The sequence below is a fragment of the Streptomyces sp. NPDC047061 genome, from assembly GCF_040643955.1.
Lineage (GTDB): Bacteria > Actinomycetota > Actinomycetes > Streptomycetales > Streptomycetaceae > Streptomyces.
Genome location: NZ_JBEYVI010000003.1, coordinates 57,672 through 114,526 on the forward strand (window position 1 = coordinate 57,672; position 56,855 = coordinate 114,526).

Genomic DNA, 56,855 nt, shown 5'->3' on the forward strand with positions numbered 1-56,855 from the left:
GCCGCTGCACCGTCGCCGGGGCCGGACTGCGCGACGGCGAGCTGCGGCTGCGCTTCGCACCGGACCCGGAGCTGTGGCCGCGCTGACGGTGAAACCGGTACGCCCGTTCGGGTAACGTCGTAGAGACGAACCGTAGTCAGGAGTCCGTCATGAGCGAAGAAGGCCCCACAGCCGACGCCTCCGAGGCCGCGGACGAGGTACGGGCGACGGACGACGACGCCTGGGCCACCGCCTGCGCCGAGGACCTGCAGGCGGAGAAGGCCCGCCGTCGCGCCCAGTACGGCGCGCCGCCCGGGTCGGCCGCCGAGGAACTGCGCAAACTCGTCGACGCCGTCGCCGAAAAGCTGTCCGGCCTCCAGACCCCGCTGCTCGGGGCGGTCGCCGGACCGGCCGCCCAGCAGGTGGTCCGGCAGGTCGTCCAGCAGGCGAAGAACGCCGTCGAGCCCGTCATAGAGCGCAACCCGGACGTCTTCGACCACCTGGCCGCGGCCGGCGGTGAACTCCTCGCCGCCTACCGCTCCGCGGTCCAGGCCCAGGAGACCCGCTGGACCTCCCGCAAGCACGACCCGGGCGACGACGCCGGCCCCGGTGAACGCATCGACCTGGACTGACACCCCCGTCGAATCCCTCCGTCCCGCGCCCCGTCCCGCCGACCGGTCCGCTCACCGGACGGACGACGAGAACCCGACGGCAGGGCCTCGGGTACGGTTGGCCGTAGCGGGGCTCGACCGAAACTGAGGGATTCATGGGACTCACCATCGGCGTCGACATCGGCGGCACGAAGATCGCGGCCGGCGTGGTCGATGAGGAAGGCAACATCCTCTCGACCCACAAGGTGCCGACCCCGGGCACGCCCGAGGGCATCGTGGACGCCATTGCCTCCGCCGTCGAGGGCGCCCGTGCCGGGCACGAGATCGTCGGCGTGGGCATCGGCGCCGCCGGTTACGTGAACCGGCAGCGCTCCACGGTCTACTTCGCGCCCAACATCGACTGGCGCCAGGAGCCGTTGAAGGAAGAAGTCGAGGCCCGCGTCGGCCTCCCCGTGGTCGTGGAGAACGACGCCAACGCCGCCGCCTGGGGCGAGTACAAGTTCGGCGCCGGCAAGGGCCACCGCAACGTCATCTGCATCACCCTCGGCACCGGCCTCGGCGGCGGCATCATCATCGGCAACAAGCTGCGCCGCGGGCACTTCGGCGTCGCCGCCGAGTTCGGGCACATCCGGATGGTCCCGGACGGGCTGCTGTGCGGCTGCGGCTCGCAGGGCTGCTGGGAGCAGTACGCGTCCGGCCGCGCCCTCGTCCGCTACGCCAAGCAGCGCGCCAACGCCACCCCCGAGCACGCCGAGATCCTGCTCGGCCTCGGTGACGGCACCCCCGAGGGCATCGAGGGCAAGCACATCTCCATGGCCGCCCGGCAGGGCGACCCGGTCGCCGTCGACTCCTACCGCGAGCTCGCCCGTTGGGCCGGCGCCGGCCTCGCCGACCTGGCCTCCCTCTTCGACCCCTCCGCGTTCATCGTCGGCGGCGGCCTCTCGGACGAGGGCGAACTGGTCCTCGACCCGATCCGCAAGTCCTACAAGCGCTGGCTGGTGGGCGGCAACTGGCGCCCGGTGGCCGAGGTCATCGCGGCCCAACTCGGCAACGAGGCCGGCCTGGTGGGCGCAGCCGACCTGGCCCGGGAGCCCGACCCGATCATGTAGCGCCCTGGACTTTTCGGGATGCGGCAACCGCAACGCCCTAGGGGCGCGGGGAACTGCGCGACAAGCCACAACGCACCGGCAGTCGCCCACCCACCTCGCGCCCCACCCCAGTAGGCGCACGGCCCCCCGACCCGGCGTACATTGATCCACATGGCGCCGCTCCCCAACTCCCACACAGAGCCCGACGGTTCCGCCGTCATCCGCGTCCTCAGCTACAACATCCGCTCCATGCGGGACGACACCGACGCCCTCGCCCGCGTCATCAGGGCCTGCGCCCCCGACCTGGTCCTGATCCAGGAGGCCCCCCGCTTCTTCCGCTGGCGCAAGAAGCTCGCCCGCCTGGCCTCGGCCTCCGACCTGGTGATCCTCACCGGGGGCGGCACCGCGGCCGGCCCGGCGATCCTCTGCGACCTCCGCGCCACCGTCGAGCGCACCGAGGACGTCCTCCTCCCGCTCACCCCCGGCCTGCACCGCCGCGGCCTCGCGACCGCCGTCGTCCGGTTCGGCGGCGCCCGCCTCGGCGTCACCAGCTTCCACCTCAGCCTCCAGCAGGACGAGCGCTACGAGCAGGGCGGCATGCTCCTCGACCGGGTCGCCGGCATGGGCGTGGCGCACGCCGTCGTCGGCGGCGACCTCAACGACCGCCCCGACGGCCGCACCTTCCGCCGCCTGGCCGACGCCTTCCAGGACTGCCGTACCACCGCCCCCTGGGGCGGCGAGTTCACCTCCTGGTCCACCGACCCCCACCAGCGCATCGACGCCGTCTTCGCGACGAAGGGCATCGAGGTGCTCGGCTGCGGCGTCCCCCTGGACCAGCCCGGCGTGACCGAAGCCGATCTCACGCGGGCGACCGACCACCTGCCCGTGCTGGCCGCGCTCCGCGTGCCCTCGGCCTGACCCCAAGCCGTCGGACGGGAATCGGGCGGGAATCGGGCGGGAAACACGAGGGCCCGTCCGGAATCGCTCCGGACGGGCCCTCGGGCAGGCGTGGACCGGTCAGACGACGGCTCCCCGCCCGGGGTCGCCGTCCTCGTCGTCGTCGGTCTTCATGCGGGTCACCAGCGTGACGAAGCCGCCGAGGAAGCCGCCGATGCCCAGCGTCGCCAGCCACCAGGTCATGTCCCAGCCCAGCAGCACGGCGAGCAGCAGCAGGACCGGCCCGCCCACCACGCCCAGCCAGGCGAACTTGGCCGTCGCGTCGGCCTCCGGCAGCGGCGGCGGCTCGGGCGGCACGAAGTGCCCGTCGTCGTCATCGTCGAAGTCGTCCTCCGACGCCTCCGGCGCCGTGTAGTCACGCGGGCCCACCCCGGGCGCGAAGGAGACGGAACCCCCCAGCGGCTGCACGGGCCGTGGCTCCTCGGCCGTCGCCCCGGCCGCGGTCCCCGCGGCCTCGGCGCCCTTCTCGGTCTCGTCCTCGTCCTCGTCGGTCGCAGGCAGCGCGAGATCCTGCACCGGCTTGTAGGGCTTCGTGCCCGGCGGGTCCGGCGGCTCGTCGCCGTACCCCGCGACGATCGCCGCCCAGGCGGCCGCCTCGTCGAAGGGCACCCCCGTCTCGTCCGGCTCGCGGTCCTCGCGGTCGGAGTCGTGCTCAGCCAACTGCGGCCGTCCCTTCCTTGCCGACACTGGGTGCGAGCCGGCCGATGAAGGCGAGGCTCTCCTCGAAGATCCGGTCCGCGTCATGGTCCAACGTCGCCACGTGGTAACTCTGTTCCAGCACGACCTCCGTTACGTCCGTGGACGACACCCGGCTCAGGATCCGGGCGGAATCCACCGCCGGAACCACATGGTCCCGGGTGCTGCGCAGGAGCAGCAGCGGCTGGGTCACCTGCGGCAGCTCCTTGTCCACCTGGCGGAAGAAGTTCCGCAGCGAGTGCGCGCAGTGCAGCGGCACCCGGTCGTACCCCGTCTCCGCGGCGCCCGGCTTGGCGATGTCGCTGGCGATGCCCTTCGTCGTGCGCACGAGATGCCGGGCCACCGGAAGGGCGTACGCGGACAGGCCGTGCACCTTGTTCGCCGGGTTGACGATCACCACGCCGTCCACACCCGTACCGTTCCTGGCGGCCAGCCGGAGCGCCAGCGTGCCGCCCATGGACAGGCCCGCCACGAACACCTGGGAGCAGCGCTCGCGCAGCAGCCGCAGCTCGCGGTCCACCTCCGCGTACCAGTCCTGCCAGCCGGTGACCTGCATGTCCTCCCAGCGCGTGCCGTGCCCCGGCAGCAGGGGAACGGACACGCTCAGGCCGTGTGCCGCATGGTGTTCCGCCCAGGGGCGCAGCGACTGGGGCGAGCCGGTGAAACCGTGGCAGAGGAGGACGCCGACCTCCCCGCCGTCATGGCGGTACGGCTCGGCTCCGGGGAGAACCGGCACCTTCGGTCTCCAATTCTGAGAGAGGGCGGAACTGCGAGGGGCATGGACGACGACTCCAGTTGTGCTTCACCGTACGCGACGGCACTGACACCGACCAGGGTCGTCGGGGCCATTCCCGGCGCTCCGGGTTAAGGTCTGATCGACGGAAACAGGAGGCACTGGGTTGTTGTACGGCGCGATGAAGGTCACCATCGGGGGACCGCTGAAGGTCACCTTCAGGCCCTGGGTGGAGGGCCTGGAGAACGTCCCGGCCGAGGGCCCGGCGATCCTGGCGAGTAACCACCTGTCCTTCTCGGACTCGTTCTTCCTGCCCGCGGTGCTGGACCGCAAGGTCACCTTCATCGCGAAGGCCGAGTACTTCACCACGCCCGGCGTCAAGGGCCGCCTCACGGCCGCCTTCTTCAAGGGCGTCGGCCAGCTGCCGGTGGACCGCTCCGGGGCGCGCGGCGCCGGCGAGGCCGCGGTGCAGAGCGGCATAGACGTGCTGGAGCGCGGCGAGCTGTTCGGCATCTACCCGGAGGGCACCCGCTCGCCCGACGGCCGCCTGTACCGGGGCAAGCCCGGCGGCCTCGCGCGCGTGGCGCTCGCGACCGGCGCCCCGGTCCTCCCCGTCGCCATGATCGACACGGAGAAGATCCAGCCGCCGGGGCAGGTGATGCCCAAGCTGATGCGGCCGGGCATCCGGATCGGCAAGCCGCTGGACTTCAGCCGCTACCAGGGCATGGAGCACGACCGGTTCGTGCTGCGCGCGGTGACCGACGAGGTCATGTACGAGATCATGAAACTTTCCGGCCAGGAGTACGTGGACATCTACGCGACGGCAGCAAAGCGGCAGATCGCGGAGGCCGCGAAGGCCGGGAAGGACGCGGCACGGAGAGCCGAGAAGAAGGCTGCCGAGTCCTGAGCGGGTCCGGCGAAGTCCGCTGCGGTTCGGCAGCGCCCTGAAGGGGCGCTGGGGGTACCCCCAGCCGAAGGCTGGGGGAGGAACTGCGCGACCAGCCACGACGGTGCCGCAGCCGGCCGACGGCATAGCGTGGCACTTGCAGCGGTGCTCGGCAGCCGCGGCGGCACGGGGACGGGCAGGGGGGACTGGGGGACATGAGCAAGCGGGAACGCGTCATACGGATGTCGGTCGAGCAGCCCCTGTGGCGTGCCCTCACCGGCTACCGCGTACTGACCCTGCTCTACGCGATCGGCCTGTTCGCCTCCGCCTACGACGACTACGACCGCGCGGGCGTCGCCATCGCCTACTTCGCCGTCCTGACCGTCTGGACCCTCGCGACCCTGCCCCGCGTGCAGAACGCGGCGGCCTGCACCAAGCGCTTCCTCGCCGTCGATCTCGCCGTCGCGCTCACCGGCATCCTGCTGACCCCCTGGGTGGTCACCCAGGGCCACATCGACCGGGGCGGCCCGACCCTGCCGTCGATCTGGACCGCCGGCTCGGTTCTCGCCTACGCCCTCAAGGGCGGCTGGCGGTGGGCCGCGTTCGCCTCCACCCCGGTCGCCGTCGCCAACCTCGTCGAGCGCGGCCACCCGGCCCGCGACACCGTCCACAGCGTGGTCCTGGTCTGGGTCGCCTCCATCGCCATCGGGTACGTCGTCGAGGTCGCCCGCGCCTCCGAGCGCACCCTCGCCCGCGCCCTGGAGATCGAGGCGGCGACCCGGGAACGGGAGCGGCTCGCCCGGGACATCCACGACGGCGTGCTCCAGGTGCTCGCCATGGTGCAGCGGCGCGGCACCGTCCTCGGCGGCGACGCGGCCGAACTGGGCCGGCTGGCGGGCGAGCAGGAGGTGGCGCTGCGGACGCTGGTCTCCGGCGGCCTGGTGCCGCTCTCCCGGGTCTCGGAGGACGAGGCCCAGGGCGCGGTCGTACGCCTCGTCGAGGAGCCGGACGACAGCGGCCCGGCCGACCTGCGCACGCTGCTCGCGCGGTACGCCGGATCCCGGGTCAGCCTCGCCGAGCCCGGTGCGCCGGTGGAGCTGCCGCCGGGCGCCGCACGCGAGCTGGCCGCGGCCGTCGGCGCCGCCCTGGACAATGTGCGCAGGCACGCGGGGGACGGGGCGCGGGCCTGGATCCTGGTCGAGGACGAGCCCGGCGAGGTCGTGGTCACCGTACGGGACGACGGCCCCGGCATCCCGGAGGGCAGGCTCGCCCAGGCCGAGGGAGAGGGGCGGCTCGGGGTGGCCCAGTCCATCCGGGGGCGGCTGCGTGACCTCGGGGGCAGCGCCGAGCTGGTCTCGGTCCCCGGGCAGGGCACGGAAGTCGAGCTGAAGGTACCGAAGGTCTCCCCGGGGAAGGCGGAGCGGCGATGAGCATCAAGGTCATGGTGGTCGACGACCACCCCATGTGGCGCGACGCGGTCGCCCGGGACCTGGCCGAGTCCGGGTTCGAGGTGGTCGCCACCGCCGGGGACGGCGACCAGGCGGTGCGCCGAGCCAAGGCCGCCGCGCCCGACGTCCTCGTCCTGGACCTCAACCTGCCGGCCAAGCCGGGGGTCCAGGTCTGCAAGGAACTCGTCGGCCACAACCCGGCGTTGCGGGTCCTCGTCCTCTCGGCGAGCGGGGAGCACGCCGACGTCCTGGAGGCGGTGAAGTCCGGCGCGACCGGCTACCTGCTGAAGTCGGCGTCCACCGAGGAACTCCTCGACGCGGTCAGCCGTACCGCCGTCGGCGACCCGGTCTTCACCCCCGGCCTCGCGGGTCTGGTCCTCGGCGAGTACCGCCGGCTGGCCTCCGAGCCCGCCCCGGCCGCGGACGCCGACCGGCCCGACGCGCCCCGGCTCACCGACCGCGAGACCGAGGTGCTGCGGCTGGTCGCCAAGGGCCTGAGCTACAAGCAGATCGCCGAGCGCCTGGTCATCTCCCACCGCACGGTCCAGAACCATGTGCAGAACACCCTCGGCAAGCTCCAGCTGCACAACCGGGTGGAGCTGGTGCGCTACGCGATAGAGGCCGGCCTCGACGACGACTGAGCCGCCGACCGAACCGACGACTGATCTGATCTTCGGGCGGCCGTAAACCAACCGCCCGACAATTCACCGGAATTGCCCTTCCGTGCCCATCCCTGTGTGAGCTGGATCACCATTAGCGTGAGTCCCACCAGGCAACCGCGGCGAAGGGACATTTCCATGCGGGTCGGAGTACTGACCGGAGGCGGCGACTGCCCCGGGCTCAACGCCGTCATCCGGGGCATCGTCCGCAAGGGCGTGCAGGAGTACGGCTACGACTTCGTCGGCTTCCGGGACGGCTGGCGCGGACCCCTCGAAGGCGACACCGTCCGCCTCGACATCCCCGCCGTACGCGGCATCCTGCCCCGCGGCGGCACCATCCTCGGCTCCTCGCGGACCAATCCGCTCAAGCAGGAGAACGGCATCCGCCGGATCAAGGACAACCTCGCCAAACTCGAGGTCGACGCGCTGATCGCGATCGGCGGCGAGGACACCCTCGGCGTCGCCGCCCGCCTCACCGACGAGTACGGCGTGCCCGTCGTCGGCGTGCCGAAGACCATCGACAACGACCTGTCCGCCACCGACTACACCTTCGGCTTCGACACCGCCGTCGGCATCGCCACCGAGGCCATCGACCGGCTGCACACCACCGCCGAGTCCCACATGCGGGTCCTGGTGTGCGAGGTGATGGGCCGGCACGCCGGCTGGATCGCCATCCACTCCGGGCTCGCCGGCGGCGCCAACGTCATCCTCATCCCCGAGCAGCGCTTCGACGTCGACCAGGTGTGCGCCTGGGTCACCTCCCGCTTCAAGGCGTCGTACGCCCCGATCGTGGTCGTCGCCGAGGGCGCCATGCCGAAGGACGGCGACGCCGTCCTCAAGGACGGATCCCTGGACTCCTTCGGGCACGTCCGGCTCTCCGGGGTCGGCGAGTGGCTGGCCAAGGAGATCGAGACGCGCACCGGCAAGGAGGCCCGGACCACCGTCCTCGGGCACATCCAGCGCGGCGGCACGCCCAGCGCCTTCGACCGCTGGCTGGCCACCCGCTTCGGCCTGCACGCCGTCGACGCCGTCCGCGACGGGGACTTCGGCAAGATGGTCGCGCTGCGCGGCACCGACATCGTCCGGGTCCCGATCGCGGAGGCCACCGCCAAGCTGAAGACCGTCGACCTGAAGCTGTACGAGGAGGTCGGGGTGTTCTTCGGCTGACGGCCGGCTTCCCCCGCTCGGTCGGCGCGCCGTCACGGTCACCGTGACGGCGCGCGGGCCGAGCGGGGGAAGGCCGAGCTTTTACGCACCGGCTACGGCGAGACACCTGAGGGGCGCGGGGAACTGCGCGACCAGCCCCCACGCACCCGCACCCGAAACTCAAGCCTGAACTGCTCCAGTGCCGCGCAACTGTCCTACCAACTCCCGCACAATCGCCGCCCCGTTCAGCGTGAGCACCGACTCGGGGTGGAACTGCACCCCGGCCAGCCCCGGTCCCCGGACGGCGTGCACCTCGCCGTTCTCCGCCCGGCTCACCTCGATGCCGTGCGCGGCCAGCTCCCGCGCCGCCTCGTCGTCGCAGCGGGCCACGAAGCTGTTGTAGAAGCCGACCGTCTCCGGGCGCCCGAACAGGTCCACGGTCGCCTGCGCCCCCTGGTAGGGGACCTCCTTGCGGACGATGTCCAGCCCCAGCTCCGCCGCGATCAGCTCGTGCCCGAGGCAGACGCCCAGCACCCCGTCCCGGTGCTCCCGGAGCACGGTCGCGGTCAGCTCCCGCAGGAACCGCATCTTCGGATCGTCCAGGTCGGACGGGTCACCGGGCCCCGGGCCGAGCACGACCGGCCCCTCGTGCGCGAGCACGGCCGCCCGCAGCCCCGGCTCGTCGTACCGCCGGACGGTGACGTCCAGCCCGCCGGCCCGCAGGACGTGCGCGAGCATCGCCGTGAACGTGTCCTCGGCGTCCACCACGAGAGCGTGCCCGGTCAGTTCCGCGGACCGCTCCTGCATCCGCAGCCAGAACGGCGCCAGTGACGCCCGCCGCCCGTCCAGCGCCGCCCGCACCCGGGGGTCGTCGGCCAGCCGGGGGCGCGACTGCTCGGCGCGCGGCCGTGACGGCCGTACGCCGAGGGCCGCCAGCACCCCCGCCGCCTTCGCGTGCGTCTCCGCGACCTCGCTCACCGGGTCCGAGCCGCGCACCAGGGTGGCGCCGACGGGGACCCGCAGCCGCCCGTCCGCGTCGATGTCGGCGGTCCGGATCAGGATGGGCGAGTCGAGGGTCTGGGCACCCCCGGAGTCCCGGCCGAGCAGGGCCAGCGCGCCGGCGTAGTAGCCCCGGCCCCCGACCTCGTGCCGCTCGATCACCCGGCAGGCGTTCTGCACCGGGGACCCGGTCACGGTCGCCGCGAACATGGTCTCCCTCAGGACCTCCCGCACGTCCAGCGAGGACCGGCCGCGCAGCTCGTACTCGGTGTGCGCGAGGTGCGCCATCTCCTTCAGCCGCGGCCCGACGACCACCCCGCCCATGTCGCCCACCGTGCACATCATCTTGAGCTCCTCGTCGACGACCATCGACAGCTCCTCGATCTCCTTGCCGTCGGCGAGGAAGCCGAGCAGGTGCTCGGGGGTGGGGCCCTCGGCGGGATAGCGGTACGTGCCGCTGATCGGGTTCATGACCACCGTGCCGCCGGACATCCGCACATGCACCTCGGGGCTGGCGCCGACCAGCGTCCGGTCCCCGGTGTGCACGACGAACGTCCAGTAGGCGCCCCGCTCGCCCTCGAGGAGGCGCCGGAACAGGGCCAGCGCGTCGGCGCGCCCGAAGCCCGGGATCTCGCCCTGGTACGTCCGCCGGATCACGAAGTTCGCGCCCTCGCCGCGGCCGATCTCCTCGCGCAGCACGCGGCCGACGATCTGCGCGTACGCGTCGTCGTCGACGTCGAAGGCGCCGGATTCGACCTGGACGTCGTGGGAGGGGAGGGCGGCGAGGGCCTCGTCGAGTGGAATGTGACATACCACTGTCGGGGTCAGCGCCAGCAGCGGCGTCCCGTCGTCCCGCACGTCGAACCCCCGCTCCCGGATCTGCCGGTACGGAACGAGGGCGAGCCCCTCCTCGGGCAGGTCGGCGAGCCGGTCGTGGGCGGTGACCGGGCCGACAAGGAGTTCCACCGTGCTCTCGTCATGGCCGGGGGTGCGGCGGCGGAGCAGGGCGAAGGGACGGTCGTCGTGGAGCAACTGGTTCAGGTCCATGGTTCCTCTGCGGTCCTTTGTCGGGTGGGACAGGTGAGACAGCTGGGAGAGGAACGACCCCGGGAACGCCGAAGGCCGCCCCTCCGGGCGGCCTTCGCGAAGTCTTGCGTACGCGCAGTCAGTGGGCCGCCGGAGAAGCGGTCCACCACCAGTTCTGGATCGAGTGCGCGAACATGCGGAAAACCTTACCGCAGCCCACCCTCTGTCCACAGGACAATCGCTCTGTCTCACCAGTCGAGCCGGAGGAAAACATGGCGACACGACCCCGTAATGTTTACGAGGTGACCGTGAACGCTAAGACCAGCCTCGGCGCTGGCAACACCTGGCGAAACCTGCCCGCGGCGCAGCAGCCCGAGTACCCCGACCCCGAGGCTCTGCGCGCAGTCGTTGCGGAGCTGGAGTCGTATCCGCCGCTCGTCTTCGCGGGCGAGTGCGACCAGCTGCGCGCCCGGATGGCGGCCGTCGCCAAGGGAGAGGCGTTCCTCCTCCAGGGCGGCGACTGCGCCGAGGCCTTCGACGCGGTGTCCGCCGACCACATCCGCAACAAGCTCAAGACCCTCCTCCAGATGGGTGCCGTGCTGACGTACGCCGCGTCGGTGCCCGTGGTGAAGGTGGGGCGGATCGCCGGCCAGTACAGCAAGCCGCGCTCCAAGGGGACCGAGACCCGCGACGGCGTGACCCTGCCGACGTACCGCGGTGACTCGGTCAACGGCTTCGACTTCGACGAGAAGGCGCGGATCCCGGACCCCGAGCGGCTGAAGCGGATGTACAACGCGTCCGCCTCGACGCTGAACCTGGTGCGTGCCTTCACCACCGGCGGTTACGCGGACCTGCGCCAGGTGCACGCCTGGAACCAGGACTTCGTGAAGTCCTCCCCGTCGGGCCAGCGCTACGAGCAGCTCGCCCGCGAGATCGACAACGCGCTGAACTTCATGCGGGCCTGCGGCGCGGAGCCCGAGGAGTTCAAGACGGTCGAGTTCTTCTCCTCGCACGAGGCGTTGCTCCTTGACTACGAGTCCGCCCTGACCAGGGTCGACTCGCGCACCGGCAAGCTGTACGACGTCTCCGCGCACATGGTGTGGATCGGTGAGCGCACCCGGCAGCTGGACGGGGCGCACATCGAGTTCGCCTCGAAGATCCGCAACCCGATCGGCCTCAAGCTCGGCCCGACGACGACGGCCGAGGAGGCGCTGAGGTACATCGACCGCCTCGACCCGGACCGCGAGCCGGGCCGGCTGACCTTCGTCGTCCGGATGGGCGCGGACAAGGTCCGCGACAAGCTCCCCGAGCTGGTCGAGAAGGTCACCGCCTCGGGTGCCACCGTGGCCTGGGTGACCGACCCGATGCACGGCAACACCTTCGAGGCGGCCTCGGGCCACAAGACCCGCCGCTTCGACGACGTGCTCGACGAGGTCAAGGGCTTCTTCGAGGTCCACAAGGGGCTTGGCACCCACCCGGGTGGCATCCATGTCGAGCTCACCGGTGACGACGTCACCGAGTGCGTGGGCGGCGGCGACGAGATCTTCGTCGACGACCTGCACCAGCGCTACGAGACGGCCTGCGACCCGCGGCTGAACCGCAGCCAGTCCCTGGACCTGGCGTTCCTCGTCGCGGAGATGTACCGGGACCAGTAACCACCCGGACATGCCGTGGGGCGCGGATCACATGCGATCCGCGCCCCTTCGGACTTTTGCGGGCCGGGGACGCCGGGTAAGGTTAGGTTGACCTTATCGACCCGGCGGGAGGTGAATCCGCGTGTACGTCTGCAGCTGTTTCGGGGTGACCGAAGCGCAGGTCAAGCAGCACGCGGAGGACGGCGCCGCCACTCCTCGCCAGATAGCGTCCGCCTGCAAGGCGGGCACGGACTGCGGTTCGTGCGTCCGCCGCATCCAGGCGATCCTCGGCCGGGGCGCCTGCCCCCGCCGCGAGCTGGCCGACCAGGGTCGTCCGGTGCTCTCCGAGATCGACGGCGGGCTCGACGGGCTGGGCGAAGCCGCCTAGGCCGAGCCGCCCGGGTCAGCTCTCCGGCTGCTCGATCAGCTGTGCGAGGTAGAGCGCCTCACCGAGCTTCTCCAGCAGCTCCAGCTGGGTGTCGAGGTAGTCGATGTGGTGCTCCTCGTCCTTGAGGATGTCCTCGAAGATGTTCGCCGACGTGATGTCGCCCTTCTCGCGCATCACCTTGATCCCGCGCTTGAGCCGGTCGATCGCCTCCACCTCGATCTGCCGGTCGGCCTCGAACATCTCCTTCACGGTCTGCCCGACACGGACGTGGAACAGCCGCTGGTAGTTGGGCAGCCCCTCCAGGAACAGGATCCGGTCGGTGAGCACCTCGGCGTGCTTCATCTCGTCGAACGACTCGTGCCGGGTGTACTTCGCGAGCTTGTACCAGCCGAAGTTCTCCTGCATCTTCGCGTGCAGGAAGTACTGGTTGATCGCGGTGAGCTCGCCGGTGAGCTGCTCGTTGAGGAATTCGATGACCTCGGGGTCGCCCTGCATCGCAGAGGCTCCTTCCACGGACTGGGGTGTCTGCGGCGCATGATTGCACCGGCGTAGAAGATCGTCCAGTAAGTGCTGACTTAGTAAGTAAGTCCATACTTGGTGGAAGTTGACCGATTTGATGATCGGTGGGCGGTCTGCCTGGTCAGGTGCACCGCCCGTGGTCTGTCAGGATGGAAGGCATGGGTCATCCGGTGGAGCACGCGTCTCGGGAAGCCGCGGGAGCCGAGCTTCCGCCGGGGCAGCGACTGCAGCGCGGCTGGCCGGTCACGCACTACGGCCCGGTGCCCAAGTTCCGTCCCGAGCGCTGGGAGTTCCGGGTCTTCGGCGCCACCGCCGACGGGGGCGCGCAGGCCTGGAACCACGAGCGGTTCACGGCCCTGCCCTACGCCACCGTGGTCGCCGACCTGCACTGCGTGACGAAGTTCAGCATGCTCGGCGCGGAGTGGGGCGGGATCCCGGCGCGGACCGTCCTGGAGCTGGCGCCGCCCGCCCCCGAGGCCACCCATGTGATGGTCTGGGCGGAGTACGGCTTCAGCTCCAACCTGCGCCTCGCGGACTTCGCCGCCGAGCGCACCCTCTTCGCCACCCACAAGGACGGCGAGCTCCTCACCGCCGAGCACGGTTTCCCGGTCCGCCTGGTCGTCCCGCACCTGTATGCCTGGAAGGGCCCCAAGTGGGTCCGCGGTATCGAGTACATGACCGCCGACCGCCGCGGCTTCTGGGAGGAGCGCGGCTACCACAACATCGGCGACCCCTGGAAGGAGCAGCGCTACTCCTACCAGGAGGGGCCGGGAGACGGTCCGGAGCTCTGAGATCCTGGCGCCCGGTGGTGGAGGTCCCGCCGCTCAGTGGTGGTAGCGGTGCACCACCGCGTGCCCCTTGCCCCGCCCGATCGTCCACTTGTTGACCGGCGCGGTCACCACGAACGCGAGCACGAGCGAGACGGCCAGCGAGACCCAGAACAGCGCGTCGCCCAGCTGGGCGTCCATCGCGGCCGGCCAGACCAGGATCGTGCCGTTGTCGATCAGCTCCATCACGGCGATGGAGAGGGTGTCCGCGGCCAGCGCCACCCGCAGGGCGGTGCGCAGGTCGACGCCCGCCTTCAGGACCCCGCGCATGGTGAGCGCGTAGCCGAAGAAGAACGCCAGCACGATCGCCAGCAGTGTGGTCGGCAGGTTCCCCCAGCCGAACGCCGTGCCGACGACCATGCCGAGCACCTCGCCGATCGCGCAGCCGGTGAGGCAGTGCAGGGTGGCCTGGGCGGCCATGGCCCAGGAGGTGCCGGCGGCGCCGGGTGCCTCGTGGGGTGTGTGCGGTGCGTGCGTGTGTTCAGTGTGCTCGTGGACGGCGTGCTCGTGGTCCATGACCGACCCCCGGTGTCAGGTGCGGATCCTTCTGTGACGCCAACATGTATACCCCCCAGGGGTATTCCGGGGAAGGGTCCGGGCTCGTTCCGGTAACGGCGCGCACATTCCGTGCCCAGAGCGCTACGCTGAGATTCTTGCCTGGCGGGAGACGCGCCGGGCGGAGACGGATCCGAGGGGCCCTTGGGGTTCCGCTTGTGATCCGGTTCGGGGGCGAGCGGTCGGGGGACGACGGTGGGGCTGTTCGGAGAGCGGCATACCTTCATGGGTGGCCTCGGTCCGGGGGACCGGGAGGCACTGGCGGGACTCGGCACCCGGCACGAGTACCCGCCGTACGAGACGGTCGTCGCGGAAGGCGACCGCACCACGTTCGCGGTGGTCCTGCTCAGCGGCTGGTGCACGGTGTGGACGCCGACCGAGCGCGGTGGCCGGCTGATCCTGGCGCTGCGCCGGGCCGGCGAGGTCGTCGGCGACATGGCGGCGCTCGACGGCCGCCCGCGCAGCGCCTCGGTGAGCACCCTCGGCCCGGTGACCGGACTGGTCGTGCCCGGGGAGCGGTTCCGGCGGTTCCTCGCCTCCCGGCCGCACGCCAACGCGCTGATGATGAACCAGCTCACCGAGCGGCTGCGCAGCGCGGACCACGAGCGCCGGGCCCTGGCCTCCATGACCGTGCTGCAACGGCTCGCCGAGCGCCTGGTCGAACTGGCCGACCGCACCGGCCGGCCGGAGAACGAGGCCGTGACCATACGGCTGCCGCTCGCGCAGCACGAACTGGCCGCGTCCGTGGGCTCCACCCGCGAGGCCGTCGCCAAGGCCCTGCGCCTGTTACGGGAACAGGGCCTGGTCCGCACCGGCCCCGGCACCCTGGCCGTGGCCGACCTGGACCCGCTCCGCCTGCTCGCCGCCGGACAACCACACGGCACGGAGACCTGACAAGCACGCGTCCCGCGCTGTGTAAACGGCTACAGCGGCGACCGTCCGGCTCCGCGACCATCGCAGCCGAGGGGCCGATGGTCCGGCGGGACGGCAGGGAGGAGAGAACGATGGAGGGGGAAGCCGCGTACGGCTTCATCGTCAACGTGGACGCGCAGGGCTCGGGCCTGCTGTCCGACACCGAGAAACCCGAGATGCGGCGCAGACTCTACGACGTCACGGGCACCGCCTTCGAACAGGCGGGCATCCACCCACCGCGCCTCTACCAGGAGGACCGCGGCGACGGCATCCTCAGCGTGCTGGCGCCCGACGTGCCGCCCGCCCGGATCGTGGGGGAGTGGGTGGAGCAGCTCCACCAGAACCTCCGGGAGAGCAACCGGGACCTCAGGAAGCCGCTGCGGCTGCGGGTGGGACTGCACATCGGCCGGGTCACGCCCGACGCCTACGGCCGCTCCGGGCGCGCCGTCGACCTGGCCTGCCGGCTGTGCGACTGCGGCACCACGAAGGCGATCCTCGCGGCCGCGGCCGACGCGCCCCTGGTGGTGGCCGTCTCCGACCGCGTGCACGAGGACTTCGTGCTGCCCGGCGGGCGCTGGGTGGACCCCGAGCACTACCGCCGGCACGACGTGGACCTCAAGGAGGGCCGCACCACCGCCTGGTTCAGGGTCCCCGGCCGGCCCGCGCCACCCGAGCCGCCCGAGTCGGCAGAGGCGGCCGCGCCGCCCGAGCCGGCCGCGCCGGCCGGTGCGGAGGACACGAAGGCGAGCACCCCGCCGCGGCCGCCGGCCGCCACCGACACCACGGGCCGCTTCGTCCAGAACATCCACCAGCACGGCGACGGAGAGGTCATCGCCGCCGAACGCATCGAGACCCTCAACATCGACCGCCGCGGCGGTGGCCGGTGAACGCCCAGAACCCACCGCCCCCGGGCGGCCCGAAACCGCCGCAGCAACCGCAGCCGCAGCAGAAGGCCGAGCCGGACAAGCCGCAGGGCGCCGAGCCCGGCGGCGCGCCCGAGCCGGAGAAGGCCGACGTCATCGGCGGCTCGGCCGCCGACCCGCTCGGCGAGGAGGCGCTGCCCGGCGCGGCGGCCGCCGCCTCCCGGATCTACCGCTCGACCGTGAGCCAGCACGGCACCGGCACCCTCATCAGCTCCGGATCCGTCGGCACCATGAACTTCTACAGCCGGCAGGCGGCCGAACGCGTCCTCGCCGGCCCGCTCCCGGAGGACCAGCTGCGCAGACTGCGCCAGGTCTTCCAGGAACCGGCGGACTACGCCGAACACCGCGAGCAACTGCGCGACGGACGCCTCCTGGTGCTCTACGGCCAGCCCGGCACCGGCCGCGCCTACACCGCCCTGTCCCTGCTGGACGGCCTGACCGGCGGCCGGGTCTCCCGGCTCGACCCGCGCACCGACCTGGACCGACTCGACGACGACCAGATCAGCGACGGCCACGGCTACGCCCTGGAGCCGAGCGCCACCGGGTTACCGGACGAGACCGGACTCGACCGGCTCTGCCAACTGCTCGGCGAGAAGGACGCCTACGCGGTCCTGCTGGCCGCCCCCGAACCCGGAGACGTGCTCTCCCGCAGCGGCCGCTACTACCGCGCCCACACCCCGGCCGCCCAGACCGCCGTACTCGAGGGCCACCTCGCCGTCGAACTGGCCGACAAGGACCCCGAGCTGTACGAGCGGGCCCGGGCCACCGCCCTGGACCCCGACGTCCTGGAGGCGCGCGGCCTCGACGAACTGCGGCCCGCGGAGGCCGCCCACTACGCGCGGCTCCTCGCCCGGCACACCAGGGACGAGCTCACCCACGACGAACTCCTCGCCGAATGCCGGAAGTTCGCCGAGAGCCAGGCCGCCGAGTGGTTCGCCGGCGGGGTCCGCTCCGAGACCCCGGAGCGGCTGCGGGACGCGGCCTACCGGATCGCCGTCGCCGTCCTCGACGGGGCCTCGCTCAGCGCCGTCGCCGAGGCCGCCGAGGTGCTCGCCTGGGAACTGGCCGTCACCGTCGACCCCGAGGCCGCTCCCGGCCGCCCGCTGTTCAGCGACGGCGTCGACGCCCGGCTGGTCTCCGCCCGCGCGGTCGCCGAACTCGGCACCGAGGAGGTCGGCACCGAGGAGGTCCCGGTGCGCACCGTGCGGTTCGGCGGCGAGGCCCTCGCCCCTGCCGTACTCGGCCACCTCTGGCAGCACCGGCACAACGCGCGCGGACCCGTGCTGCGCTGGCTGGCCGGACTCTGCGAGGACGACCGGCCCCAGGTCTGGGTGCGGGCCGCGGTGGCGGCCGGCCAGTTGTGCCGCCTCGACCTCTCGCACACCGTGCACGAACTGGTCCAGCCGATGGCCCAGGCCGAGCGGGCCCGCCGCCGGCTGTTCGCCGCGACCGTCCTCGACGTGGCGCTGCGCTCCCCGGAGGTCGGCACCGCGATCCGCGCCCTGATCGGCTCCTGGGCCCGCTACGGCGACGAGCAACTGCGCTGGACGGCGGGCGCCGTGCTCGGCCGGGGCCGGGCCACCGACACCGTCCGCGAGACCCTCGACCTGCTCGGCGGCATCGGCGTCTGGGACGAGGGCAGACTGCGGTCCGGCGCCGCCGTCCAGGTCGCCCACTTCGCCGGCGCCCGCCCCGAGGCCCAGACCCTGCACCGGATCCGCGCCTGGCTCTCCGACGCACGCCGGCCCCAGCAGGACCTCGGCCTGCAGTCCACGGTCTACCTCGCCACCGTCCCCGTCACCGACCTCTGGAACCAGCACGAGGACCTGGAGGGCTACGGCGACTGGCCGCTGATGCTGGCCCTGGCCGCCGTCCGGCCCGCGCTCGCCCCGGAACTCGCCGGGCTCCTGTGGACCGCGCTGCAGACCCCGCGGTCCTACGAGGCGGCGATCGAGACCCTGTCCGACTGGCTGCGCGGCTCGGCCGACCAGCCCTGGGCCGACCGGCTGGAGCGGTTCCTGCCGCTTCTCGTGCACAGCCAGGACGACCGCAACCGGCTGCTGGCCCTCATCAAGGAACTCACCGAAGACCCCGATCAACCACTGAACGAACAGCAGGTCCGCCGCCTGTGGGGGGCGGTCCAGGGAGCGAGTACACCATGACGCACAACCAGTGGCAGCCGTGGCCGCCCCAGGACGAGGAGTTCGTCCTGCCGCACGACCTCAGAGGCCCCTTCGTCCGCGAGTTCGCCCCGCAGGCCACCTACCGGCACCGCAACAGCCAGGTGGCCTCGGTGCTCTACTACAAGAACGGCGGGCACAGCATCCTCACCGTCCGCGGCGCCGAGCACTTCAACAAGCCGCTGATGGGCAGGCCCACCTCGGTGTGCTGGATCGCCCGCGGCCAGCACCAGGTCTCCTTCCAGCTGGCACTGCCCACCCTCGGCGACCGGGCCCAGTTCAGGGCGGGAGCGGACGTCAACTGGGAGGTCCGCGACTTCTACACCGCCGCCGAGAAGCGCGTCGTCGACGTGGAGCGGATGCTGCGCCCGTCCCTGGAGGCCCGGTTACGCGGACTCAGCCGCCGCTACAGCCTGGACTCGGCCCAGCAGGTCGACGAGGCCATCCAGGACGAGCTGGCCAGCGGCCGGTGGAACGACTTCGGTGCCGAACTGGGCCTCGCCACCCAGGTGTTCGTCCGCATCGACCTCGGACAGGCCGCCGCCGACCACCAGGCCCAGATGGTCGCGGTGGAGAAGGGCGGCGTGGTCCAGGAGGCCATGGACAACGTCACCAAGGCGCGGATCGCGGCCAACATGGACGACGCCCAGAAGCTGATCACGGCCGGCGAGACCGTCCAGTACGCCCACCTGCTCGCCTCGGACCCGGGCCGGGCGGCCGAGATCCTCGGCGTGCTCCAGCAGCAGGCCCGCGACCAGCGCCAGGGCGCCCTGGACTACCTGACCAACCTGATCAGCCAGGGCGTCGTCCAGCGCCACCAGATCGACGACCAGGTGCAGGCGCTCATCGACTACAGCCGCACGGTCTCCACCGGCGTCTTCCCGAACGGCGCGCTGCCGCAGGCCCCGACCTCGCTGCCGGTGCCGCCCATGCCCCCGATGCCGCCCGCACCCCCGCTGCTCCCGGCCGACGCGCCCCCGCCGGTCCCGCCCGCGGACGCCATCCCCGGGCAGGGGACGGGGGTGGAGGACGACTCCAGCCCCGAGGCGCGCCGATGACCCCGGGCGACCCCGACGCCGCCGCGTACTACGTCGCCGAACGGCTGCTGGGGACCGTACGCGAGGACCTGGGCAGGGCGGACGTGAAGGCGTCCGTCCTGCTCTCGGGCGCCGTCGCGGTACCGGCGCTGGTGCTCGGCAGGGGCGCGCCGTCCGGCACGTCGGGCGTCGCCCTGGCCTTCCTCGCGGTGGGCGGGGCACTCTGGGCGGCCGGCAGCCTGCTGCTGCTCGCGGTGATCGTGCCCCGCACCCGTACGGTCCGCTCGGCACCCGGCCCGACCTTCTACGCCGACGCCCTGCACGGCATCGACCCGGAGGCGCTGCGCCGCGCCGCCGCCGACGCCGGGGCGGACCAGGTGGGCTGGCTGCTCACCCAGCTCCAGGACGTCAGCGTGATCCTGTCGGCGAAGTACCGCTGGCTGCGCCGGTCGATGGCGCTGCTCGGCGCGGGGCTGCTGCTGGCGGCGGTGCCGCTGGCGGTGGGGTGACCCGTCCGGAGGTCCGCAGAGGGGTGTCAGCCGTCCCGGAGCCGCTTGAGGCGCTCGACGTCGGCCGCGTGCCCCTCCTTGCCACCGGGCGTCTCGATGATCAGCGGTACGCCCGCGGTGGCGGGGTGGGTCATCAGCGCCCGGAACGGGTCCTCGCCGATGTGACCGGAGCCGATGTTCTCGTGCCGGTCCTTGTGCGCGCCGACGACGTCCTTGGAGTCGTTGGCGTGGATCAGCTTCAGCCGCCCCTCGCCGACGGTGTCCACCAGCAGGTCCAGTGTCCGGTGCATCCCGCTCGGCCCGGTCAGGTCGTGCCCGGCGGCGAAGATGTGGCAGGTGTCCAGGCAGACGCCCAGCTTCGGATGGGCGTCCAGCGCCTCGAAGTACGGGCCGAAGTCCCAGGTCCGCGAGCAGAGCGAGGCGCCCTGTCCGGCGGTGGACTCCAGGAGCAGGAACGGGTCGTCGTCGTGGGTCAGCTCGTCGAGGAGCGGCAGCAGATGCGTCCGTACCTGCTTCAGCGCCACGTCCCGGGCCCGCCCGCCGGTCGCGCTCCCGGTGTGCACGACCACCCCGAGCGCCCCGATCTCCCGGCCGCGCCGCAGCGAGTGGCGCAGCGACTCCACCGACTTCTCCACGGTCGCCTCGGTGTGCGAGCCGAAGTTGATCAGGTACGGGGCGTGCACGTACGCCGGGACCGACCCCTCGGCGCAGGCCGCGCGGAACGCCTCGTCCTGCTTCGGGCTGCCCGCCGGGGTGGCCCAGCCGCGCGGGTTGGCGACGAAGACCTGCACGGTCTCGGCCTTCAGCTCACGGGCGTACGAGAGCCCCACGGAGTGCAGACCGCCGGCCACCGGGACATGGCCGCCGACGGGGTTGCGGGAGGGACCTGACTGCTCGCTCTTCACCCGTCCAGGGTGTCACGCCGCGGCCCGGCCCCCGTCACCGGATGGTGATCGTGATCGTCGACCCCTTGGGCGCCTGCTCCCCGGCGTCCACCGACTGCTTCTTCACGGTGTCGCCGAACAGCCCCAGCAGCCCGCGGTTCTCCTTGACCTGGAAACCGGACTGCTCCAGCAGCTTGGTCGCGTCCTCCACGGTGGCCCCGACCACGTCCGGCACCTCGACCAGCTCCGGGCCCTTGGACAGCGTCAGCGTCACGGTGTCGCCCTCGGCGGCCTGCGCGTCGCCCGCCGGGGTCTGCTGGGCGACCTGCCCCTGGTCGTACTCGGAGTTGATCTCGGTGGCGGACACCGTCACCTTCAGCCCGGCCTCCTGCAGCTCCTGCCGGGCGTCGTCCAGGTCGTCGCCGGTGACGTCCGGGACGTCGACCGGGGCGCCCTTGCTGACGACGAGCGCGATCGCGGTCCCCGCGTGCCGCTTGCTTCCCGCCCCCGGATCGCTCGAGATGACCGACCCCTTGGGCACGTCCTCGCTGAACTCCCGGGTCACCATGCCCGGTGCGAGCCCGTCCGCCGTGAGCAGCAACCTGGCCCTGGCCAGCGTCCGCCCCTGCACGTCCGGCACGTTCACCGTCTCGGGGCCGTCCGAGATGGTCAGCTTCACCGAGTCGTTGCTGCGGATCCGGTGGCCGGCCGCCGGGTCGGTGCTGATCACCGTGCCCCGCTTCACCGTGTCGCTGTAGGCGTGCTCGACCGACCCGACGTCCAGCCCGGCCTCCTTCAGGCGTGCGGTGGCCTGGGTCTCGGTCTTCGACAGCAGCGGCGGGACCTTCGTGAACTGCCCGGAGTTGATGTACCAGACGCCGGCGCCCGCGCCGAGGACGATCAGTACGGCGACGACCAGCGTCAGCAGCCCGCGCCGGGACCGACGGCCCCCGCGCCGCCGGTCCGGCACCGGCGGCGCCTCGAACCGGCTGGTCCGCAGCACTGCCTCGGCCCGCTCGTCCTCCTCGTTGACGGGCAGCGGCCGGGGCACCGTCAACGACCGGGGTATGACACTGGTCCGGTCCTCGCCGATGTCGTGCGCCTGCGCCAGCGCCTGCGGCGGCACGGCGTCCAGCTGCTCGGCGCCGAGCGTGCTCCGGGCCTGCCGCAGCAGGGCGAGCAGCGCGACGGCGTCGTACGGCCGCACCCCGGGATCCCGGGCGGTGCCACGGGCGACCAGTTCGTCCAGCTCGTAGGCGAGCCCCGGCACGACGGCGGAGGGGGCCGGCACGTCCTCGTGCAGATGCTTGTACAGGATGATCGCGGGCGAGTCCCCGTCGTGCGGCTTCTCCCCGGTGAGCATCTCGTAGAGCACGACCCCGCACGCGTACACGTCGACGCGCGGATCGGCGGCCCCGCTCTCGACCTGCTCGGGCGCGAGATAGGCGACCGTCCCGAGCACGGCCCCCGTCGTGTTGGTGGAGCTGCCCACGGACCGCACCAGCCCGAAGTCCGCGACCTTGACCCGCCCGTCGTCCCCTATCAACACGTTCTCGGGCTTCATGTCCCGGTGCACGAACCCGGCGCGGTGCGCGGCGCCCAGCGCGGCCAGCACCGGCTCCAGGATGTCCAGCGCGGCCCGCGGCTGCAGCGCGCCGCGCTCGCGCAGCACGTCACGCAGGGTGCAGCCGGCGATGTACTCCATGGCGAGATACACGTACGACCGGTCGGCCCCCTGGTCGTAGACCTGGACGACGTTCGGGTGGGCCAGTCGGGCGACCGACTTGGCCTCCCGGATGAACCGCTCCACGAAGGACACGTCGGCGGCGAGCGCCGGGTGCATCACCTTCAGCGCGAGCACGCGGTCCAGCCGGACGTCCAGCGCCCGGTAGACCGTGGCCATCCCGCCGACGGCGATCCGCGCGTCGACGCGATACCGGCCGTCGAGCACCTGCCCGACGAGGGGGTCCTGAAGGGTCGTATCCACCCGCCGAGTGTACGAGCACCGGCTGACACCCCCACAGGTGAGACCGCTTTCCCCAGCGGACTGCAGCGCACCTGTGACGCTTCGCACGTGGCTGAAATATGCACCTACCCACCCGCGACCCCCGCCGGAGCCGATCCCCCCACGACCCGCGGACGCCGACGGTGCTCGGCCCCCACGGGAGAGTCCCGCTTCTCGGCAAACAGTCACGGGTGGTGCGTGGGTGGGAGAGCAGGCGGGAGCGGGCCGGCGGTCAGAACGCGGGGCGCTCGGGGTCCAGCACGGCCAGGCCCTCCGCAGGAGAGGACGCCTCGGCGAGGTACCGACGCGGAATCCGCCCCGCCAGCCGGGCCAGCCGCCCCGCCTCCACCCCGGCCCGCATGGCGTGAGCCATCCGCTCGGGATCCTGCGCCCGCGTCACCGCCGACGCCAGCATCACCCCGGCACACCCCAGCTCCATCGCCAGCGCCACGTCCGACGCCGTACCGGCTCCCGCGTCCAGGATCACCGGCACGCGCGCGTGTTCGACGATCAGCTGGAAGTTGTGCGGGTTGCGGATCCCGAGCCCGGACCCGATCGGCGACCCCAGCGGCATCACCGCGGCGCACCCCACGTCCTCCAGCTTCCGGGCCAGCACGGGATCGTCGTTCGTGTACGGCAGCACCGTGAACCCGTCGTCCACCAGCGTCTCCGCCGCGTCAAGGAGCTCGACCGGGTCCGGCAGCAGGGTCCGCTCGTCGGCGATGACCTCCAGCTTGATCAGCGAGGTGCCCAGCGCCTCCCGCGCCAGCCGGGCCGTCAGCACGGCCTCCCCGGCGGTGTAGCACCCCGCCGTGTTCGGCAGCACCCGGATCCCGAGCCGGTCGAGGACCGACAGCACGGAGCCCCGTACCCCCGGGTCCACCCGCCGCATCGCGACCGTCGTCAGCTCGGTCCCGGACGCGACGAGCGCCCGCTCCAGCACCTCCAGGCTGGGCGCACCCCCGGTACCCATGATCAACCGGGAGGAGAACGTCGTACCCCCGAGGACGAAGGGATCGTCGGCCACGGCGCTCACCCTCCCTGCACGGCGGTCAGGACTTCCACGCGGTCACCGTCGGCGAGTCCGGTCGTCGCCCACTGCCCGCGCGGTACGACGGTCTCGTTGACGGCCGCGGCCACCCCGGAGGGCGCGGCGGTCAGGGACCTCACGAGCGTGTCGAGAGCGGTGCCCGGGGCGATCTCCCGGTGCTCCCCGTTGACGGAGATGGTGACGGAGACGGTCATGCGGTCTGCTCCACAAGGACGCCGGGAACGGTGCCGAATCGCCTCGGGGTGAACGGACGGGCCTCCTCCGGCGGCTCGCCGCCGGTCAGCAGCTCCGCCATCACGTCTCCGGTGACCGGCGTGAGCAGCACCCCGTTGCGGTAGTGCCCGGTGGCCAGCAGCAGCCCGTCGAGGAGGGTCGGCCCGAGCAGCGGCGCGTTGTCGGGGGAGCCGGGGCGCAGTCCGGCCCGGGTCTCGGTCAGGGGCAGCTCGGTGATCCCGGGGACCAGCTCGTGCGCGTCGCGCAGCAGCTCGTACACACCGCCCGCGGTGACCGTCGTGTCCCAGCCGAGCTCCTCGCTGGTCGCGCCGACGACCAGCTCGCCGTTCTCCCGGGGCACCAGGTAGACGTTCCCGCCGCGCACCACGGCCCGTACGGTCCGGCTGAGGAACGGCGCGTACCGCGCGGGCACGGTCAGCCGCAGCACCTGCCCCTTCACCGGCCGCACCGGCGGCAGCACGTCGTCGGGCACGCCCGCGAGCCGTCCGCTCAGACTTCCGGCGGCGAGCACCACCTGCCCGGCGCCGCAGGTGTCACCCGCGCGGGTGCGGACACCGGTGGCCCGCTCCCGCCCCACCTCCAGGCGCTCGGCCCAGTCGCGGTGGAACACCACCCCGGCCCGCTCGCACGCGGCCACCAGCGCGGCCGAGAGCCGGCGCGGGTCGATCTGGTGGTCGCCGTCGACCCGCAGCCCGCCGCGCACACCGGGCGCGAGCATGGGCTCCAGGCGTCGGCACTCCCGCCCGGACAGCCACTCGGACTCCAGGCCCGACTGCTGCTGGAGGGCGTGCAGCTCGCGCAGATGGGCGCGGTCGTCGGCGTCCAGCGCGACCGCGAGGGTGCCGCAGCGCCGGTAGCCGAGGTCGTGGCCGGTGAGCTCGGTCAGCTCGGCGGCGAAGGCGGGATAGCGACGGGCGGAGGCCAGGTTGAGCCCCAGCAGGGTCTGCTCGCCGTAGTGCAGCTCGGTGACCGCGGCCAGCATCCCGGCCGCGACCTGCGCGGCCCCGCCACCGGGCGCCGGGTCGACCACGGTGACGTCGAGCCCGCGCTGAGCCGCTCGCCAGGCCGTGACCAGGCCGATGATTCCGCCCCCGATGACAAGGACGTCTGACGTACGTGAGGACATGGGCGTCCAGCCCCTCCCTTCGCCGGCATGACCCGGATCAGGTTCGTACGGTCGGAGGCCGCCAGCCTCCCTCTCAGCCCGGTGCGTCCGGGCTCCCGCGTGTGCTTCCCCGCCACCCTAGCCCGCGGGGCTCCGCCCTTGTAAGACGGCCTCGGACGGCGCTGTGGACAGTGCTGTGGAACAGGTCACTCGCCGCGCCCCTGACTGACTCCTCGTCAGTTGTCTATCGTTCTTGTCTATGGTGATCACGTGAGCGAGCAGACGCAGCGACGGAGCACGTCACAGACGCGGCGCGTGGTCGTCGTGGGCGCGGGCATGGCCGGGGTGCAGACCGCCGTCGCCCTGCGCGAACAGGGGTTCACCGGGACCGTCACGCTGATCGGCGCCGAGCCGCACCAGCCGTACGACCGGCCGCCGCTCTCCAAGGCCGTGCTGCTCGGCAAGTCGGAGGGCTCCGCCTTCGAGGTCGACTTCGAGGCGCTCGGCATCGAGCTGGCGCTCGGGCGCGACGCGCTGGGCGTGCGCGCCGCCGACCACGAGCTGGACACCGAGGCCGGACCGGTGCCGTACGACGTCCTGGTCCTCGCCACCGGCGCCGAGCCGATCACGCTGCCCGGCACCGAGGGCGTGCCCGGCGTCCATCTGCTGCGCACCCTGGACGACGCCGAGCGGCTGCGTCCGGTGCTCGCCCGGCAGCACGACATCGTGGTCGTCGGCGCGGGCTGGATCGGCGCCGAGTTCGCCACCGCGGCCCGTGCGGCCGGCTGCGCGGTGACGGTCGTGGAGGCCGCCGACCGCCCGCTCGCGGGAGCGCTCCCGGCCGAGGTCGCCGCGCCGATGACCGCCTGGTACGCGGACAGCGGCACCGAACTGCGCACCCACGCGCGCGTGGCCGGCGTCGAGCCCGGCGCGGTGCTGCTCGACGACGGCTCGCGGCTGCCCGCGGGCGCCGTCGTGGTCGGCATCGGCGCCCGCCCCGCCACCGCCTGGCTGGCCGGCTCCGGCATCGAGCTGGGCACCCGCGGCGACGTGCTGGCCGACGACCGTCTGCACACCAGCGCCCCGGACGTCTACGCGGTCGGCGACTGCGCCTCCTTCCCGTCCGGCCGCTACGGCGAGCGCCTGCTGGTCCACCACTGGGACAACGCCCTCCAGGGCCCGCGCACGGTCGCCGCCAACATCCTCGGCGAGTCCGAAGCGCTCTACGACCCGGTCCCGTACTTCTGGTCGGAACAGTTCGGCCGCTTCGTCCAGTACGCGGGCCACCACGCCGCCGCCGACCGCCTGGTGTGGCGCGGCGACCCGTCGGGCCCGTCCTGGAGCGTCTGCTGGCTCCGCGAGGACCGCCTGGTAGCCCTGCTGGCGGTAGGCCGCCCCCGTGACTTGGCGCAAGGCCGCCGCCTGATCGAGGCAGGCCGCGAAATGGACCCGGAGGCCTTGTCCGACCCCGCCCGCCCCTTGAAAGACGCGACTGCAGCGCCCCGATAGGGGCGCGGGGAACTGCGCGACCAGCCCCCACGGCGCCGCACCCGGACAACCACCCATCGCGGCCTCCACGGCGGAACGCCTACCCTTGTTCCGTGACCGAGATTGACGCAAACACCGATGCTCTCGTCCCCGCCTGGCTCACCCTCCCCGACATCGCAGAGATGATGGACGTCGAGGTGACGCGCGTGCGGCAGCTGGTCAAGGAGGGCCAGCTCATCGCCGTCCGCCGTGGTGAGAACAAGGCACTGCACGTCCCCGCCGCCTTCATCGACGGGGACAAGGTCGTCAAGGGCCTGACCGGCACCCTGACGCTCCTGCGGGACGACGGCTTCACCGACGAAGAGATGCTGGAGTGGCTCTTCACTCCCGACGAGACCCTGCCGGGCACCCCCGCACAGGCGCTCAGCGAGAATCGCGGCACGGAGGTGAAGCGTCGCGCCCAGGCGCTCGCCGTCTGAGGCAACCAGTACCGAATCGACGGGGGACACCGATGACCGACACCGCCCGCGCCCAGCTGGCCGACGCCCGGCTCTACCTGTGCACGGACGCCCGTAAGGAGCAGGGCGACCTCGCGGAGTTCCTGGACGCGGTCCTGGCGGGCGGTGTCGACGTCGTGCAGCTGCGCGACAAGGGCATGGAGGCCGCGGAGGAGCTGGAGCACCTCGCGGTGTTCGCCGACGCCTGCGCCCGGCACGGCAAGCTGCTCGCGGTCAACGACCGCGCCGACGTGGCCCACGCGGCCGGCGCCGACGTGCTCCACCTCGGCCAGGGCGACCTGCCGGTCCCGGCGGCCCGCGCGATCCTCGGCCCGGACGTCCTGATCGGCCGTTCCACGCACGCCGAGTCCGAGGCCGCCGCGGCCGCCGTGCAGGACGGCGTGGACTACTTCTGCACCGGCCCCTGCTGGCCCACCCCCACCAAGCCCGGCCGCCCCGCCCCCGGCCTCGGCCTGGTGCGGTACACCGCCGCGCTCGGCACCGACCGCCCCTGGTTCGCCATCGGCGGCATCGACCTCGGCAACCTCGACCAGGTGCTGGACGCGGGCGCCCGCCGCGTGGTCGTGGTCCGGGCGCTGACCGCGGCCGACGACCCGGGCGCGGCGGCGGCCGAGTTCGCCAAGCGGCTGCGGTCGGCGTAACCGTCTGCCTGTCCGGCTCCCCGCTCGTCCGGCTGTCCGGAAACTTGTCCAGTATCCGGACGCGAGCTCGACAATTCGGGCAAATATCCCGAGTTCGGTTGGGTGACCGCCCGCCCCTGGCTAACCTGCGGGTATGGCCCTCGGAACCGCATCGACCAGGACTGACCGCGCACGCACCGTGCGCGACATGCTCGCCACCGGCAAGACCACGTACTCGTTCGAGTTCTCGGCGCCGAAGACCCCCAAGGGTGAGCGGAACCTGTGGAGCGCGCTCCGGAGGGTCGAGGCGGTCGCCCCCGACTTCGTCTCCGTCACCTACGGCGCCGGCGGTTCCACCCGCGCGGGCACGGTCAAGGAGACCGAGCAGATCGTCGCCGACACCACGCTCACCCCGGTCGCCCACCTCACCGCGGTCGACCACTCGCTGGCCGAACTGCGCAACATCATCGGCCAGTACGCGGACGCCGGGATCCGCAACATGCTCGCGGTGCGCGGCGACCCGCCCGGCGACCCGATGGGCGACTGGGTGGCGCACCCGCAGGGCCTGACCTACGCGGCCGAACTCGTCCGGCTCATCAAGGAGTCGGGCGACTTCTGCGTGGGCGTCGCCGCCTTCCCGGAGATGCACCCGCGCTCCAGTGACTGGGACGCCGACGTCCGGCACTTCGTCGACAAGTGCCGCGCGGGCGCCGACTACGCCATCACGCAGATGTTCTTCCAGGCCGAGTCGTACCTTCGCCTTCGTGACCGGGTCGTCGCGGCCGGCTGCGAGACCCCGGTCATTCCGGAAATCCTGCCTGTCACCAGTGTGAAGATGCTGGAACGGCTGCCCAAACTCAGCAACGCCGCGTTCCCGGACGCCCTGAAAGAGCGGATCCTCACAGCGAAAGACGATCCGGCGGCGGTACGCTCCATTGGCATCGAGTACGCCACGGAGTTCTGCGCCCGGCTGCTGGCCGAGGGAGTGCCAGGACTGCACTTCATCACGCTCAACAACTCCACGGCGCCGCTGGAAATCTACGAGAACCTGGGCCTGCACCATCCCCCGCGGGCCTAGACCGGCCGCACCGGAGTACGACACACTGCGTAGCGGTCACAGGAGGAGGGGCGTACATGGGCTGGACGGTCCTCTACGCAGCGTTCGGCATCGTCGCGCTGTGGTTGCTCGGCGAGGTACTGCTGCAGTACAAGGCGCGGCTGCGCTGGCGGCTGCTCGCCTTCGTCGGCTTCCTCGGGGTCGTCTTCGGCGTCCTGATCCCGTCGGTCATCGTGATCGGTGTGGGTGCGATCGCGTTCGCGGTCGGCCAGACGTACGTCACGCTGTCGTTCCGCCGCGGCTTCGAGGCCGGCTGGGCGGTCAAACGCCCCGGCACGGACGGTGACGGCGGCCTGACCAAGCGCCGCCGCGGCGAGCCGGACGAGGACCCGGGTCTGGAGGCCACCGACCCGGACGTGGCCGACGCCGCCTACGCCGAGCAGCAGGGCGCCTACGCCACGGGCAGCATGCCGTCCTACGGCGGTGACGACTACGAGCGTGACGACGTCTTCACCCCGGCGGCCCGCACCATGGAGCCCGGCGCGGCCGAGTCCACGGTGTACGAGCCGCAGCCGATGCCCGAGGACACCGGCTCCTACGGCGTCTACCGCGACGCCGGCTACGCCGCCACCGGCGACCAGCAGGCCGCCTACGCGACCGCCGGCCAGGACCAGGCCTACGCCGCCCAGGGCACCGACCAGAACTACGCCTACGACTACTCCGGCTACGGCCAGCAGCAGTACGGCTACGACACGGGCGCCCAGCAGCAGTACGCGAACTACTCCGACCCGTACATCGGCAACAACCAGACCTACGGCGGTGCCGGGTACGACCAGTCGTCGTACGGCACCCAGCAGTACGACCAGCAGGGCTACGCCCAGGGCCAGTACGGCAACGGCACCGGCGGCTACGGCGAGACCCCTGCGGGCGGAGTCTGGGTCCCGCAGCAGCGCGGCGACGAGACCTACGGCGGCGAACTCCCGCAGGAGCAGCAGTACCCCTACCAGGGCCAGGGCGACGGGCAGGGGCAGCAACAGGGCCAGCAGGGCAACGGCTACGACGAGCAGCAGTACCGTTTCTGAAGCGGTCCCGCTCCCGGGGAACCCGGCTCACTGCGAGCCGCGGAACTCCGGTCCCTCCACGATCAGTCCCGCCACCAGCGCCCCCGACATGCCCGCGTGCGGCAGCCCGCCGCCGGGATGCGACCAGCCGCCCACCCGGTAAAGACCGGGCAGCCGGGTGGAGTTGGCCGGGTGCAGGAAGCGGCCCCGGCCGGCGGCGAGGGCGGGAGCGGAGATCCTCCCGGACCCGGTGGTGTCCGTGCCCGGTTCCGGCTGCCGTGTCTCGTGCCAGAGCAGGCGCTCCCGCAGCCCCGGGACGGCGGCCTCGGCGGCTTCCAGGAGGAAGTCCGTGTAGGCCCCGGCGGTGCTCTCCCGCTCCCAGCCGGCCTCGGCCGACAGCACCGCGGACAGCACCACGGACTCGTGGTCGTCGTCCGGTCTGAGCGCCGGGTCGTCGGGGCGCAGCACCGTCACGGTGGGGCGCACCGGCCGGTCGCCGCCGGGCGAGGCCAGCAGGTCCAGCTCGGTCTCCTCGTCCGGGGCGTGTACGACCGTGCGGTGCGCGGCACCGGCCTCGGGCCCGCCGCGCAGCGCGAGCAGCACGGTGAAGCGGCCCGGACCAGGAGACCGCAGGTCGGCCCGGACATCGCCGTCGGCGTCCAGCGGGCACCCCGTGCGTCGGGTCAGGGCGTCGAGCCGCACCGGATCCACCCCGGCCACCACCTGGTCCACGTCGATCACACCGCTGTCGGCCAGCTCCACCCCCGCCGCGCGGCCGTCCTTCGCCAGCACCGCCGTGACCTCGGCGCCGAACACGAACTCCACTCTCCGGCGCACGCACCGCTCGTACACCGCACGCGCCAACTCCCGCATGCCACCGCGCACATACCAGGTCCCGAAGGCATGCTCCAGATACGGCAGCACCGCTGCGCTCGCCGGCGTGTCCCGGGGGTTGAGGCCATGGGCGAGCGCGTGGCTGTTCAGGAGGGCGGCGAGCCGCTCGTCGCGCAGCTCCCAGGCGCCGATCTCGGTGAGCGTGGCCGCCCGGCGGGTGCGCAGCAGCTTCTTGTGCGGTACCGACGGATACGGCTCGCGCTCGGCCAGCACCTGCCAGTTCGGCCACAGCGGTTCCTCCAGGAGCGGGCGCCGGGTGCGGTCCCAGGCCTCCCGGGCCCGCACCAGGAAGTCGCCCCAGCGCTGCCCGGCGCCCGCCCCGAGCGCCTCGTCCAGGGTGGTCACGACGCCCGCGCGGGACGCGTTCGGCAGGGACACCTCGGTGCCGTCGGCGAAGACGTGCCGGGCCGACGGGTCCACCTGGACCAGCTCGACGCGGTCCTCCAGCGGCTCCTTGCCGGTCTTGACGAACAGGTCGCGGTACACGGCGGGCAGCGTCAGCAGCCCCGGGCCGGTGTCGAAGGCGAACCCGTCCCGCTCGAACCGGCGTACCTCGCCGCCGTACGTCTCCGTCCGCTCGTACACCGTCACCCGGTGGCCCGCCACGGCCAGCCGGGCGGCCGCCGCCATGGCGCCCATCCCGGCGCCGATCACCGCAATCCGTCCCATGCCCGCGACTTTATCGACCGCCACTGACAGCCCGGTCCGGCGAGTCCGGTCCGGCGGGCCGTCAGCCGGGCGGCCGTCCCACCTGCGCCGCGAGCCGCCGTTCCTCCCGGCGCTGGGCGCGGCGGCGCCAGAACCGCCGGATCCGGGAGATCAGGAACACCAGCACGATCAGACCGGTGGCCAGCAGCACACCCGCGATGATCGCCGCCGGCAGCGGATGGAACATCGCGAACGTCACGATCCCGGCGACCCCGAGATCCTCCGCCAGGCTCACCGCGATGTTGCTGAACGGCTCCGGCGAGGTGTTGATCGCCATCCGGGTACCGGCTTTCACGGTGTGGCTGGCGAGGGCCGTGGAACCGCCGACCAGCCCGGCCGCCACGTCCGAGAGCGAGCCGCTGTGCCCGGCGAGCAGCGCCCCGACCCAGGCGCCCGCCACCGGCCGGATCACCGTGTGCGCGGAGTCCCACACCGAGTCGACGTACGGGATCTTGTCGGCGACCGCCTCGCACAGGAACAGCACGCCCGCGACGATCAGCACCTCGGGGCGCTGCAGCGTCTCGGGGACGTCGTCGCTCAGGCCCGTCGCGCCGAAGAGGCCGAGCAGCAGCACCACCGCATAAGCGTTGATTCCGCTGGCCCAGCCGCTGGTGAAGACCAAGGGGAGTACCGACACGGACGCGATCGTAACCAGTCGGCGGCCGCACGTCCTGGGCCTGCGTGCGCACACCTGAGTACGTGTACCTAGGGGACGAGTTGAGTACGCGCGCGGATGGGCCGCGACCTGCGTGAACGGGAGAGTGGAGACACGGAAAGGGGCGCGAGGTCCGGTACCGCCGACACGGGGCGGCGGAACGGCGCCGGCGCCCTCGACCGCTCCTTCCGCCGATCAGCGTCGGCGGAAGCGAGACACGGGGGAGAGGGGACCCGGGGGAACAGCGGGAAACCGGGGGAAACACGGGGGAGTACGGAAGGCGCCGGTCCGACGGCGGCCCGCGGGGGACGCGGCCGCCACGGACCGGCGCTTTCGTCCGCGCACGCGCGCGTGCGGCCTTCTCGCGGCCACGCGCGCGTGCCGGTCCCGATTCCGGTTCCGATTCCGGTTCCGGTTCCGGACGGGCTCAGCCCTTCCCGCTCACCCGCCCCTGCAGCAGCCGGGACAGCGCCGCGTGGACGTCGTCCAGGGAGCGCTCCGGCTGGAAGGACTTCCAGTCCAGCGCCGCCACCAGCACCATCCCGACCAGCGCGGCCGCCGTCAGCTGCACATCGATCTCGTCGCTGAACTCGCCGCCCTCCACGCCCTCGCGCAGCACACCCTCGACGACCGCGACGGCCTGCTGCCTGACCACCATCAGCGTCGACTGCCAGGCCCGGTTGGTGCGCCACAGCTCCGCCACGTAGAGCTGGGTGAAGGCCGGATAGCGGTCGATGAAGACGAGACCCGCGCGGACCATCGCGTCCAGGGCGTCGACCTTGCTGCCGCCCTCCCGCGCGGTCTGCTCGGCGGCGTCCCGCAGGGACGCCGTGAGCAGGCCCACGCCGTGCCGCAGCAGCTCCTCGAAGAGGACCGACTTGCTCGCGAAGTTGTAGTAGACGGTGCCCTTCGCGACGCCGGCCCGCTCGGCGATCTCGTCCACCGTGGTGGCCGAGAAGCCCTGCTCGGCGATGAGCGTGACGGCGGCCTCGTAGAGCTTCTGCCGGGTGGCCTCACGGCGTGTGCTGCCGCCCGTGGTGCTGCTGCTTTCCATGGTCCCGATTCTCACAGCAACGGAGGGCTCCGCGGGTACGGAAGAGGAGGTCATGGAGGAGGTCATGGTGGCCTCACAGACTCAGCTCGGGATGCAGGCGGTCCAGCGTCCACACCTGGCGGCGCCGGGCCGACACCGCGGTGAGCGCCAGGGCACCCGCCGTGAACGCCACCAGGACGGCGCAGGCCTGCCACACCGGTCCGAGGCCGCCGCCCGTGATCAGCCGCCGCAGCGCCGCCACGACATAGCTCATCGGCAGGAACGGGTGGATCGCGTCGAAGAAGCCCGGGCTGGTCTGCACGGGATACGTGCCGCCCGCCGACGTCAGCTGGAGCATCAGCAGGGCGAGGACCAGGATCCGCCCCGCCGCCCCGAAGCGCGCGTTCAGCCACTGCACGATCGCCGCGAAGCAGGCCGCCACCAGGAACAGGAACCCGACCGTCCCGGCCGCGCGGACCATCTGGAGCCCGATCGCCCAGTGCAGTACGGCCATCAGGGCGGCCGTCTGCAGCACGCCGACCGCGACCACCGGCAGCCAGCCCGCCAGCGCGATCCGCCAGGCCGCCGAACCGGCCGCCAGGGCACGCCGGTTGAGCGGCTGGATCAGCATGTAGGCAACCATCGCGCCGACCCACAGGGACAGCGGGATGAAGTACGGGGCGAACCCGGTGCCGTAGTTGGGCGCCTTGTGCAGGTCCTGCGAGGCGAGCTGGACCGGGTCGGACATCACCCCGGTGCGCTGATCACGGTCCTGCTCGTCGTAGTCGGGGATCTTCGCCGCGCCGTCGTGCAGGCCGCCGGCGAGCGTGCTGGAGCCGTCGGCGAGCTTGTACATCCCGCCGCTGAGGTCGTAGGCGCCGGTCTTCAGCCTGCCGATGCCCGCGTCGAGGCTCGTGGCGCCGGTGGTGGCCGTGCCGAGCCCGGTGTGCAGCTTCGCGGTGCCCGCGGCCACCCGGGCCGCGCCCTCGTTCAGCTTGTCGATCTTCTTGACGGCGTCGGCGACGTCCTCGGAGAGGTGCGGGGCGCGGTCGGCGAGGGCCTGCGCCTGGGTCTGGAGCGTCCCGAGGTTCCGGTCGAGCGTCTTCAGGTCGCCGTTCTGGTCGGCGATCAGCGTGTTCAGGTCGTCGGCGACCGCGGCCACGTCGTCGGCCGCGTCCCGGGCCTTCTTCAGGTCGGGGCAGACCGGGTCGGTGAGCAGGTCCGCCGAGCAGCGCGCCGCGTAGACCTGGTCCAGGGTGTCGGCGGCCGTGTGGGCGGTCTTCGCGGCCGCCGGAGCGGTCTTCACCAGGACGCCCAGGTTGTCCCGGACGGTCTGGGCCGAGTCGGCGACCAACCGCGCCGTGTCACCGATGGTCTTCTCGTTCTTCGCCAGGTACGGGCCGACCTTGGCGTAGACCCCGTCGACCTGGTCCGCCAGGGTCCGGGTGCCGTCCGCGACCTGCTGGGAGCCCTCCGCCAGCGTCCCGGCGCCCGTGTCGAGCTTCTTGATCCCCTTGGCGAGCTTGCCGCTGCCGGTCTTGGCGTCCTTCAGGCCGTCCGCTAGGTCCTTGGACCCCTTCTCGGCCTTCCCGATGCCCCCGGTGAGCGTGTCGGCGCCCTCGGCGGCCTTCACGGTCTGCCCGTGGATGTCGGCGAACGAGATGAAGATCCGGTCCAGGAACGACCGGGACGCCTTGGTGGACGCGGCCGAGCGCACCTCGTTGAAGACCGTGCGGGAGATCTGCCCGACGATGTAGTTGTTCGCGTCGTTCGTACGCACCTGGAGCGCGCCGGTCTCCGGGGAGTCCCCCGCGCTGGAGGCGATGCGCGCGCTGAAGTCGGCGGGCATGGTCAGCGACAGGTAGTACGTGCCGTCCTCGACGCCCCGGCGCGCCTCGGCGGCGCTCACCTCGTGCCAGTCGAAGGTCCTGCTGTCCTTCAGCCCGGCCACGATGTCGTCGCCCGCGGTGAGCTTCTTGCCGCTCGCCGTCGCTCCCTTGTCGTCGTTGACGAGTGCCACGGGAACGCGGTCGAGGCGGCCGTACGGATCCCAGAACGACCACAGGTACAGCGCGCCGTACAGCAGCGGCAGCACCAGCAGGGCCACCAGGGCCGCGCGCGGCAGCCTGCCCCGCCCGAAGCGCCTGAGCTCAAGCGCGGCCAGTCGCGGCGAGCGCATCGCCGGCCTCCTTCTTCTCCGTGGCCTCCGCGGCCGTCCCGTTCTCGGTGGCCTCCGTGGCCGTCCCGGCTTCGACGGGTTCCGTGGCCGTCCCGGCTTCGACGGGTTCCGTGGTCCCGGTGCGCACGACGACGGCCCCCGCCATCGCCTGGCCGCACACCGCCACGACCGTCGTCCCGGCCTCCGCGATCGACGCCAACAGCGCCCGCACCTCGGCCCGTTCGGACTCCGACAGCTTCAGGTCCGCGTCGTCCACGGCCAGCAGCCGCGGCCTCCCCACCAGCGCCAGCGCCACGGACAGCCGCAGCGCCTCGATCCGCTCCAGGTCCCGTACGGCGGTCCGGGCGCCCTTCGGCAGTGACTCCAGGTCGAGCCCGGCGGCGGCCAGGGCGTCGTCGACGCGCTGCTGTGCCCGCGCCCCGCGCTCTGCGCGCGGCCGCAGCAGCGCGCGCAGGGAGTCGCCGAACCGGCGCTGCAGCAGGGCCCGTTCGCGCAGGTGCTCGCCGACGGTCAGGGCGGGTTCGAGGTCGGTGACCCCGGCCACGTTGGCCACCGCGCTGATCCGCCGCGCCGCCGCGAGCTGTCTGGGCAGCCGGGCCTCGCCGACGGTCGCGATGCCCTCGGTGGTCCTCATCCGGCCGGTGAGCGCGAGCAGCAGACAGGTGCGGCCGGAGCCGGACGGGCCCTCCACCGCGATCAGCGCGCCGGGCCCGGCGTCCAGGGAGATCCCCCGGAACGCCCAGCCGCGCGGCCCCTTGAGCCCGAGGCCCTCGGCCGTGACAGGTACGCCGTGCACAGGTTCCCCCCTGTGGCGTTGTTTTTGAACTGACTGGTCAGTGCAAAAACTACTCCGAACCTACGATCGAAGCAAAAGCCCAGGTCAGAACGGATTGTCAGTGCCATACCCCACGATGGGCACATACGGCACCCCGTGTGAGGGCGCCGTCACTCAGACGACAGGAGGTTCGTCATGGCCAACTCGTCAGCGGCCGCCGCCCACCGGCGCCGCGCCACCGGCCCTGCCCCCTCACTGACCGGCCCGGCGGGCGACGTGCACCCCGTGCTCCGCCGGGCCACGGCCCCGCCCGCCGCCCTCGACCTGCTCACCCAGGCCCGCGCCGCCCTCGACGAGGCCGAACTGCTCGACACCCCCAACGAGCGGTACGCGACCGCCCACCTGGCCGCCCTGCGCACCGCGGCCGCCGTGCTCGCCGCCCGCGCCCGCCCCGAGACCTCGCCCCGGCGCCGGGCCCGGATCCGCAGCGCCTGGGAGGTGCTCCCCGAGGTCGCGCCCGAGCTCACCGAGTGGAGCGCCCTCTTCGCCTCCGGCGCCGGCCGCCGGGCCCGCGCCGAGGCCGGCATCCAGGGCGCGGCCAGTCGCCGGGACGCCGACGACCTCATACGCGACGTGGCGATGTTCCTCCGCATCGTCGAGCGGATGCTCGTCCTCCAGCCGGTGCTGCCACAGGCGCGACGGGAGGACGCGGAGCGACCGGCCGGCGCCCGGGGGAGGGAACTGCCCGACGCGGGATGACCGGTACGGGGTGACCGGTTCGGGAGCCGCCGACGCGGGACGACCGGGCGAGGCGGCGGAGGCAATAGGGGGCGAGGCGGCGGAGGCAATAGGGTGGAGAGCGCCTGAAGCCTTCCTTCCTCCCGTACCTCGGGCCGGGGAGGCACCGAGTTCGCGCCGCCGGGCAACAGGCGGTGCCGCGCCGAGGAGTCAACTGCTGTGCCGGACCCCACTCGACCCCGCGCCTCTCTCCGTACCGCCGTGGTCTGGGAGGTCCTCCAGGACGCCCTCGACCGCCGGGTCAAGGCCACCGGCCGGGACGCGCTGGACGTCCTGGACACCGGCGGCGGCAGCGGCAACTTCGCCGTCCCCCTGGCCCGTCTCGGCCACCGCGTCACCGTCGTCGACCCCAGCCCCAACGCGCTGTTCGCGCTGGAGCGCCGCGCCGCCGAGGCCGGCGTGGCCGACCGGGTCAAGGGCGTCCAGGGCGACGTCCTCGGCCTGTTCGACGTGGTCGAGCGCGGCGGCCACGACGTGGTGCTGTGCCACGGTGTCCTGGAGTACGTCGACGACCCGGCCGAGGGCGTGCGCAACACGGTGGCCGCGCTGCGCTCCGAGGGCGTCCTCAGCCTGCTCGCCGCCGGGCTCGGCGGGGCCGTGGTCGCCCGCGCCCTCGCCGGCCACTTCAAGGAGGCCAAGCAGGCCCTGGAGGACCCCGACGGCCGCTGGGGCAGCGGCGACCCGATGCCCCGCCGGTTCACCGCCGACCAGCTCACCGCCCTGGTCGAGGGGGCGGGCCTGGCCGTCGCCGCCGTGCACGGCGTGCGGGTCTTCGCCGACCTGGTCCCCGGCGTCCTGGTGGACACCGAGCCCGGCGCCCTCGACGCCCTGCTCAAGCTGGAGGCCGCCGCGGCGGAACTCCCCGCCTTCCACGCCGTCGCCACCCAGCTGCATGTGCTCGGCGAGACACCGGGTGCCACCGAGGTCTGAGATTCTCCTGGGACGAGCCCGCTGATCAGGGGCTCGGCAGCGGATGGAGTACGCCACAGGCCCCCCGATCGAGGGGTTTGCGCCGTATGATCGAGGGAGATCGCCCGGCATGACGGGTCGGCCGCTGGGGAATGGAAGCCTCAGCGAGCCAGAACCGTCATGGCGGTTTCCGGTTGGCCAATTGGCCTAGAGGGGCGGGTTTCACGGGGGCGATTCCCTGCCTATCCTGAAGGGACCCCCCGGGTCGCCCCGGCGACTGCACGATGAGGAGGACGCCGTGCCGCTCTCGGAGCACGAGCAGCGAATGCTTGAGCAGATGGAGCGAGCGCTGTACGCCGAAGACCCCAAGTTCGCGACAGCGCTTGAGGGAAACGGGCTGCGGACGTTCACCCGGCGCCGGGTCTACCAGGCGGTCGCAGGCTTCCTCGTGGGTATCGCTCTCCTCATGGCCGGAATGGTCGCACAGCAGATCTGGGTCAGCGTGGTGGGCTTCCTCGTCATGCTGGGCTGCGCGGTCCTCGCCGTCACCGGCTGGCGCAAGGCACCCAAGCCCGGCGAGCAGCCCGCGGCAGGGCCGCAGGCCCGCCGCCAGGGTCGGCCGAAGCGTTCGATGATGGACCGCATCGAGGAGCGCTGGCAGCGCCGACGCGACGAACAGGGCCACTGAGGCTTCGCCTCGCAGGCCGACAGAGCGTGACTGAGGGGTGACCGCCACCGGGCGGTCACCCCTCAGCCGTTGGAAACCCTTGCTGCGGGCCGGTGGGGGTTGCTCGCGCAGTTCCCCGCGCCCCTAAAAAACTCAGCTGCGGGCAGGCGTGCCGCAGGGCGGCACGGGTGGGCGCTGGGGGTCCCCCCGGCCGAAGGCTGGGGGAGGCACCCTGCAAGCGCCCGTAAGCGTCCCCCCCGCCGCCCCCCTCAGCCCTCCTGCTCCGACGGCTTGTGCAAGGTCGGTCGGGCCGCTGCCGCCCGCTCCCGCAGCCGGGTCCATCGCGCCGACGCCGCCCACACCGCACGCACGGCCGACCGCGGAGCGAACAGCGCTCGCAGCCGCGAGGGGACACCGACCGTGCCGTTGAACGCGGCCGTCACCCTGCGGACGTCGTCCGCGAGGCCCGCCGTCGGCCGCGGCCGGGGCGCGTACAGCACCTGTTCGACCGCGTCCGCCACCCGGTGCACCGAGGCCCCGGCGGCCGGATCCAGACCGCCGAGCCGGACGATCCGGGCGGCGGCGTTCCGCGGGGTCTGCGAGTCGTCCGGCAGGATGCCGAAGTCCCAGGCGGTGTCCGTCAGTTCCGTCCAGACGGCCAGCGTGTGCGCCGCCACGCCGGCCGGCGTGCGGTCGTAGGCCCCGAGCCGACGGGCACGTGCCTGCTGCCGGTACAGCATCGGCGACAGCGGCACCGCCACCACGGCGAGGCCGCCGAGCGCCCACAGCGCCAGCTGCCACCACGGCGGCCCGTCGTCGCCGCTCTGCACCGCGGCCGCCGCGGACGGGCTGGCGCAGGCGTCCTGCCTGCGCAGCTGCGCCGGGCAGCTCTCGCTCTGCGAGGCCGAGACGGACGGCGCCGCCGAGGCGCCCTTGGAGGGCAGGGTCTCGTCCGGCAAGGAGGAGCCGGGCGTGTCCGACACCGTGTACGAAGGCGTCGTGCCCCGGGTCGGGGTCGGCTCGAAGCGGGTCCAGCCCACGCCCTCGAAGTACAGCTCCGGCCAGGCGTGCGCGTCCTTCAGGCCCACCGAGACCGTGCCGTCGGCCTGCGGGGTGCCTGGCGCGAAGCCCACCGCGACCCGGGCCGGGATGCCCAGCGTCCGGGCCATCGCGGCCATCGCGAAGGAGAAGTGCACGCAGAAACCGCGCTTCTGCTTCAGGAAGTTCGCGATCGCGCCCTCGCCCCGGCCGACCTCCACCTGGGTGTCGTACTGGAAGCCGCCCGTCACCGCGAAGTAGTCCTGGAGCTTGACCGCCTCCTCGTAGTGGTTGGCCGAGCCCGCGGTGACCTCCTTCGCCGTCTGCGCCACCACCGACGGCAGCGAGGAGGGCACCTTGGTGTACTCCTTCCTCATCGCCGCCGAGGCGTCGGGCGCCGCGGCCAGCTGCTCCGCCGTCGGCTGCACGTCCAGGCTGGTGACCTGGTACGTCTCACCGCGCGTGTTCTGCCCGTGGTCGCCGACCAGGGTCATCCCGACCGGCTCGTAGCGCCAGGTGCCGGCCACCTTCACCCCGCTCGGCGGGTACGGCATCGGCAGCCAGTCCTGGGCGTACCAGTCGGCGGCCGAGATCGTCGACTTCACCGTCGTCCGCCGGACGTCGCCGCCGAGACCCGCCGGGGTGGGGAACGTGTTCGGCACACTGGTGATGTGCCGCTGGGCCGGCTTCCAGGTGGTGCCGTCGAAGTCGTCCAGGGAGACGATCCGCAGATACAGGTCGGAGACGTCGTCGCTGCTGGTCCGCACGGACAGCACCTGGCGGTCCTCGTCCACGTTGAGGCTGTCCCGCAGCGACACCAGCGGGTTGACCGCGGAGATCGTGCCGCCGTTCCCGTTGCCCACGCCGACACCGGCCCCGGTGCCGTCCAGCAGGCCGCCCTGGATCGAGGGCATCGCGAGCGGCACGAACAGCGCGACGCTCAGCACGGCGAAGCCGATCCGGCGCCCGGTGCGCACCGGGGCCACCGCGCCGCTCTCCTGGGCGCCCGGGGTGCGCGCGGCCCCGCCGAACACCCGGCCCCACTGCGAGAGCCGGTCCCGGCCCTCGGCGAGCAGCAGCATCAGATAGCCGGCCGCCGCGACCAGGAACCACAGCCAGTCGGTCGGCCCGTCGGACAGACCCGCCGCCACCGAGTACAGCGCGAGCAGCGGCAACCCGGCCGGGGCCGCGCTGCGGAAGGTCACCGCGAGGGTGTCCACGACCAGCCCGACGACCAGCACCCCGCCGACGACCATCAGCCGGATGCCGGGCGTCAGCGGAGCGGGTATCGCGTACCGGCTGACGTCGTCCGAGCCCTGCTGGAGCAGGTCGCCGAAGTACCGGAAGGTGTCCGGGCCGGGGATCACCCCGGCGATCGCGTGCTCCCGGGCGAAGGCCACGGTCAGCGTCAGCAGCGTGACCAGGGCCTGCGCGGCCACGGTCAGCGGCCGGGCCAGCGGCACCCGCCGGGCGGCCGCGCCCACGCCCGTCTGGACCGCCACCAGGAACGCCGCCTGGAACAGCCAGGTCATCGGGGAGACCAGCGGCAGCAGGGCACAGGACGCCATCAGCGTCGCCGCCGCCGCGGTGAGGGCGAGCCGGGCCCGTCCGCTCATCACTTGGCCTCCCCGCTCAGCGCGGCCAGCCCGGTGCGCTCCCGGTCGGCCTGCCGCCACAGCTCGGCCAGCGCGGCGCCGCGGTCCACGCTCACGGCCGTCCAGCCGGCCTCGCGCAGCATCCGCAGCCGCTCCTCGTGCGCGTTGCCCGGGGCGGGCACGTCGCTCGGCTCCCGGACCCAGGTGTCCGGGTCCAGCACGAAGGCGAGGGCACCGCCGCTGCGCTGGCGCATCTTCGCGGCCACCGTCGCCTGCTCCTCGTCGAGATCGCCCAGGAAGGCCACCAGCAGCCCCTCGTTCCCGCTGCGCAGCACGTCGTAGGCCCGGGACAGGCCGGTGCCGTCCGAGTGGTCGATCACGGCCAGGGTGTCCATCATCAGCCCGGCCGCCTCCGCCGACTCGTGGCCGGAGCCCGCGAAGCCGTCGGCGCCCTCGCCCGGCACCGAGCTGCCGGTGTCCGTCAACAGCCGGACCGAGAAGCCGCGTTCGAGCATGTGGACCAGGACCGAGGCGGCACCGGACACCGCCCACTCGAACGCCGAGTCCGGACCCGCGCCCTCGTAGGCGAGGCCCCGGGTGTCCAGCAGGACCGTGCAGCGGGCGCGCTGCGGCTGCTCCTCGCGGCGCACCATCAGCTCGCCGTAGCGGGCGGTGGAGCGCCAGTGCACCCGGCGCAGGTCGTCGCCGTGGCGGTAGCCGCGCGGGATCACGTCGTCCTCGCCGGCCAGGGCCAGCGAACGCTGCCGCCCGTCGCCGTACCCCTTCGCCTCGCCGCTGAGCCGGATCGGCGGCAGCGGCTCCACCTTCGGGATGACGGTGAGGGTGTCGAACGTCGAGAAGGAACGGGTCAGTTCGCACATGCCGAACGGGTCGGTCAGGCGCAGCTGGAGCGGACCCAGCGGATAGCGGCCGCGCAGGTCGGAGCGGACCCGGTAGGACACCTCGCGGCGGCCGCCCGGCTCCACCCGGTCCAGGACGAAGCGGGGGCGCGGCCCGAGGACGTAGGGCACCCGGTCCTGGAGCATCAGCAGGCCGGTGGGCAGCCGCGAGACGTTGTCCATCCGCAGGTGGACCCGGGCCTCGCTGCCGGCCGGCACCCGCGCGGGGGAGAGCCGGCGGCTGCCGGCCACCCGGTAGCGGGTGCGGTAGAGCACGGCGGCGCAGATCAGCGGCAGCACGGCGAGCAGCAGCCCGACCCGGCGCAGGTCGGCCTGGCCGAGTATGTACGCGCAGATCACCGCCGCGATGCCGGCCGCCAGGAAGGACCGGCCGCGGGTGGTCAGCCCGGCCAGGGCCGTGCGGATCCCGCCCGTCTCCCCGCGGTCGGCCTCCGCCGGGGTGCCCATCACAGACTCCGCGGGGGCTGCTGGGGATACGCCGGCACACCCCGGCCCAGACCGCCGAAGCCGGCCTGCTGCTGGGGGGCCGCGGGCACCGGGGTCGACTGCAGGATCTCCTGGACGACCTGCTCCGCGGTGCGCCGGTTGAGCTGGGCCTGGGCGGTGGGCAGCAGCCGGTGCGCCAGCACCGCGACGGCGAGCGCCTGCACGTCGTCCGGCAGCGCGTACTCCCGGCCGCTCAGGGCCGCGGCCGCCTTCGCCGCGCGCAGCAGGTGCAGCGTGGCGCGCGGCGAGGCACCGAGTCTGAGGTCGGGATGGGTACGGGTGGCGGCGACCAGGTCCACCGCGTACCGCCGGACCGGTTCGGCGACGTGGACCCCGCGCACGGCCTCGACCAGCTTCACCACGTCATGGGCGTGCGCCACCGGCTGCAGGTCGTCCAGGGGGTTGACCGCGCCGTGGATGTCGAGCATCTGCAACTCGGCCTCCACGCTGGGATAGCCGACCGAGACGCGGGCCATGAAGCGGTCGCGCTGGGCCTCGGGCAGCGGATAGGTGCCCTCCATCTCGACCGGGTTCTGGGTGGCCACCACCATGAACGGACTGGGCAGTTCATAGGTCTGCCCGTCGATGGTGACCTGCCGCTCCTCCATCGACTCCAGCAGCGCGGACTGGGTCTTCGGCGAGGCGCGGTTGATCTCGTCGCCGATCACGATCTGGGCGAAGATGGCGCCCGGTTTGAACTCGAAGTCCCGGCGCTGCTGGTCCCAGATGGACACGCCGGTGATGTCCGACGGCAGCAGGTCGGGCGTGAACTGGATACGCCGCACCGTGCAGTCGATGGACCGCGCCAACGCCTTCGCCAGCATCGTCTTGCCCACGCCCGGGACGTCCTCGATCAGAAGATGTCCCTCGGCGAGCAGTACGGTCAGCGAAAGCCGTACGACCTCGGGCTTGCCCTCGATCACACTCTCCACCGAACTGCGGACCCGCTCCACAGTCGTGGTCAGATCAGTGAGGCTCGCTCGATCGTCATAGGTCGTCACCCGGCCCTCCTCGGCCCGTCATTGCCCGGGCCGGCGCTCCGTCTGGCATAACCGGCCCACCCCGAATCACGGACACCACGCGTGAATGGTTCCGCGTGACGTCTCACACCGCATTCTTGCTGCCGTTACCGATTCGTGTCACTCGCCTGTGGACAACTGCCCGCACTATGTCGGTCTTACGGGCTTTCGACCGCCTATTTGACAGTGGGTCGACAGCTTACGGCGGGCGTGTTCCGGGGCGCACGGTCTGCTCGACGGGTCGAGGCGGCGGGATCGGCGCGCGGCGGCGGCCGGTGCGCCCCGCCGCCCGCCGTGCCGATTCCGGGACGGCGGGCGGCCGGGCCGGGGCCGGTCAGACCGGGTCGACCTCGCGCAGGAGGCCGGTGCGTACGTCGAAGACGAAGCCGCGTACGTCGTCGGTGTGCAGCAGGAACGGCGAGGTGCGCACCCGCTGCATGGACTGCCGTACGTCCTGGTCGACGTCCCGGAAGGACTCCACCGCCCAGGCCGGGCGCTGGCCGACCTCCATCTCCAGCTCGGTGCGGAAGTCCTCCGTGAGGGCCTCCAGACCGCAGCCGGTGTGGTGGATCAGCACGATGCTGCGGGTGCCGAGCTTGCGCTGGCTGATGGTGAGCGAGCGGATCACGTCGTCGGTGACCACCCCGCCGGCGTTGCGGATGGTGTGGCAGTCGCCGAGCTCCAGGCCGAGCGCGGCGTGCAGGTCGAGGCGGGCGTCCATGCAGGCCACCACGGCCACGTGCAGCACGGGCCGGGCGTCCATGCCGGGGTCGGTGAAGGCGCCTGCGTAGGTCCGGTTGGCGTCGACCAGGCGGTCCGTCACGGTGCCGTCCGTGGTTATGGCGCCTTCGGATCCAGTGGGAGCTGCTGCGGAAGTCGTCATAGTCACGACGGTACTGGTCACCCGTGGTCAGGGCCTGCTGTGAGAGGGGACAAAGAACGTCATCGTGGCTTGTTGTGAGCTAACCCACACGGAGGGCAAACCAGGGCCGCCCGGGTGATTCCCGGTGAATCCCGCCCCGGTCGGGACGCCGTACGCGCCGTGCAGGCCGGTTGATTGACCGCGCGACACGGTGGACTAAAGTGACGCGAAGCGGGAGGCGAGGCTCTCCCCGCTGGTGAAATCCCCTGGAGACCCCGGCACGGCGCCCGGGCCGTCTCCCCACGTGCGCGGCGCGCGTACCGAGCGGGCGGGGACCCGGCGGTGCGTCCCCCCTGCCGGAACTGAGAGGCCCCCTTGAGCCAGAGTCGACACGTCCCGGTGATGCTCCAGCGGTGCCTGGACCTGCTGGCGCCCGCCCTGGAGCGGCCGGGCAGCGTGGTCGTCGACTGCACCCTCGGCCTCGGCGGCCACAGCGAGGCGCTGCTGACCCGCTTCCCCGAGGCCCGCCTGGTCGCCCTGGACCGCGACAAGGAGGCCCTGCGCCTGTCCGGCGAGCGGCTCGCCCCCTTCGGCGAGCGCGCCACCCTGGTGCACGCCGTCTACGACGAACTGCCCGACGTGCTCGCACGCCTCGGCATCGCGCGCGTGCAGGGCGTGCTCTTCGACCTCGGCGTCTCCTCCATGCAACTCGACGAGGCCGGCCGCGGCTTCGCCTACGCCCAGGACGCCCCCCTGGACATGCGCATGGACCAGACGACCGGCATCAGCGCCGCCGAGGTCCTCAACACCTACCCGGCCGGCGACCTCGTCCGGATCCTGTTCGCGTACGGCGAGGAGAAGCAGGCCAAGCGGATCGTCTCGGCGATCGTCCGGGAGCGCGCGAAGGAGCCGTTCAGCAACAGCGCCCGGCTCGTCGAGCTGATCCGGGACTCGCTGCCGCAGGCCGCCAAGCGCACCGGCGGCAACCCGGCCAAGCGCACCTTCCAGGCGCTGCGCATCGAGGTCAACGGCGAACTGGCCGTCCTGGAAAGGGCGATCCCGGCCGCCGTGAAGGCCCTCGCGGTCGGCGGACGGATCGCCGTGCTGTCGTACCACTCGCTCGAAGACCGCCTCGTCAAGCAGGTGTTCGCGGCCGGCGCCGCCACCACCGCGCCGCCCGGGCTGCCGGTCGTGCCCGAGCAGTACCAGCCCCGGCTCAAGCTGCTCACGCGCGGTGCCGAACTTCCCACCGAGGAAGAGGTCGCCGAGAACCGCCGGGCCGCGCCGGCGCGTCTTCGGGGAGCCCAGCGCATCAGGGAGGAAGCCGAGTGAGCGAGCGGGGTGTGCGGACCCACCGGAGGACACGTGAGTAGGAAACCCGAGCTGCGGGGGCGGGCGGCCCGGCTCGCCCGGCTCTTTCCGGCCGGCCGTGCCAACCAGGCCGCCCGCACCCCGTTCGTCCTGCTCGTCGTCCTGCTCCTCAGCGGCGGCCTGATCGGTCTGCTGGTGCTGAACTCGGCGCTCAGCGAGGGCTCGTTCAGACTCGACGACCTGCAGAAGCAGACCAAGAACCTCACCGACGAGGAACAGGCCCTGCAGCGGGACATCGACGCCTACTCCGCCCCCGACGCCCTCCAGCGCCGGGCCCGCGAGCTCGGCATGGTCCCCGGCGGCGACCCGGCCTTCCTCGACCCGGACGGCACCGTCAAGGGCGTCCCCGGCCCCGCCGCGCTCCGGCAGACCACCGCGCCCCTCGCCCCCGAGGCCCTCGGCACCCGGTCCGCCGCCGCGGCGACGCCGACCGGGTCCGCGTCGGTGCCCCCGCCGGCGGCCGCACCTACGGGCACGCCGGTCACCACTCCGGTCGCCACCCCCGTGACGACCCCGGCGCCGGCACTCACGCCCGCGACCACCCCGACCCCGACCCCCGGCAGGTGACGGAAGTGCCAGACACTTCTGGAGACAGGCAGCCGCCGCGCCGCCGCGTGCCCGGCCCCGCCAGGCCGCCCCGCCCCCGGGACCCCAGGGGTACCGTCCGGAGCCGGTCCGGTCCCGGCCCCGGCGCCCGCCCGGTCCGCCGCCCGAGCGGCCCGCGCCCCCCGGCCGCGCCCGCGCTGCGGCTCGGCAGCCCCCGTCCCCGGCTGCGCATGGTCGGACTCGCCCTCACCCTGGTGCTGATGGTCTTCGTCGGGCGCCTGCTCCAGGTCCAGGCCGTCGACGCCGGCGCGTACGCGGCGAAGGCCGAGCAGAACCGGTACGTCGTGCACACCCTGGCCGCCGAGCGCGGCGGTATCACCGACCGCAACGGCGTGGCGCTGGCGATCAGCGAGGACGCGTACGACATCACCGCCGACCCCACGATGTTCACCAGCAAGCAGCTCAAGGTGGACGACGGCCCCGAGCAGGCCGCCGCGCTGCTCGCCCCGATCCTCGGCAAGAACCAGGCCGACCTGCTCAAGCTGCTGCGGCCGAAGAACAAGGAGCTGCGCTACGTCCGGCTCGCGACCCGGCAGACCCCGCAGGTCTGGAAGCAGATCAAGGACCTGAAGACCGCGCTCACCACCAAGGCCGAGACCGACAGCAGCACCGTCAACGTGCTGGCCGGCGTCTTCGCCGACCCGAGCAGCCAGCGCGTGTACCCGAACGGCGACCTGGCCGCCGGGATACTGGGCTGGGTCAACGCCGAGGGCAAGGGCGGCGGCGGCATCGAGCAGCAGCTCGACAAGGCGCTGACCGGCAAGGACGGCAAGATCCGCTACGCCCAGTCCGGCGGTCGCGAGGTCCCCACCGCGGGTTCCACCGAGACCCCGGCCGTGGCCGGCTCCGACGTCGAGCTGACCATCGACCGCGACATCCAGTGGGCCGCGCAGAACGCCATCACCGAGCAGGTCAAGAAGTCCAAGGCGGACCGCGGCTACGTGGTCGTCCAGGACACGCAGACCGGGCAGATCCTGGCCATGGCCAACTCGCCCGGCTTCGACCCGAACGACCTGTCGACCGCCGACTCCGCCGACATGGGCAACGCGGCCCTCCAGGACGCCTACGAGCCCGGCTCCACGGCCAAGGTGATGTCCATGGCGGCCGTCCTGGAGCAGAACGCCGCCACCCCGCTCACGCACGTGGTGGTGCCCAACCGGCTGCACCGCGGCGACCGGCTCTTCAAGGACGACGTCGACCACGCGACCTGGTACCTCACGCTCAACGGCGTGCTCGCCAAGTCCAGCAACATCGGCACCATCCTCGCCACCGGCCAGCTCGGCAAGACCCAGGAACAGGCCAACCAGGTCCTCTACTCGTACCTGCGCAAGTTCGGCATCGGCAGCTACTCCGGGCTCGGCTTCCCCGGCGAGACCAAGGGCATCCTGGCCGCGCCGGCCACGTGGTCGACGTCGCAGCAGTTCACGATTCCTTTCGGCCAGGGCTTCTCCATCAACGCCATGCAGGCGGCCTCCGTGTACTCGGCCATCGCCAACGGCGGGGTCCGCGTCGACCCGACCCTGGTGCGCGGCACCAAAGGCGCCGACGGCCGCTACACCCCGGCCGCCCAGCCCAAGAAGACCCGCGTGATCAGCGCGAAGACGGCCAGGACGCTCGCCGAGATGCTGGAGTCCGTCGTGGACGACGAGCAGGGCACCGGCGCCAAGGCGGCCATCCCCGGCTACAACGTCGCCGGCAAGACCGGCACCGCCAACCGGGTGGATCCGGCCACCGGCAGGTACCGCGGCTACACCTCGTCGTTCGCCGGGTTCGCCCCCGCCGACAAGCCCCGCATCACCGTCTACTGCGCCATCCAGAACGCCACCGCCGGCAGCTACTTCGGCGGCCAGATCTGCGGCCCGATCTACAAGCAGGTGATGGAGTTCGCCCTCAAGACCCTCCAGATCCCGCCGACCGGCGCCAAGGCGGCCGACCTGCCCGTCGACTACAAGCCCTGATCAGCACCTCAGCACTTCGCACAGACCACCAGGAACGAGCTCGTGACAACGATCACCCCCGATCCCGGGAACCACGGGACCCCGCGCCCCTCGCCCTCCCGTCGCCCGCCACCACCCTTGCAGGACCACGCTGCGCGCGGGCTCCCCTTTGGCTCCGGAGCCGGTGCGCCCGGTACGCTCACCGCCGTGCCAGACGCTGATCAGTCCCAAACCACCCAGAAGGGCGCTTGCGTGACACATCCGGGGCCGCCCAGGCCGGTTCGGGCCTCCGCCACACCCCTCGCGGAGCTCGCCGGCCAGCTGGGTGCCGCCGTCCCGGACAGCAGCGCGGAGGTCACGGGCATCACCCATGACTCGCGCGCGGTCCGCCCCGGCGACCTGTACGCCGCCCTGCCGGGCGCCCGGCTGCACGGCGCCGACTTCGTCGCCCAGGCCGCCGGCCTCGGCGCGGTCGCCGTACTGACCGACCCGACGGGCGCCGAGCGCGCCGCCGCGACCGGCCTGCCGGTCCTGGTCGCCGACGACCCGCGCGGGCGGATGGGCGAACTCGCGGCCACCATCTACGGCCGTCCGGGCGCCGACCTGCTCCAGATCGGCATCACCGGCACGTCGGGCAAGACCACCACGGCCTACCTGGTCGAGGGCGGTCTGAGGACCACGCGCAGCACCGGTCTGATCGGCACGGTCGAGACGCGCATCGGCGACGAGCGCATCAAGTCCGAGCGCACCACCCCCGAGGCCACCGACCTCCAGGCCCTGTTCGCCGTGATGCGCGAGCGCGGGGTCGAGGCGGTCGCCATGGAGGTCTCCAGCCACGCCCTGGTCCTCGGCCGGGTCGACGGCTGCGTCTTCGACATCGCCGTCTTCACCAACCTCAGCCCGGAACACATGGAGTTCCACTCCGACATGGAGGACTACTACCGGGCCAAGGCACAGCTGTTCACTTCGAAACGCAGTAAACGGGGTGTGGTCAACGTCGACGACGAGTACGGCCGCCGGCTCGCCCGGGAGGCCTCCGTCCCGGTCGTCACCTACTCCGCCGAGGGCCACCCGGACGCCGACTGGCGGGCCACCGACGTCCACATCGGCCCGATGGACTCGACGTTCACCGTCACCGGGCCCGAGGGTGTCCGGATCGCCGCCAAGTCGCCGCTGCCGGGCCCCTTCAACGTGGCGAACACCCTCGCCGCGATCGTCGCCCTGGCCGCTGCCGGGCTCGACCCGCAGACCGCCGCCGACGGCATCGCCGCCGTGCCGGGCGTCCCGGGCCGCCTGGAGCGGGTGGACGCCGGACAGCCCTACCTCGCGGTCGTCGACTACGCCCACAAGACGGACGCCGTCGAGTCGGTCCTCAGGGCCCTGCGCAAGGTCACCAAGGGCCGGCTGCTCGTCGTCCTCGGCTGCGGCGGCGACCGCGACCGCACCAAGCGCGCCCCGATGGGCGCCGCCGCGGCCCGGCTCGCCGACACGGCCGTCCTGACCTCGGACAACCCCCGCTCCGAGGACCCCCTCGCCATCCTCGCGACCATGCTCGAAGGCGCCGCCTCGGTGCCCGCCCACGAGCGCGGCGAGGTGCTCCTCTTCGAGGACCGGGCCGCCGCGATCGAGGCCGCCGTCGCCCGTGCGCACCCCGGCGACACCGTGCTGGTCGCCGGCAAGGGCCACGAGCAGGGCCAGGACATCGCCGGCGTGATCCGTCCCTTCGACGACCGTCAGGTCCTCCGCGAAGCCATCCAGAAAACCCAGGGATGAAAATCCAGAAGACCCAGGGGATGAACTTGTGATCGCCCTCTCTCTCGCCGAGATCGCAGCAGTCGTCGGCGGGCAGACGCACGACATACCGGATCCGTCCGTCCAGGTCACCGGCGAGGTCGTCCGGGACTCCCGCGAGGCGGGGCCGGGCAGTCTCTTCGCCGCCTTCGTGGGCGAGCGCGTGGACGGCCACGACTTCGCCGCCCAGGTCGTCGAGCAGGGCGCGGTCGCCGTACTGGCGTCGCGCCCCGTCGGCGTGCCCGCGATCGTCGTGGACGACGTGCAGACGGCCCTCGGCGCCCTCGCCCGCCATGTCGTACGACGGCTCGGCGCGACCCTCGTGGCGCTGACCGGCTCGGCCGGCAAGACCAGTACCAAGGACCTCATCGCACAGGTGCTGCGCACCAAGGCGCCGACCGTCTTCACACCCGGCTCGCTCAACAACGAGATCGGGCTGCCGCTGACCGCCCTGTCCGCCACCGAGGAGACGAAGTTCCTGGTGCTGGAGATGGGCGCCCGGGGCATCGGCCACATCCGCTACCTCACCGATCTGACGCCCCCGAAGATCGGCCTGGTCCTGAACGTCGGCACCGCCCACATCGGCGAGTTCGGCGGCCGCGAGCAGATCGCCCAGGCGAAGGGCGAGTTGGTGGAGGCCCTGCCGGCGGCCGAGGACGGCGGCGCCGCGATCCTCAACGCGGACGACCCTCTGGTGCGGGCCATGGCCTCCCGTACCAAGGCGAAGGTGGTCCTTTTCGGAGAGTCGGCCGAAGCGGACGTACGGGCCGAGAACGTACGACTCACGGACACGGGACAGCCCGCGTTCAGCCTTCACACACCCTCCGGTGCAAGCGATGTGACCATGCGCCTGTACGGTGAGCACCACGTGTCGAACGCGCTCGCCGCGGCCGCCGTCGCCCATGAGCTGGGCATGTCCGCGGAAGAGATCGCCCTCGCGCTCTCCGAGGCGGGCTCCCTCTCCCGCTGGCGTATGGAGGTCACCGAGCGCCCGGACGGCGTGACCATCGTCAACGACGCCTACAACGCCAACCCCGAGTCCATGCGAGCCGCGCTGCGCGCGCTCGCGGCCATGGGTCAGGGGCGCCGCACGTGGGCGGTGCTCGGCAAGATGGCCGAGCTCGGGGACGAGGCGCTCGCCGAGCACGACGCGGTCGGACGGCTCGCCGTCCGGCTCAATGTCGGCAAGCTCGTCGCCGTCGGGGGAGTGGAAGCCTCCTGGCTGCAACTGGGCGCATATAACGAGGGTTCGTGGGGTGAGGAGTCGGTGCACGTGTCCGACGCACAGGCGGCGATCGACCTGTTGCGCAGCGAGTTGCGCCCGGGGGACGTCGTACTCGTGAAGGCGTCCCGGTCGGTGGGCCTGGAGAGCGTTGCGCAGGCGCTCCTGGAGTCCGGTGCCGAGGGTGTTGATGCCCGATGATGAAGCAGATCCTCTTCTCGGGCGTCATCGGTCTCTTTCTGACCCTGGTCGGCACCCCGCTGCTGATCAAGCTCCTCGCCCGCAAGGGCTACGGCCAGTACATCCGTGACGACGGCCCGCGCGAGCACGCCAGCAAGCGCGGTACGCCGACGATGGGCGGTATCGCCTTCATCCTGTCGACGGTCGCCGCCTACTTCCTGTCCAAGGTGATCACCGGCTACACCCCGACCTACTCGGGCGTGCTGGTGCTCGGCCTGATGTGCGGGATGGGCCTGGTCGGCTTCCTCGACGACTACATCAAGATCGTCAAGCGGCGCTCGCTGGGCCTGCGGGCCAAGGCGAAGATGGCCGGCCAGCTGATCGTAGGCATCGGCTTCGCGGTGCTGTCGCTGATGTTCGCCGACGCCCGCGGCAACACCCCGGCCTCCACCAAGCTGTCGTTCATCACGGACTTCGGCTGGTCCATCGGTCCGGTGCTGTTCGTGGTCTGGGCGCTGTTCATGATCCTCGCGATGTCCAACGGCGTGAACCTGACCGACGGCCTGGACGGCCTGGCCACCGGCGCCTCCGTGCTCGTCTTCGGCGCCTACACGTTCATCGGCGTCTGGCAGTTCCAGGAGTCCTGCGCCAACGCGGTCACGCTGACCAACCCCAACGCCTGCTACGAGGTGCGCGACCCGCTGGACCTCGCGGTCATCGCCTCCGCGCTGATGGGTTCCTGCCTCGGCTTCCTGTGGTGGAACACCTCGCCGGCCAAGATCTTCATGGGCGACACCGGTTCGCTCGCGCTCGGCGGTGTCCTCACGGGCCTGGCGATCCTCTCCCGCACGGAGCTCCTCGTCGCCATCATGGGCGGCCTGTTCGTCCTGATCACCATGTCGGTCGTCATCCAGGTCGGCTCCTTCCGGCTCACCGGCAAGCGCGTCTTCCGGATGGCGCCGCTCCAGCACCACTTCGAACTCAAGGGCTGGTCCGAAGTCCTTGTGGTGGTCCGCTTCTGGATCATCCAGGGCATCTGTGTGATTGTCGGACTGGGCCTCTTCTACGCAGGATGGGCAGCGGACAAGTGACCGACTGGCAGGGCAAGCACGTCACCGTCGCCGGGCTCGGCGTCTCCGGTGTCCCGGCGGCCAGGGTGCTGCACGCGCGGGGCGCGATCGTCACGGTCGTCAACGACGGCGACGACGCACGCGCGCGTGAGCAGGCCGCCGAACTGGAGGCACTGGGCGTCACGGTACGGCTCGGTGACGGCGCCACCCTGCCCGCGGGCACCGAGCTGATCGTGACCGCGCCCGGCTGGAAGCCGGACAAGCCGCTGTTCCAGGCGGCCCGCGCGGCCGGCATCGACATCTGGGGCGATGTCGAGCTGGCGTGGCGGCTGCGCGGCCCCGACGCGGCCCCCTGGCTGGCCGTCACCGGCACCAACGGCAAGACCACCACCGTCCAGATGCTGGCGTCGATCCTGAAGGCCGCGGGCCTGCGCACGGCCGCCGTCGGCAACATCGGCGTCTCGCTGCTCGACGCGGTCCTCGGCGACGAGGAGTACGACGTCCTCGCGGTGGAGCTGTCCAGCTACCAGCTGCACTGGGCGCCCTCCCTGCGCGCCCACTCGGCGGCCGTGCTCAACCTCGCCCCGGACCACCTCGACTGGCACGGCTCCATGGAGGCGTACGCCAGGGACAAGGGCCGCATCTACGAGGGCAACCGGGTCGCCTGCGTCTACAACGTCGCCGACAAGCTCACCGAGGAGCTGGTGCGCGAGGCCGACGTCGAGGAGGGCTGCCGGGCCATCGGCTTCACCCTCGGCACCCCGGGGCCCTCCCAACTCGGCGTCGTGGACGGCATCCTCGTCGACCGCGCCTTCGTCGAGAACCGGCAGAAGAACGCCCAGGAGCTGGCCGAGGTCTCCGACGTCAACCCGCCGGCCCCGCACAACATCGCCAACGCCCTCGCCGCGGCGGCCCTCGCACGCGCCTTCGGGGTGCCGCCCACGGCCGTACGGGACGGGCTGCGGAACTTCACCCCGGACGCCCACCGCATCGCGCACGTGGCCGACGTGGACGGCGTCGCGTACGTCGACGACTCCAAGGCGACCAACACGCACGCGGCGGAAGCCTCGTTGGCGTCGTACGAGTCGATCGTGTGGATCGCCGGCGGTCTGGCGAAGGGGGCGACCTTCGACGAGCTGGTCGCCAAGTCGGCAAAGCGACTTCGCGGCGTGGTGCTCATCGGCGCCGATCGCGCCCTCATCCGGGACGCCCTCGCGCGACACGCGCCGGAAGTACCCGTCGTCGACCTCGACCGGACCGACACTGGGGCGATGCTCGCGGCGGTCCGGGAGGCCCGGCGGCTGGCGGTCGAGGGCGACACGGTGCTCCTCGCCCCCGCCTGTGCCTCCATGGACATGTTCGCCAACTACAACAAGCGCGGTGACGCGTTCGCCCAGGCTGTTCGCGAACTCGGCGCCTGACCCGGCCGCCTGCCGGGCGACCTTGGGAGGGACGCGTGGGACGGTCGACGTTCAGCGGAGGCGTTGATGCCCGGTAGCCGCACCGGCCGGCCGCCCGTACAGCGGGCGGTCCGGCGGCCCGCCGCGCCCCGCGCGTCGCGCGAGAACCCGCTGCGGCGGCTCTACACGCGCGCCCAGCGGGCCTGGGACCGGCCGCTGACCGCGTACTACCTGATCCTCGGCGGCAGCCTGCTCATCATCGTGCTCGGGCTGGTGATGGTCTACTCGGCCTCCCAGATCACCGCGCTGCAGATGTCGCTGCCCGGCTCGTTCTTCTTCCGCAAACAGTTCCTGGCCGCCTCCATCGGCGGCGTGCTGCTGCTCGTCGCGTCCCGTATGCCGGTGAAACTGCACCGGGCGCTCGCCTACCCGATCCTCGCCGGAGCCGTCTTCATGATGGCGCTCGTGCAGGTGCCGGGGATAGGCATGTCGGTCAACGGCAACCAGAACTGGATCTCCCTCGGCGGCTCCTTCCAGATCCAGCCCAGCGAGTTCGGCAAGCTCGCCCTGGTGCTGTGGGGCGCCGACCTGATGGCCCGCAAGCAGGAGAGGCGGCTGCTGACGCAGTGGAAGCACATGCTGGTGCCGCTCGTTCCGGTGAGCTTCCTGCTGCTCGGGCTGATCATGCTCGGCGGCGACATGGGTACGGCGATCATCCTGACCGCGATCCTGTTCGGCCTGCTGTGGCTGGCGGGGGCACCCACCCGGCTGTTCGCGGGTGTGCTGTCCATCGCGGGCGTGCTCGGGTTCATCCTCATCAAGACCAGCCCGAACCGGATGGCCCGGCTCGCCTGCATCGGCGCCACCGAACCCAAGACCGGCGTCGCCGACTGCTGGCAGGCGGTGCACGGCATCTACGCCCTGGCCAGCGGCGGGCTCTTCGGATCCGGACTCGGTGCGAGTGTGGAGAAATGGGGCCAACTCCCCGAAGCCCACACCGACTTCATCTTCGCCGTCACCGGCGAGGAACTGGGCCTGGCGGGGACGCTGTCGGTACTGGCCCTCTTCGCGGCTCTAGGCTATGCGGGTATCCGCGTGGCCGGACGCACGGAGGACCCCTTCGTGAGGTACGCCGCGGGAGGCGTGACCACCTGGATCACCGCCCAGGCGGTGATCAACATCGGTGCGGTGCTCGGCCTGCTGCCGATCGCCGGCGTCCCCCTCCCGCTGTTCTCCTACGGAGGCTCCGCCCTGCTGCCGACCATGTTCGCCATCGGGCTGCTGATCGCCTTCGCGCGCGACGAGCCCGGTGCGCGGGCGGCGCTTGCGATGCGGCAACCTCGCTTTGGTAGAAAGCGGGGAGCCCGGGGCCCTCAGGGGCCTCGGAGATGGAACACGATGCGACGGCGCGCCTCGGCGGCGCGCTCGTCCGGAGAGCGGTGAATTTCGGTGCATGTCGTACTCGCTGGTGGGGGGACCGCCGGCCACATCGAGCCCGCGCTCGCCCTCGCGGACGCCCTGCGCAGGCAGGACCCCACCGTGGGGATCACGGCCCTGGGCACGGAGCGCGGCCTGGAGACCAAACTGGTCCCGGAACGCGGCTATGAGCTCGCACTGATCCCGGCGGTGCCGCTGCCCCGCAAGCCCACCCCCGAGCTGATCACCGTGCCGGGCCGGCTGCGCGGCACCATCAAGGCCGCCGAGCAGATCCTGGAGCGCACCAAGGCGGACTGCGTCGTCGGCTTCGGCGGCTACGTCGCCCTGCCCGGCTACCTCGCCGCCAAGCGCCTCGGCGTGCCGATCGTGATCCACGAGGCCAACGCCCGCCCCGGCCTCGCCAACAAGATCGGCTCCCGGTACGCCGCCAAGGTCGCGGTCTCCACCCCGGACAGCAAGCTGCGAGACGCCCGCTACATCGGCATCCCGCTGCGCCGCTCCATCTCCCTCCTGGACCGCGCCGCCGCCCGCCCCGAGGCCCGCCACCGCTTCGGCCTCGACCCCAACCTGCCGACGCTGCTGGTCTCCGGCGGCTCGCAGGGCGCCCGCCGCCTCAACGAGGTCGTCCAGCAGGTCGCACCCTGGCTGCAGCAGGCGGGCATCCAGATCCTGCACGCGGTCGGCCCGAAGAACGAACTGCCGCAGGTGCACCAGATGCCGGGGATGCCGCCCTACATCCCGGTAAGTTACCTGGACCGGATGGACCTCGCGTACGCCGCGGCCGACATGATGCTCTGCCGCGCCGGCGCGATGACCGTCGCCGAACTCTCGGCCGTCGGGCTCCCGGCCGCCTACGTCCCGCTGCCCATCGGCAACGGCGAGCAGCGGCTGAACGCCCAGCCGGTGGTCAAGGCCGGCGGCGGCCTCCTGGTCGACGACGCGGAACTCACCCCGGAGTGGGTGCAGCAGAACGTCCTGCCCGTGCTCGCCGACCCGCACCGGCTGTACGAGATGTCCCGCGCGGCAAGCGAGTTCGGCCGCCGGGACGCCGACGACCTGCTCGTCGGCATGGTGTACGAGGCGATCGCCTCAAGCCGATAGGACCGTATGACGAAAGGCAAGTGAGCAGCGTGGCCGGACCGACCACCGCCGAACGCGGTGAACGCCAGCAGGAGTCGTCCGGCCCGCCGCTCGTCCGGCGGCTGCGCAACCGCCGCTTCCGCAGGACCCTCGTCCTGACGCTGTGCGTGCTGCTCCTCGGGTCCGGCTCCGTCTGGCTGCTGTACGGCTCCCCCTGGCTGCGGGTGCGCCACGTCTCGGTGTCCGGTACGGCCGTTCTGACGCCCGAGCAGGTCCTCGAGGCCGCCGACGTCCCGGTCGGGGAGCCGATGGTGTCCGTCGACACCGACGGGATCGGGGCCCGGCTGCGCCGGAAGCTGCCCCGGATCGACGTGGTGGACGTCGTCCGTTCCTGGCCCCGTGGAATCGGGCTGAAAGTAATCGAGCGGACTCCGGTGCTGCTCATCGAAAAGGGCGGAAAGTTCACCGAAGTGGACAGGAAAGGTGTC

Annotated in this window: 54 protein-coding genes and 1 riboswitch (2 of these 55 cut by a window edge); of the genes, 34 read left to right on the plus strand and 20 right to left on the minus strand. The window is 72.4% G+C overall.

Annotation, left to right across the window (positions count from 1 at the left end; translation table 11 throughout):
• From ABZ887_RS06315 to ABZ887_RS06330, 4 genes are all read left to right on the plus strand, one after another.
• On the plus strand, nt 1-86 hold the final stretch of the coding sequence (locus ABZ887_RS06315; protein WP_361283472.1) for an ArsA-related P-loop ATPase. Its footprint begins 1,069 nt before the window's first position; only the last 86 of its 1,155 coding nucleotides appear in the window; its start codon lies beyond the left edge, outside the window; the stop codon is at nt 84-86.
• A 63-nt stretch (nt 87-149) separates the two neighbouring features.
• Nucleotides 150-611, plus strand: a complete 462-nt coding sequence (locus tag ABZ887_RS06320; RefSeq protein WP_361283474.1) for a DUF5304 domain-containing protein — start codon at nt 150-152, stop codon at nt 609-611.
• Nucleotides 612-745: 134 nt separating this feature from the next.
• A complete protein-coding gene (locus ABZ887_RS06325; protein WP_089101131.1) occupies nt 746-1,699 on the plus strand; it encodes an ROK family glucokinase in 954 nt (317 codons plus the stop codon).
• A 150-nt stretch (nt 1,700-1,849) separates the two neighbouring features.
• A complete protein-coding gene (locus ABZ887_RS06330) occupies nt 1,850-2,596 on the plus strand; it encodes an endonuclease/exonuclease/phosphatase family protein (protein WP_361283476.1) in 747 nt (248 codons plus the stop codon).
• Nucleotides 2,597-2,695: 99 nt separating this feature from the next.
• Here ABZ887_RS06330 and ABZ887_RS06335 read toward each other — a convergent pair whose 3' ends face one another.
• Nucleotides 2,696-3,295 (minus strand): hypothetical protein, encoded by a 600-nt coding sequence (locus tag ABZ887_RS06335; RefSeq protein WP_361283478.1) that lies wholly within the window; start codon nt 3,293-3,295, stop codon nt 2,696-2,698.
• Entirely contained in the window at nt 3,288-4,067 is a 780-nt protein-coding gene (locus tag ABZ887_RS06340; RefSeq protein ID WP_361283480.1) for an alpha/beta fold hydrolase, read from the minus strand. The genes ABZ887_RS06335 and ABZ887_RS06340 overlap by 8 nt, the downstream gene beginning before the upstream one ends.
• A gap of 166 nt (nt 4,068-4,233) precedes the next feature.
• Here ABZ887_RS06340 and ABZ887_RS06345 point away from each other — a divergent pair, with 166 nt between their 5' ends.
• The 4 genes from ABZ887_RS06345 (at nt 4,234) to ABZ887_RS06360 (ending at nt 8,224) form a co-directional block, all read left to right on the plus strand.
• A complete protein-coding gene (locus tag ABZ887_RS06345) occupies nt 4,234-4,971 on the plus strand; it encodes a lysophospholipid acyltransferase family protein (protein WP_361283482.1) in 738 nt (245 codons plus the stop codon).
• Between the two features lie 194 nt (nt 4,972-5,165).
• Nucleotides 5,166-6,380 (plus strand): DUF5931 domain-containing protein, encoded by a 1,215-nt coding sequence (locus ABZ887_RS06350; protein ID WP_361283484.1) that lies wholly within the window; start codon nt 5,166-5,168, stop codon nt 6,378-6,380.
• A complete protein-coding gene (locus tag ABZ887_RS06355) occupies nt 6,377-7,039 on the plus strand; it encodes a response regulator transcription factor (protein ID WP_361283486.1) in 663 nt (220 codons plus the stop codon). Before ABZ887_RS06350 ends, ABZ887_RS06355 begins: the two co-directional genes overlap by 4 nt.
• Before the next feature lie 156 nt (nt 7,040-7,195).
• The gene (locus ABZ887_RS06360) at nt 7,196-8,224 is read left to right on the plus strand and encodes a 6-phosphofructokinase (protein ID WP_361283488.1); all 1,029 of its coding nucleotides are present in this window, start codon (nt 7,196-7,198) and stop codon (nt 8,222-8,224) included.
• Between the two features lie 159 nt (nt 8,225-8,383).
• Here the strand turns inward: ABZ887_RS06360 and ABZ887_RS06365 are convergent, their stop codons facing one another.
• Nucleotides 8,384-10,249 (minus strand): anthranilate synthase family protein, encoded by a 1,866-nt coding sequence (locus tag ABZ887_RS06365; protein WP_361283490.1) that lies wholly within the window; start codon nt 10,247-10,249, stop codon nt 8,384-8,386.
• Nucleotides 10,250-10,367: 118 nt separating this feature from the next.
• Nucleotides 10,368-10,502: a trp operon leader peptide gene (locus tag ABZ887_RS06370; protein ID WP_361283492.1), complete on the minus strand. Its 135-nt coding sequence runs from the start codon at nt 10,500-10,502 to the stop codon at nt 10,368-10,370.
• A gap of 28 nt (nt 10,503-10,530) precedes the next feature.
• Between ABZ887_RS06370 and ABZ887_RS06375 the strand changes: the two genes are divergently transcribed.
• Both ABZ887_RS06375 and ABZ887_RS06380 read left to right on the plus strand, forming a co-directional pair.
• A complete protein-coding gene (locus ABZ887_RS06375) occupies nt 10,531-11,883 on the plus strand; it encodes a class II 3-deoxy-7-phosphoheptulonate synthase (RefSeq protein WP_361283494.1) in 1,353 nt (450 codons plus the stop codon).
• A gap of 121 nt (nt 11,884-12,004) precedes the next feature.
• The gene (locus ABZ887_RS06380; RefSeq protein WP_361283496.1) at nt 12,005-12,250 is read left to right on the plus strand and encodes a (2Fe-2S)-binding protein; all 246 of its coding nucleotides are present in this window, start codon (nt 12,005-12,007) and stop codon (nt 12,248-12,250) included.
• Nucleotides 12,251-12,265: 15 nt separating this feature from the next.
• On the opposite strand, the gene bfr is transcribed toward ABZ887_RS06380, so the two are convergent.
• On the minus strand, nt 12,266-12,745 hold the full coding sequence (gene bfr / locus ABZ887_RS06385; RefSeq protein WP_361283498.1) for a bacterioferritin: 480 nt from the start codon (nt 12,743-12,745) through the stop codon (nt 12,266-12,268).
• Between the two features lie 182 nt (nt 12,746-12,927).
• Here bfr and ABZ887_RS06390 point away from each other — a divergent pair, with 182 nt between their 5' ends.
• Complete coding sequence (locus tag ABZ887_RS06390; protein WP_361283500.1) at nt 12,928-13,560, plus strand: sulfite oxidase-like oxidoreductase; 633 nt, start codon at nt 12,928-12,930, stop codon at nt 13,558-13,560.
• Between the two features lie 33 nt (nt 13,561-13,593).
• Here the strand turns inward: ABZ887_RS06390 and ABZ887_RS06395 are convergent, their stop codons facing one another.
• On the minus strand, nt 13,594-14,112 hold the full coding sequence (locus ABZ887_RS06395) for a DUF4396 domain-containing protein (protein ID WP_361283502.1): 519 nt from the start codon (nt 14,110-14,112) through the stop codon (nt 13,594-13,596).
• 264 nt (nt 14,113-14,376) lie between these two features.
• Here ABZ887_RS06395 and ABZ887_RS06400 point away from each other — a divergent pair, with 264 nt between their 5' ends.
• The 5 genes from ABZ887_RS06400 (at nt 14,377) to ABZ887_RS06420 (ending at nt 19,712) form a co-directional block, all read left to right on the plus strand.
• A complete protein-coding gene (locus tag ABZ887_RS06400) occupies nt 14,377-15,045 on the plus strand; it encodes a Crp/Fnr family transcriptional regulator (protein WP_361283504.1) in 669 nt (222 codons plus the stop codon).
• 110 nt (nt 15,046-15,155) lie between these two features.
• On the plus strand, nt 15,156-15,950 hold the full coding sequence (locus ABZ887_RS06405) for a hypothetical protein (protein ID WP_361283506.1): 795 nt from the start codon (nt 15,156-15,158) through the stop codon (nt 15,948-15,950).
• On the plus strand, nt 15,947-18,148 hold the full coding sequence (locus tag ABZ887_RS06410) for a hypothetical protein (protein ID WP_361283508.1): 2,202 nt from the start codon (nt 15,947-15,949) through the stop codon (nt 18,146-18,148). Before ABZ887_RS06405 ends, ABZ887_RS06410 begins: the two co-directional genes overlap by 4 nt.
• Entirely contained in the window at nt 18,145-19,224 is a 1,080-nt protein-coding gene (locus tag ABZ887_RS06415) for a hypothetical protein (RefSeq protein WP_361283510.1), read from the plus strand. Before ABZ887_RS06410 ends, ABZ887_RS06415 begins: the two co-directional genes overlap by 4 nt.
• Complete coding sequence (locus ABZ887_RS06420; RefSeq protein ID WP_361283512.1) at nt 19,221-19,712, plus strand: Pycsar system effector family protein; 492 nt, start codon at nt 19,221-19,223, stop codon at nt 19,710-19,712. Before ABZ887_RS06415 ends, ABZ887_RS06420 begins: the two co-directional genes overlap by 4 nt.
• A gap of 26 nt (nt 19,713-19,738) precedes the next feature.
• Here ABZ887_RS06420 and ABZ887_RS06425 read toward each other — a convergent pair whose 3' ends face one another.
• From ABZ887_RS06425 to thiO, 5 genes are all read right to left on the minus strand, one after another.
• Nucleotides 19,739-20,617: a deoxyribonuclease IV gene (locus ABZ887_RS06425; RefSeq protein ID WP_361283514.1), complete on the minus strand. Its 879-nt coding sequence runs from the start codon at nt 20,615-20,617 to the stop codon at nt 19,739-19,741.
• A 34-nt stretch (nt 20,618-20,651) separates the two neighbouring features.
• Complete coding sequence (pknB, locus tag ABZ887_RS06430; RefSeq protein WP_361283516.1) at nt 20,652-22,583, minus strand: Stk1 family PASTA domain-containing Ser/Thr kinase; 1,932 nt, start codon at nt 22,581-22,583, stop codon at nt 20,652-20,654.
• 250 nt (nt 22,584-22,833) lie between these two features.
• Nucleotides 22,834-23,628 (minus strand): thiazole synthase, encoded by a 795-nt coding sequence (locus tag ABZ887_RS06435; protein WP_361283518.1) that lies wholly within the window; start codon nt 23,626-23,628, stop codon nt 22,834-22,836.
• 5 nt (nt 23,629-23,633) lie between these two features.
• Nucleotides 23,634-23,846 (minus strand): sulfur carrier protein ThiS, encoded by a 213-nt coding sequence (thiS, locus tag ABZ887_RS06440; protein WP_361283520.1) that lies wholly within the window; start codon nt 23,844-23,846, stop codon nt 23,634-23,636.
• The gene (thiO, locus tag ABZ887_RS06445; RefSeq protein ID WP_361283522.1) at nt 23,843-25,012 is read right to left on the minus strand and encodes a glycine oxidase ThiO; all 1,170 of its coding nucleotides are present in this window, start codon (nt 25,010-25,012) and stop codon (nt 23,843-23,845) included. The genes thiS and thiO overlap by 4 nt, the downstream gene beginning before the upstream one ends.
• A riboswitch (TPP riboswitch) is annotated at nt 25,010-25,121 on the minus strand. Its footprint overlaps the gene before it by 3 nt.
• Before the next feature lie 140 nt (nt 25,122-25,261).
• Here thiO and ABZ887_RS06450 point away from each other — a divergent pair.
• From ABZ887_RS06450 to ABZ887_RS06470, 5 genes are all read left to right on the plus strand, one after another.
• Entirely contained in the window at nt 25,262-26,500 is a 1,239-nt protein-coding gene (locus ABZ887_RS06450; RefSeq protein ID WP_361283524.1) for an FAD-dependent oxidoreductase, read from the plus strand.
• 92 nt (nt 26,501-26,592) lie between these two features.
• Nucleotides 26,593-26,958: an Rv2175c family DNA-binding protein gene (locus ABZ887_RS06455; RefSeq protein ID WP_189260707.1), complete on the plus strand. Its 366-nt coding sequence runs from the start codon at nt 26,593-26,595 to the stop codon at nt 26,956-26,958.
• A gap of 32 nt (nt 26,959-26,990) precedes the next feature.
• Nucleotides 26,991-27,638: a thiamine phosphate synthase gene (gene thiE, locus ABZ887_RS06460; RefSeq protein ID WP_361283526.1), complete on the plus strand. Its 648-nt coding sequence runs from the start codon at nt 26,991-26,993 to the stop codon at nt 27,636-27,638.
• Nucleotides 27,639-27,771: 133 nt separating this feature from the next.
• Entirely contained in the window at nt 27,772-28,695 is a 924-nt protein-coding gene (gene metF, locus ABZ887_RS06465) for a methylenetetrahydrofolate reductase [NAD(P)H] (protein ID WP_361283529.1), read from the plus strand.
• Nucleotides 28,696-28,751: 56 nt separating this feature from the next.
• Nucleotides 28,752-29,756 (plus strand): hypothetical protein, encoded by a 1,005-nt coding sequence (locus ABZ887_RS06470; RefSeq protein ID WP_361283532.1) that lies wholly within the window; start codon nt 28,752-28,754, stop codon nt 29,754-29,756.
• Nucleotides 29,757-29,783: 27 nt separating this feature from the next.
• On the opposite strand, the gene ABZ887_RS06475 is transcribed toward ABZ887_RS06470, so the two are convergent.
• The 5 genes from ABZ887_RS06475 to ABZ887_RS06495 all read right to left on the minus strand — a co-directional run bounded on the left by ABZ887_RS06475 (nt 29,784) and on the right by ABZ887_RS06495 (nt 36,000).
• Nucleotides 29,784-31,298: an NAD(P)/FAD-dependent oxidoreductase gene (locus ABZ887_RS06475; RefSeq protein ID WP_361283535.1), complete on the minus strand. Its 1,515-nt coding sequence runs from the start codon at nt 31,296-31,298 to the stop codon at nt 29,784-29,786.
• Nucleotides 31,299-31,359: 61 nt separating this feature from the next.
• Complete coding sequence (locus tag ABZ887_RS06480; RefSeq protein ID WP_361283538.1) at nt 31,360-31,974, minus strand: DUF4126 domain-containing protein; 615 nt, start codon at nt 31,972-31,974, stop codon at nt 31,360-31,362.
• A 445-nt stretch (nt 31,975-32,419) separates the two neighbouring features.
• The gene (locus tag ABZ887_RS06485; RefSeq protein WP_361283541.1) at nt 32,420-33,046 is read right to left on the minus strand and encodes a TetR/AcrR family transcriptional regulator; all 627 of its coding nucleotides are present in this window, start codon (nt 33,044-33,046) and stop codon (nt 32,420-32,422) included.
• 73 nt (nt 33,047-33,119) lie between these two features.
• Nucleotides 33,120-35,204, minus strand: a complete 2,085-nt coding sequence (locus ABZ887_RS06490) for a YhgE/Pip domain-containing protein (RefSeq protein WP_361283544.1) — start codon at nt 35,202-35,204, stop codon at nt 33,120-33,122.
• Complete coding sequence (locus ABZ887_RS06495; protein WP_361283547.1) at nt 35,176-36,000, minus strand: ATP-binding cassette domain-containing protein; 825 nt, start codon at nt 35,998-36,000, stop codon at nt 35,176-35,178. The genes ABZ887_RS06490 and ABZ887_RS06495 overlap by 29 nt, the downstream gene beginning before the upstream one ends.
• 174 nt (nt 36,001-36,174) lie before the next feature.
• Between ABZ887_RS06495 and ABZ887_RS06500 the strand changes: the two genes are divergently transcribed.
• The 3 genes from ABZ887_RS06500 (at nt 36,175) to ABZ887_RS06510 (ending at nt 38,374) form a co-directional block, all read left to right on the plus strand.
• Nucleotides 36,175-36,738: an SAV_6107 family HEPN domain-containing protein gene (locus ABZ887_RS06500; protein WP_361283550.1), complete on the plus strand. Its 564-nt coding sequence runs from the start codon at nt 36,175-36,177 to the stop codon at nt 36,736-36,738.
• A gap of 198 nt (nt 36,739-36,936) precedes the next feature.
• Complete coding sequence (locus ABZ887_RS06505; protein WP_361283553.1) at nt 36,937-37,707, plus strand: methyltransferase; 771 nt, start codon at nt 36,937-36,939, stop codon at nt 37,705-37,707.
• A gap of 277 nt (nt 37,708-37,984) precedes the next feature.
• Complete coding sequence (locus tag ABZ887_RS06510; protein ID WP_361283556.1) at nt 37,985-38,374, plus strand: DUF3040 domain-containing protein; 390 nt, start codon at nt 37,985-37,987, stop codon at nt 38,372-38,374.
• A 248-nt stretch (nt 38,375-38,622) separates the two neighbouring features.
• On the opposite strand, the gene ABZ887_RS06515 is transcribed toward ABZ887_RS06510, so the two are convergent.
• From ABZ887_RS06515 to ABZ887_RS06530, 4 genes are all read right to left on the minus strand, one after another.
• Nucleotides 38,623-41,007 (minus strand): DUF3488 and transglutaminase-like domain-containing protein, encoded by a 2,385-nt coding sequence (locus tag ABZ887_RS06515; RefSeq protein WP_361283559.1) that lies wholly within the window; start codon nt 41,005-41,007, stop codon nt 38,623-38,625.
• Nucleotides 41,007-42,353 carry a DUF58 domain-containing protein gene (locus tag ABZ887_RS06520; protein ID WP_361283562.1) on the minus strand — a complete coding sequence of 449 codons (1,347 nt, stop codon included), beginning with the start codon at nt 42,351-42,353 and terminating at the stop codon, nt 41,007-41,009. The genes ABZ887_RS06515 and ABZ887_RS06520 overlap by 1 nt, the downstream gene beginning before the upstream one ends.
• Nucleotides 42,353-43,393 (minus strand): MoxR family ATPase, encoded by a 1,041-nt coding sequence (locus ABZ887_RS06525; RefSeq protein WP_361283565.1) that lies wholly within the window; start codon nt 43,391-43,393, stop codon nt 42,353-42,355. The genes ABZ887_RS06520 and ABZ887_RS06525 overlap by 1 nt, the downstream gene beginning before the upstream one ends.
• A gap of 352 nt (nt 43,394-43,745) precedes the next feature.
• On the minus strand, nt 43,746-44,294 hold the full coding sequence (locus tag ABZ887_RS06530; RefSeq protein ID WP_361283568.1) for a carbonic anhydrase: 549 nt from the start codon (nt 44,292-44,294) through the stop codon (nt 43,746-43,748).
• Nucleotides 44,295-44,648: 354 nt separating this feature from the next.
• On the opposite strand from ABZ887_RS06530, the gene rsmH reads away from it, so the two are divergent.
• From rsmH to ABZ887_RS06580, 10 genes are all read left to right on the plus strand, one after another.
• Nucleotides 44,649-45,605: a 16S rRNA (cytosine(1402)-N(4))-methyltransferase RsmH gene (rsmH, locus tag ABZ887_RS06535; RefSeq protein ID WP_361283571.1), complete on the plus strand. Its 957-nt coding sequence runs from the start codon at nt 44,649-44,651 to the stop codon at nt 45,603-45,605.
• Between the two features lie 33 nt (nt 45,606-45,638).
• Nucleotides 45,639-46,211 (plus strand): septum formation initiator family protein, encoded by a 573-nt coding sequence (locus ABZ887_RS06540; RefSeq protein WP_361283574.1) that lies wholly within the window; start codon nt 45,639-45,641, stop codon nt 46,209-46,211.
• Between the two features lie 5 nt (nt 46,212-46,216).
• Nucleotides 46,217-48,208: a penicillin-binding protein 2 gene (locus ABZ887_RS06545; protein WP_361283577.1), complete on the plus strand. Its 1,992-nt coding sequence runs from the start codon at nt 46,217-46,219 to the stop codon at nt 48,206-48,208.
• A 231-nt stretch (nt 48,209-48,439) separates the two neighbouring features.
• The gene (locus ABZ887_RS06550; RefSeq protein ID WP_361283580.1) at nt 48,440-49,960 is read left to right on the plus strand and encodes a UDP-N-acetylmuramoyl-L-alanyl-D-glutamate--2,6-diaminopimelate ligase; all 1,521 of its coding nucleotides are present in this window, start codon (nt 48,440-48,442) and stop codon (nt 49,958-49,960) included.
• A 28-nt stretch (nt 49,961-49,988) separates the two neighbouring features.
• Nucleotides 49,989-51,401, plus strand: coding sequence for a UDP-N-acetylmuramoyl-tripeptide--D-alanyl-D-alanine ligase (murF, locus tag ABZ887_RS06555; protein ID WP_361283584.1), 1,413 nt, complete (start codon nt 49,989-49,991; stop codon nt 51,399-51,401).
• The gene (mraY, locus tag ABZ887_RS06560) at nt 51,401-52,471 is read left to right on the plus strand and encodes a phospho-N-acetylmuramoyl-pentapeptide-transferase (protein ID WP_361284585.1); all 1,071 of its coding nucleotides are present in this window, start codon (nt 51,401-51,403) and stop codon (nt 52,469-52,471) included. The genes murF and mraY overlap by 1 nt, the downstream gene beginning before the upstream one ends.
• A complete protein-coding gene (gene murD, locus ABZ887_RS06565) occupies nt 52,453-53,871 on the plus strand; it encodes a UDP-N-acetylmuramoyl-L-alanine--D-glutamate ligase (RefSeq protein WP_361283587.1) in 1,419 nt (472 codons plus the stop codon). The genes mraY and murD overlap by 19 nt, the downstream gene beginning before the upstream one ends.
• A 66-nt stretch (nt 53,872-53,937) precedes the next feature.
• Nucleotides 53,938-55,293: a putative lipid II flippase FtsW gene (ftsW, locus tag ABZ887_RS06570; protein WP_361283590.1), complete on the plus strand. Its 1,356-nt coding sequence runs from the start codon at nt 53,938-53,940 to the stop codon at nt 55,291-55,293.
• Nucleotides 55,294-55,299: 6 nt separating this feature from the next.
• Nucleotides 55,300-56,388 carry an undecaprenyldiphospho-muramoylpentapeptide beta-N-acetylglucosaminyltransferase gene (murG, locus tag ABZ887_RS06575; protein WP_361283593.1) on the plus strand — a complete coding sequence of 363 codons (1,089 nt, stop codon included), beginning with the start codon at nt 55,300-55,302 and terminating at the stop codon, nt 56,386-56,388.
• A gap of 29 nt (nt 56,389-56,417) precedes the next feature.
• A protein-coding gene (locus ABZ887_RS06580) for an FtsQ-type POTRA domain-containing protein (RefSeq protein ID WP_361284588.1) crosses the window boundary here: on the plus strand, nt 56,418-56,855 show its 5' portion. 357 nt of this gene lie beyond the right edge of the window; 438 of the gene's 795 nt are visible here — the first part of the coding sequence; the start codon lies at nt 56,418-56,420; its stop codon lies off the right edge, out of view.

Coding starts and splice junctions, on each gene's coding strand:
- ABZ887_RS06320 (WP_361283474.1), top strand. CDS start 150: ATGAGCGAAGAAGGCCCCACAGCCGACGCCTCCGAGGCCGCGGACGAG.
- ABZ887_RS06325 (WP_089101131.1), top strand. CDS start 746: ATGGGACTCACCATCGGCGTCGACATCGGCGGCACGAAGATCGCGGCC.
- ABZ887_RS06330 (WP_361283476.1), top strand. CDS start 1,850: ATGGCGCCGCTCCCCAACTCCCACACAGAGCCCGACGGTTCCGCCGTC.
- ABZ887_RS06350 (WP_361283484.1), top strand. CDS start 5,166: ATGAGCAAGCGGGAACGCGTCATACGGATGTCGGTCGAGCAGCCCCTG.
- ABZ887_RS06355 (WP_361283486.1), top strand. CDS start 6,377: ATGAGCATCAAGGTCATGGTGGTCGACGACCACCCCATGTGGCGCGAC.
- ABZ887_RS06360 (WP_361283488.1), top strand. CDS start 7,196: ATGCGGGTCGGAGTACTGACCGGAGGCGGCGACTGCCCCGGGCTCAAC.
- ABZ887_RS06365 (WP_361283490.1), bottom strand. CDS start 10,249: ATGGACCTGAACCAGTTGCTCCACGACGACCGTCCCTTCGCCCTGCTC.
- ABZ887_RS06370 (WP_361283492.1), bottom strand. CDS start 10,502: ATGTTTTCCTCCGGCTCGACTGGTGAGACAGAGCGATTGTCCTGTGGA.
- bfr (WP_361283498.1), bottom strand. CDS start 12,745: ATGCAGGGCGACCCCGAGGTCATCGAATTCCTCAACGAGCAGCTCACC.
- ABZ887_RS06390 (WP_361283500.1), top strand. CDS start 12,928: ATGGGTCATCCGGTGGAGCACGCGTCTCGGGAAGCCGCGGGAGCCGAG.
- ABZ887_RS06395 (WP_361283502.1), bottom strand. CDS start 14,112: ATGGACCACGAGCACGCCGTCCACGAGCACACTGAACACACGCACGCA.
- ABZ887_RS06400 (WP_361283504.1), top strand. CDS start 14,377: ATGGGTGGCCTCGGTCCGGGGGACCGGGAGGCACTGGCGGGACTCGGC.
- ABZ887_RS06405 (WP_361283506.1), top strand. CDS start 15,156: ATGGAGGGGGAAGCCGCGTACGGCTTCATCGTCAACGTGGACGCGCAG.
- ABZ887_RS06415 (WP_361283510.1), top strand. CDS start 18,145: ATGACGCACAACCAGTGGCAGCCGTGGCCGCCCCAGGACGAGGAGTTC.
- ABZ887_RS06420 (WP_361283512.1), top strand. CDS start 19,221: ATGACCCCGGGCGACCCCGACGCCGCCGCGTACTACGTCGCCGAACGG.
- thiS (WP_361283520.1), bottom strand. CDS start 23,846: ATGACCGTCTCCGTCACCATCTCCGTCAACGGGGAGCACCGGGAGATC.
- thiO (WP_361283522.1), bottom strand. CDS start 25,012: ATGTCCTCACGTACGTCAGACGTCCTTGTCATCGGGGGCGGAATCATC.
- thiE (WP_361283526.1), top strand. CDS start 26,991: ATGACCGACACCGCCCGCGCCCAGCTGGCCGACGCCCGGCTCTACCTG.
- metF (WP_361283529.1), top strand. CDS start 27,772: ATGGCCCTCGGAACCGCATCGACCAGGACTGACCGCGCACGCACCGTG.
- ABZ887_RS06470 (WP_361283532.1), top strand. CDS start 28,752: ATGGGCTGGACGGTCCTCTACGCAGCGTTCGGCATCGTCGCGCTGTGG.
- ABZ887_RS06475 (WP_361283535.1), bottom strand. CDS start 31,298: ATGGGACGGATTGCGGTGATCGGCGCCGGGATGGGCGCCATGGCGGCG.
- ABZ887_RS06485 (WP_361283541.1), bottom strand. CDS start 33,046: ATGGAAAGCAGCAGCACCACGGGCGGCAGCACACGCCGTGAGGCCACC.
- ABZ887_RS06490 (WP_361283544.1), bottom strand. CDS start 35,204: ATGCGCTCGCCGCGACTGGCCGCGCTTGAGCTCAGGCGCTTCGGGCGG.
- ABZ887_RS06500 (WP_361283550.1), top strand. CDS start 36,175: ATGGCCAACTCGTCAGCGGCCGCCGCCCACCGGCGCCGCGCCACCGGC.
- ABZ887_RS06515 (WP_361283559.1), bottom strand. CDS start 41,007: ATGAGCGGACGGGCCCGGCTCGCCCTCACCGCGGCGGCGGCGACGCTG.
- ABZ887_RS06520 (WP_361283562.1), bottom strand. CDS start 42,353: ATGGGCACCCCGGCGGAGGCCGACCGCGGGGAGACGGGCGGGATCCGC.
- ABZ887_RS06530 (WP_361283568.1), bottom strand. CDS start 44,294: ATGACGACTTCCGCAGCAGCTCCCACTGGATCCGAAGGCGCCATAACC.
- mraY (WP_361284585.1), top strand. CDS start 51,401: ATGAAGCAGATCCTCTTCTCGGGCGTCATCGGTCTCTTTCTGACCCTG.
- murD (WP_361283587.1), top strand. CDS start 52,453: ATGGGCAGCGGACAAGTGACCGACTGGCAGGGCAAGCACGTCACCGTC.
- ftsW (WP_361283590.1), top strand. CDS start 53,938: ATGCCCGGTAGCCGCACCGGCCGGCCGCCCGTACAGCGGGCGGTCCGG.